The 46,805-nt window shown below is 63.0% G+C and carries 46 protein-coding genes, 2 tRNA genes and 1 pseudogene; 16 read left to right on the top strand and 33 right to left on the bottom strand.

Features of this window, described 5'->3' with window-relative positions; all coding sequences use genetic code 11:
* The 10 genes and pseudogenes from B0T39_RS25275 to B0T39_RS21345 form a co-directional block, all read right to left on the bottom strand.
* Positions 1-83: pseudogene (locus B0T39_RS25275) on the bottom strand (IS5/IS1182 family transposase); the annotation flags it as partial.
* Between the two features lie 482 nt (positions 84-565).
* Positions 566-1,645, bottom strand: a complete 1,080-nt coding sequence (gene corA / locus B0T39_RS21385) for a magnesium/cobalt transporter CorA (RefSeq protein ID WP_081550255.1) — start codon at positions 1,643-1,645, stop codon at positions 566-568.
* Between the two features lie 7 nt (positions 1,646-1,652).
* A complete protein-coding gene (gene ppx, locus B0T39_RS21380; protein WP_439896899.1) occupies positions 1,653-3,140 on the bottom strand; it encodes an exopolyphosphatase in 1,488 nt (495 codons plus the stop codon).
* A 198-nt stretch (positions 3,141-3,338) separates the two neighbouring features.
* Positions 3,339-4,040: a phosphate signaling complex protein PhoU gene (gene phoU, locus B0T39_RS21375; RefSeq protein WP_081550253.1), complete on the bottom strand. Its 702-nt coding sequence runs from the start codon at positions 4,038-4,040 to the stop codon at positions 3,339-3,341.
* Between the two features lie 142 nt (positions 4,041-4,182).
* Positions 4,183-4,842 (bottom strand): ribose-5-phosphate isomerase RpiA, encoded by a 660-nt coding sequence (gene rpiA / locus B0T39_RS21370; RefSeq protein WP_043590916.1) that lies wholly within the window; start codon positions 4,840-4,842, stop codon positions 4,183-4,185.
* Between the two features lie 113 nt (positions 4,843-4,955).
* The gene (gene ispF, locus B0T39_RS21365) at positions 4,956-5,432 is read right to left on the bottom strand and encodes a 2-C-methyl-D-erythritol 2,4-cyclodiphosphate synthase (protein WP_081550251.1); all 477 of its coding nucleotides are present in this window, start codon (positions 5,430-5,432) and stop codon (positions 4,956-4,958) included.
* Between the two features lies 1 nt (position 5,433).
* Positions 5,434-6,117 (bottom strand): 2-C-methyl-D-erythritol 4-phosphate cytidylyltransferase, encoded by a 684-nt coding sequence (ispD, locus tag B0T39_RS21360; RefSeq protein WP_081550249.1) that lies wholly within the window; start codon positions 6,115-6,117, stop codon positions 5,434-5,436.
* The gene (gene dnaQ, locus B0T39_RS21355; RefSeq protein WP_081550247.1) at positions 6,114-6,833 is read right to left on the bottom strand and encodes a DNA polymerase III subunit epsilon; all 720 of its coding nucleotides are present in this window, start codon (positions 6,831-6,833) and stop codon (positions 6,114-6,116) included. The genes ispD and dnaQ overlap by 4 nt, the downstream gene beginning before the upstream one ends.
* 70 nt (positions 6,834-6,903) lie before the next feature.
* On the bottom strand, positions 6,904-7,347 hold the full coding sequence (rnhA, locus tag B0T39_RS21350; RefSeq protein WP_081550245.1) for a ribonuclease HI: 444 nt from the start codon (positions 7,345-7,347) through the stop codon (positions 6,904-6,906).
* A gap of 46 nt (positions 7,348-7,393) precedes the next feature.
* A complete protein-coding gene (locus tag B0T39_RS21345) occupies positions 7,394-8,119 on the bottom strand; it encodes a class I SAM-dependent methyltransferase (RefSeq protein ID WP_081550243.1) in 726 nt (241 codons plus the stop codon).
* A gap of 13 nt (positions 8,120-8,132) precedes the next feature.
* Here B0T39_RS21345 and gloB point away from each other — a divergent pair, with 13 nt between their 5' ends.
* On the top strand, positions 8,133-8,897 hold the full coding sequence (gene gloB / locus B0T39_RS21340; protein WP_081550241.1) for a hydroxyacylglutathione hydrolase: 765 nt from the start codon (positions 8,133-8,135) through the stop codon (positions 8,895-8,897).
* Positions 8,898-9,211: 314 nt separating this feature from the next.
* Positions 9,212-11,023, top strand: coding sequence for a lytic transglycosylase (locus B0T39_RS21335; RefSeq protein WP_081550239.1), 1,812 nt, complete (start codon positions 9,212-9,214; stop codon positions 11,021-11,023).
* Between the two features lie 55 nt (positions 11,024-11,078).
* Here the strand turns inward: B0T39_RS21335 and B0T39_RS21330 are convergent, their stop codons facing one another.
* On the bottom strand, positions 11,079-12,158 hold the full coding sequence (locus B0T39_RS21330; RefSeq protein WP_081550237.1) for an FUSC family protein: 1,080 nt from the start codon (positions 12,156-12,158) through the stop codon (positions 11,079-11,081).
* A gap of 3 nt (positions 12,159-12,161) precedes the next feature.
* Positions 12,162-12,614, bottom strand: coding sequence for a D-aminoacyl-tRNA deacylase (gene dtd / locus B0T39_RS21325; protein ID WP_081550235.1), 453 nt, complete (start codon positions 12,612-12,614; stop codon positions 12,162-12,164).
* Positions 12,615-12,749: 135 nt separating this feature from the next.
* Between dtd and yaaA the strand changes: the two genes are divergently transcribed.
* On the top strand, positions 12,750-13,523 hold the full coding sequence (gene yaaA / locus B0T39_RS21320) for a peroxide stress protein YaaA (protein WP_081550233.1): 774 nt from the start codon (positions 12,750-12,752) through the stop codon (positions 13,521-13,523).
* A 318-nt stretch (positions 13,524-13,841) separates the two neighbouring features.
* Here yaaA and B0T39_RS21315 read toward each other — a convergent pair whose 3' ends face one another.
* The 7 genes from B0T39_RS21315 to B0T39_RS25270 all read right to left on the bottom strand — a co-directional run bounded on the left by B0T39_RS21315 (position 13,842) and on the right by B0T39_RS25270 (position 20,641).
* Positions 13,842-14,837, bottom strand: a complete 996-nt coding sequence (locus tag B0T39_RS21315) for a 2-hydroxyacid dehydrogenase (protein WP_081550231.1) — start codon at positions 14,835-14,837, stop codon at positions 13,842-13,844.
* A gap of 148 nt (positions 14,838-14,985) precedes the next feature.
* A tRNA-Met gene (locus tag B0T39_RS21310) sits at positions 14,986-15,062 on the bottom strand.
* Positions 15,063-15,489: 427 nt separating this feature from the next.
* A complete protein-coding gene (locus tag B0T39_RS21305; protein ID WP_217806308.1) occupies positions 15,490-16,116 on the bottom strand; it encodes a VC0807 family protein in 627 nt (208 codons plus the stop codon).
* Between the two features lie 173 nt (positions 16,117-16,289).
* The gene (locus B0T39_RS21300) at positions 16,290-16,475 is read right to left on the bottom strand and encodes a hypothetical protein (RefSeq protein WP_019103612.1); all 186 of its coding nucleotides are present in this window, start codon (positions 16,473-16,475) and stop codon (positions 16,290-16,292) included.
* Positions 16,476-16,730: 255 nt separating this feature from the next.
* The gene (gene metG, locus B0T39_RS21295; protein WP_081550227.1) at positions 16,731-18,791 is read right to left on the bottom strand and encodes a methionine--tRNA ligase; all 2,061 of its coding nucleotides are present in this window, start codon (positions 18,789-18,791) and stop codon (positions 16,731-16,733) included.
* 150 nt (positions 18,792-18,941) lie between these two features.
* Complete coding sequence (locus B0T39_RS21290; protein WP_081550225.1) at positions 18,942-20,204, bottom strand: MFS transporter; 1,263 nt, start codon at positions 20,202-20,204, stop codon at positions 18,942-18,944.
* Entirely contained in the window at positions 20,204-20,641 is a 438-nt protein-coding gene (locus tag B0T39_RS25270) for a hypothetical protein (RefSeq protein ID WP_141111337.1), read from the bottom strand. The genes B0T39_RS21290 and B0T39_RS25270 overlap by 1 nt, the downstream gene beginning before the upstream one ends.
* A 127-nt stretch (positions 20,642-20,768) precedes the next feature.
* On the opposite strand from B0T39_RS25270, the gene B0T39_RS21285 reads away from it, so the two are divergent.
* The 10 genes from B0T39_RS21285 to B0T39_RS21240 all read left to right on the top strand — a co-directional run bounded on the left by B0T39_RS21285 (position 20,769) and on the right by B0T39_RS21240 (position 29,278).
* A complete protein-coding gene (locus B0T39_RS21285) occupies positions 20,769-22,163 on the top strand; it encodes an L-cystine transporter (RefSeq protein WP_081550223.1) in 1,395 nt (464 codons plus the stop codon).
* 179 nt (positions 22,164-22,342) lie between these two features.
* Complete coding sequence (locus B0T39_RS21280) at positions 22,343-23,680, top strand: CoA-disulfide reductase (RefSeq protein ID WP_081550221.1); 1,338 nt, start codon at positions 22,343-22,345, stop codon at positions 23,678-23,680.
* 153 nt (positions 23,681-23,833) lie between these two features.
* Positions 23,834-24,925 (top strand): iron-sulfur cluster carrier protein ApbC, encoded by a 1,092-nt coding sequence (gene apbC / locus B0T39_RS21275; RefSeq protein ID WP_081550219.1) that lies wholly within the window; start codon positions 23,834-23,836, stop codon positions 24,923-24,925.
* 10 nt (positions 24,926-24,935) lie between these two features.
* Positions 24,936-25,718, top strand: coding sequence for a glutamate racemase (gene murI / locus B0T39_RS21270; protein ID WP_081550217.1), 783 nt, complete (start codon positions 24,936-24,938; stop codon positions 25,716-25,718).
* The gene (locus B0T39_RS21265; protein WP_081550215.1) at positions 25,715-26,167 is read left to right on the top strand and encodes a ribonuclease domain-containing protein; all 453 of its coding nucleotides are present in this window, start codon (positions 25,715-25,717) and stop codon (positions 26,165-26,167) included. The genes murI and B0T39_RS21265 overlap by 4 nt, the downstream gene beginning before the upstream one ends.
* Positions 26,158-26,436, top strand: coding sequence for a barstar family protein (locus B0T39_RS21260; protein ID WP_081550213.1), 279 nt, complete (start codon positions 26,158-26,160; stop codon positions 26,434-26,436). The genes B0T39_RS21265 and B0T39_RS21260 overlap by 10 nt, the downstream gene beginning before the upstream one ends.
* 355 nt (positions 26,437-26,791) lie before the next feature.
* Positions 26,792-28,024, top strand: coding sequence for a dicarboxylate/amino acid:cation symporter (locus tag B0T39_RS21255; protein ID WP_081550211.1), 1,233 nt, complete (start codon positions 26,792-26,794; stop codon positions 28,022-28,024).
* A gap of 114 nt (positions 28,025-28,138) precedes the next feature.
* Positions 28,139-28,228: transfer RNA gene (locus B0T39_RS21250), tRNA-Ser, on the top strand.
* A gap of 118 nt (positions 28,229-28,346) precedes the next feature.
* Entirely contained in the window at positions 28,347-28,724 is a 378-nt protein-coding gene (locus tag B0T39_RS21245; protein WP_081550209.1) for a hypothetical protein, read from the top strand.
* A gap of 233 nt (positions 28,725-28,957) precedes the next feature.
* Positions 28,958-29,278 (top strand): hypothetical protein, encoded by a 321-nt coding sequence (locus tag B0T39_RS21240; RefSeq protein ID WP_081550207.1) that lies wholly within the window; start codon positions 28,958-28,960, stop codon positions 29,276-29,278.
* Positions 29,279-29,494: 216 nt separating this feature from the next.
* Here B0T39_RS21240 and B0T39_RS21235 read toward each other — a convergent pair whose 3' ends face one another.
* The 7 genes from B0T39_RS21235 to hemE all read right to left on the bottom strand — a co-directional run bounded on the left by B0T39_RS21235 (position 29,495) and on the right by hemE (position 37,114).
* On the bottom strand, positions 29,495-30,499 hold the full coding sequence (locus B0T39_RS21235) for an NAD(P)H-dependent glycerol-3-phosphate dehydrogenase (protein ID WP_081550205.1): 1,005 nt from the start codon (positions 30,497-30,499) through the stop codon (positions 29,495-29,497).
* Between the two features lie 9 nt (positions 30,500-30,508).
* Positions 30,509-30,952 carry an SH3 domain-containing protein gene (locus B0T39_RS21230; protein ID WP_081550203.1) on the bottom strand — a complete coding sequence of 148 codons (444 nt, stop codon included), beginning with the start codon at positions 30,950-30,952 and terminating at the stop codon, positions 30,509-30,511.
* A gap of 13 nt (positions 30,953-30,965) precedes the next feature.
* Positions 30,966-31,418, bottom strand: coding sequence for a protein-export chaperone SecB (gene secB, locus B0T39_RS21225; protein ID WP_081550201.1), 453 nt, complete (start codon positions 31,416-31,418; stop codon positions 30,966-30,968).
* Between the two features lie 131 nt (positions 31,419-31,549).
* Positions 31,550-31,807, bottom strand: a complete 258-nt coding sequence (grxC, locus tag B0T39_RS21220; RefSeq protein WP_081550199.1) for a glutaredoxin 3 — start codon at positions 31,805-31,807, stop codon at positions 31,550-31,552.
* 98 nt (positions 31,808-31,905) lie between these two features.
* A complete protein-coding gene (gene dacB, locus B0T39_RS21215; protein ID WP_254894622.1) occupies positions 31,906-33,288 on the bottom strand; it encodes a D-alanyl-D-alanine carboxypeptidase/D-alanyl-D-alanine endopeptidase in 1,383 nt (460 codons plus the stop codon).
* A gap of 16 nt (positions 33,289-33,304) precedes the next feature.
* Positions 33,305-35,479 carry a primosomal protein N' gene (locus B0T39_RS21210; protein ID WP_081550194.1) on the bottom strand — a complete coding sequence of 725 codons (2,175 nt, stop codon included), beginning with the start codon at positions 35,477-35,479 and terminating at the stop codon, positions 33,305-33,307.
* 567 nt (positions 35,480-36,046) lie between these two features.
* The gene (hemE, locus tag B0T39_RS21205) at positions 36,047-37,114 is read right to left on the bottom strand and encodes a uroporphyrinogen decarboxylase (protein ID WP_081550192.1); all 1,068 of its coding nucleotides are present in this window, start codon (positions 37,112-37,114) and stop codon (positions 36,047-36,049) included.
* Between the two features lie 108 nt (positions 37,115-37,222).
* On the opposite strand from hemE, the gene B0T39_RS21200 reads away from it, so the two are divergent.
* Positions 37,223-37,903: an ATP-binding protein gene (locus B0T39_RS21200; protein ID WP_081550190.1), complete on the top strand. Its 681-nt coding sequence runs from the start codon at positions 37,223-37,225 to the stop codon at positions 37,901-37,903.
* On the opposite strand, the gene B0T39_RS21195 is transcribed toward B0T39_RS21200, so the two are convergent.
* The 4 genes from B0T39_RS21195 to B0T39_RS21180 form a co-directional block, all read right to left on the bottom strand.
* On the bottom strand, positions 37,891-38,736 hold the full coding sequence (locus B0T39_RS21195) for a substrate-binding periplasmic protein (protein WP_081550188.1): 846 nt from the start codon (positions 38,734-38,736) through the stop codon (positions 37,891-37,893). The genes B0T39_RS21200 and B0T39_RS21195 overlap by 13 nt on opposite strands.
* 92 nt (positions 38,737-38,828) lie before the next feature.
* The gene (locus B0T39_RS21190; RefSeq protein WP_081550186.1) at positions 38,829-39,344 is read right to left on the bottom strand and encodes a chromate transporter; all 516 of its coding nucleotides are present in this window, start codon (positions 39,342-39,344) and stop codon (positions 38,829-38,831) included.
* Positions 39,341-39,898 carry a chromate transporter gene (locus tag B0T39_RS21185; RefSeq protein WP_081550184.1) on the bottom strand — a complete coding sequence of 186 codons (558 nt, stop codon included), beginning with the start codon at positions 39,896-39,898 and terminating at the stop codon, positions 39,341-39,343. The genes B0T39_RS21190 and B0T39_RS21185 overlap by 4 nt, the downstream gene beginning before the upstream one ends.
* Before the next feature lie 95 nt (positions 39,899-39,993).
* Positions 39,994-40,872 carry a LysR family transcriptional regulator gene (locus tag B0T39_RS21180; protein ID WP_081550257.1) on the bottom strand — a complete coding sequence of 293 codons (879 nt, stop codon included), beginning with the start codon at positions 40,870-40,872 and terminating at the stop codon, positions 39,994-39,996.
* A 106-nt stretch (positions 40,873-40,978) separates the two neighbouring features.
* Between B0T39_RS21180 and B0T39_RS21175 the strand changes: the two genes are divergently transcribed.
* Positions 40,979-41,578 carry a short chain dehydrogenase gene (locus B0T39_RS21175; RefSeq protein ID WP_081550182.1) on the top strand — a complete coding sequence of 200 codons (600 nt, stop codon included), beginning with the start codon at positions 40,979-40,981 and terminating at the stop codon, positions 41,576-41,578.
* Positions 41,579-41,587: 9 nt separating this feature from the next.
* Here the strand turns inward: B0T39_RS21175 and B0T39_RS21170 are convergent, their stop codons facing one another.
* The 3 genes from B0T39_RS21170 to B0T39_RS21160 all read right to left on the bottom strand — a co-directional run bounded on the left by B0T39_RS21170 (position 41,588) and on the right by B0T39_RS21160 (position 45,030).
* Positions 41,588-42,304, bottom strand: coding sequence for a substrate-binding periplasmic protein (locus tag B0T39_RS21170; RefSeq protein ID WP_081550180.1), 717 nt, complete (start codon positions 42,302-42,304; stop codon positions 41,588-41,590).
* 117 nt (positions 42,305-42,421) lie between these two features.
* Positions 42,422-44,386, bottom strand: coding sequence for a DNA topoisomerase IV subunit B (parE, locus tag B0T39_RS21165; protein ID WP_081550178.1), 1,965 nt, complete (start codon positions 44,384-44,386; stop codon positions 42,422-42,424).
* A gap of 116 nt (positions 44,387-44,502) precedes the next feature.
* Complete coding sequence (locus tag B0T39_RS21160; RefSeq protein WP_019103838.1) at positions 44,503-45,030, bottom strand: RNA pyrophosphohydrolase; 528 nt, start codon at positions 45,028-45,030, stop codon at positions 44,503-44,505.
* Positions 45,031-45,228: 198 nt separating this feature from the next.
* On the opposite strand from B0T39_RS21160, the gene pssA reads away from it, so the two are divergent.
* On the top strand, positions 45,229-46,569 hold the full coding sequence (gene pssA / locus B0T39_RS21155; protein WP_081550174.1) for a CDP-diacylglycerol--serine O-phosphatidyltransferase: 1,341 nt from the start codon (positions 45,229-45,231) through the stop codon (positions 46,567-46,569).
* Positions 46,570-46,805: the final 236 nt, after the last annotated feature.

The following is a 46,805-nucleotide window of genomic DNA, read 5'->3' as shown; positions in this document are numbered from 1 at the left end:
TTCTTGCGCAGGCTTTCCAATAGCGGTCTGATCTGTTCGAACTGTTCACGACTTACGTCGCTTGGATAATGGCTTCTTCGCATTCGGCAATTATCTCAGGACGAAAAGATCGTGAACAGGCTCTAAGGCGAGATCAGGGAGACCACAGAGAAAGCGGAACCACTATGCGACGTCTCACGACGCGCAGCAGATCGGCCGGAGGTCTCGAAACCGAGGAAATGAGGTTTTCAGGAAGGGAAAAGGGCAACGGGAGGCAGGACTACCCCTGCGGCTTGTTGGCTGCCGGCAAAACTTATAGGCCCGCGTTCATCATCCATGCTACAAGCTCGGAGCGTTGCGACAGAAAACACCGTGCGCACGGAACATGGAACTCTGACGCAGGCACTCATCGCACAGTGTTTCTACCAACGCGCGGCAACTCTCTAGAGCCTGTTCGAAGTCTCGCGAGCAAGAGCGAGACAAAACAAACACGGCAGAGAAAGAGGAGTGTACACACGGTATATGAGCATTTCGAAGCCGGTTTCAACGCCATATTGCCGACACGCAGCGGACTTTGACCTGGCTCTTAAAGCCAGCGTCGCTTCCAGAACAGCCACCCCAGCCCGCTGGCGATGCCCAGCATCGCCACCAGCACCAGGTGGTAGCCGTAGTGCCATTTCAGCTCCGGCATGTATTCGAAATTCATGCCGTAGATGCCGGCGATCAGCGTCAGCGGCATGAAGATCATGGTCAACACGGTAAGCACCCGCATTTGCAGGTTGAGGCGGTGAGATTGAGTGGACAGGTAAAGGTCCAACATATCGCCCACCATCTCGCGCGACATTTCCAGGGATTCGATCACGTGCATGGTGTGATCGTAGGCGTCGCGCAGATAGACCAGAGTTTCCGGCTTGAAGAAGCCGTGTTCGCCGCGGTTCAGCGAGATCAGCATTTCCCGCATCGGCATCAGTGCGCGGCGAAGCTTCAGACAATCCCGCTTCAGCCGCTGGATCTGCATCAACACGCCCTGGTCGCGGCCGCGCAGCAGCATGCTGTCCATACGTTCCACTCTTTCGTTGAACTCGGTGAGCACGCCGAAATAGTCGTCTATCATCGCGTCCAGCAAGGAATAGCCCAGGTAGTCCGCCTCCTTGTGACGCAGCAGGCCGCGTCCGCGGCGCAGCCGTTCCCGCACTTCCTCGAACACGCCGGTGGGGCGCTCCTGGAAACTCAGGACAAAGCGACGGCCGATGACCAAGTAGATCTGATCGGACAACAGCCGGCCCGCTCCGTTTTCACTGTGCTGGTGATAGTCGAACACCCGGCTGGCGACGAACAGGTAATCGCCGTAGTCCTCCACTTTGGGCCTTTGCCGCGCGTTCATGATGTCTTCCAGTACCAAGGAGTGCAGGCCAAAGCGCTGACCGATGGCACGCATCACCTCGGGCTGGTGCAGGCCGTAGACGTTGAGCCACAGCACGCCGCTGCCGGGCTGGTGGGCCAAACCTTCCGACACGGTCTGGAACACGGTTTCCTGCAATTGCTCCGGGCCGTATTCGAACAGCGAGATCGAGGCTTCCGGCAATTTCGCCTCTCCCACCGACAGCAGGGTGCCGGGCGCTTCGCCCAGCGTGGGAATGCGTTTTTTCAGCGTGGCATGGCGCATGGGCGGGTCACACTTGCACGATATCTAGCACGAAGCCGACGTTCTTCCACTGGCCAATCTCCTGTTTGAAGCCGCTGGCGGTCAGCGGGCTGCCTTTCAGCCAGACCTTGTTCAGGGTCAGCGCAAAGCCGGTGGCGTGCTGGCGCAGGTCCAGCATTTCCGGCAGTGCAATGCTGTTGCGGCTGCGATGGAACAAAACCGCCAGCCGCAGCGACACCACCGCCTGCCACAGGCTGGAGTCTTCCATGTATTGCCGCATCTTGCCCATGTCGCCGCGGTGGCCCAGCACGATGGCGGCCAGCGTGGCCTGCTCACGCTTGGAGAAGCCGGGCATGTCGGCGTGCTGCAGGATGTAGGAAGAGTGCTTGTGATAAGCGGTGTGCGAGATGGTCAGTCCGATCTCGTGCAGCTTGGCGGCCCACAGCAGGCGCTTGAGCATGGCCTGGTCCACATCTTCGCCGGCCACCATCCGGTACAGACGCTCGGCCAGCGTGGTGACACGCTCGGCCTGGCCGGTGTCCACATGGTAGCGGCGTTTGAATTGGGTGACGGTGGTATCGCGCATGTCCTTTTCACGCTGGCGGCCTAATAGATCGTATAGCACGCCGTCGCGCAGAGCGCCTTCGGCCACCGTCATCTTGTCGATGGCCAACTCCTGAAACACCGCGATCATGATGGCGAGGCCACCTGCCAGCACCGGCGCGCGGTCGGCCTTGAGGCCGTTGACGTCGATGGCGTCTATGCTGCCCTGGCGGATCAGCTGCGCCTTGAGCTTTTCCATGCCGGACAGGGTGATGTCGGCCGTGCTCCAGTCGTTGATTTCCAGCACGTCGCGCAAGGAACGCGCGGTACCGGAGGTGCCCACCGCCAACTGCCATTCCTCGCGCTGGTATTGATGGGCGATGCGCTGGATCTCATTGCGCGCGGCCAGAATCGCATCCTGGAAATTGGCCTGAGTCAGCTTGCCGTTGCCGAAATAACGCAATGTGTAGCTAACGCAGCCCAAGGGCAGGCTTTCCGTGACCAAAGCCTTGTAATGGCTGCCGATGATGAACTCGGTGGATCCGCCGCCGATGTCCACCACCATGCGCCGCTCCTTAGTGTCCGGCAGCGAATGGGCGGCGCCCAGATAGATCAGCCGCGCTTCTTCGCGGCCGGCGATCACTTCAATGGGGAAACCCAGCAGCGGCTCGGCCTTGGCGATGAAATCCGCCGCGTTCTTGGCCACGCGCAGGGTGTTGGTGCCCACCGCGCGCACTTGGGCCGGGGTGAAGCCGCGCAGACGCTCGCCAAAGCGGGCGAGGCAGGCCAGCGCCTTGTCCTGGGTTTCTTGGTCCAGCTGTTTGTCGGCGGTCAGGCCCGCGCCCAAGCGCACGGTCTCCTTCATCACGTCCAGCGCGTACAGCTGGTCGTCCACCACCCGCGACACTTGCAGGCGGAAGCTGTTGGAGCCCATATCGATGGTGGCGAGCACGTTGTTTGGGGGCGTGGTCAGTGTCAAAGACACCCCTTCTCTCTTTATCAAGGCCCGCGCCCGCGCGGCTGCGCCGGCGGAAACGGGGGGATTCATCATCAGGTTGGATCGCCGGGGGACTGGCACGGACGCCGGACGCAACAATGGCGGCAACACCGAATGTTACCGCCATTTTAGGCAAACCGTCATGTCAAGTCGCCGTGGCCAGCGCTGCCGGGCTCAGCCCAGGGTTTCTCGCTTCTTGGTTTCCAGCGTGGTGTGACGGATGTCCTTGCCCTTGACCAGGTAGACCACATATTCGGAAATATTGGTGGCGTGATCGCCGATGCGCTCTATCGCCTTGGAGATGAACAGGGTGTCGATGGACATGCTGATGGTGCGCGGGTCTTCCATCATGAAGGTGATCAGCTGGCGCAGCTCCGCGGCGAAATCCTCGTCCAGCTCCTGGTCGGCCTCGGCCAGTTCCAAGGCGGCGCTGGTGTCCAGGCGGGCGAAGGCGTCCAGCGCGCGGCGCAACATGCCCAGCGCCGAGTCCGCCATTTTCTCGATTTCGCGGAAGCGCGGCACCTGATAGCGCTCCGACTGATAGATGGTCTTGCCCATGCGCGCAATCTTCTTGGCTTCGTCGCCGATGCGCTCCAGATCCGTGATCACCTTGATCACGGTGAACACGATGCGCAGATCGCTGGCGGCCGGCTGACGGCGGGCGATGATGTGCAGGCAGTCGTCGTCGATGGTGACTTCCATCGCGTTGACCAGCGCGTCTTCGGCAATCACCTTGTCCAGCTTGTCAATGTCGCCTGCCAGCAGGGCTTCCATCGCGGACAAAATCTGCTGCTCCACCAGTCCGCCCATCTGCAGGACGCGGGTGCGGATGGTTTCCAGCTCCATATCGAACTGTTTGGAAATATGCTCTGCCATGTCTGCCCCAAACCAAAACCTGTCAAAAAACGCTATGTTAATGCGGACAGATGACGACGATGTGACAATTCATCTGCCCGCGTCCGGGCGGCACAAGCCTGTTCAGAGGCAGGTACGCGCCGTCAGGACTTTGAGCTGGCCGTTAACGGATTTCTTCGACGCCGCTCTGACGACCCAACACCAGCACATCGGCGCGACGGCGCGCGAACAGGCCGCAGGTAACCACGCCGGCCAGGTGGTTGATGATTTCTTCCAGTTCCACCGGCTTCTGAATCTTCAAGCCGTGCACGTCCAGAATCACATTGCCGTTGTCGGTGGTCACGCCCTGGCGCAGCTCCGGGTGGCCGCCGAGCTTGACCAGTTCGCGCGCCACATAGCTGCGCGCCATCGGGATGACTTCGATGGGCAGCGGGAAGCCGCCCAACATGGCGACGTATTTGGTTTCGTCGGCGATGCAGATGAACTGCTCGGCCACGCTGGCGACGATCTTCTCGCGGGTCAGCGCGGCGCCGCCTCCCTTGATCATGTGCAGGTGGTGGTTGATTTCATCGGCGCCGTCGATGTATACCGGCAAAGCGTCCACTTCGTTCAGGTCGAACACCGGGATGTGGTGGGCTTTGAGACGGGCGGTGGAGGCGTCGGAGCTGGACACCGCGCCGCGGATGCGGCCCTTGATCGCGGCCAGTTCTTCGATGAACAGATTGACGGTGCTGCCGGTGCCCACGCCGACGATGCTGTCGTCCGGCACGAATTCAATGGCCTTCTTGGCCACGGCAAGCTTCAGTTGGTCCTGAGTCAACATGGTAATGCCTCCTGTGTTTGGATGGTGTTGCGCCGGGCGGATTATGGCACGGGGCGATCCGCCAGACACCTGTCATCAATTGCGAGCCGCAAACCGCGAAGCGCGGCGCAGTTTTACACGGACGTCAGCAGGCAGACGGCTTGCGCCTCTATCGCCTCGCAACGCCCCAAATAACCCAGCTTCTCGTTGGTTTTGCCCTTGACGTTGACCGCGCCGAAGTCCAGGCCGAGGTCTTCGGCGATGGCCGCGCGCATCGCGTCGATGTGCGGAGCCAGCTTGGGCTGCTGCGCAATCAGCGTGCTGTCCACGTTCACCGGTCGCCAGCCGGCGGCGCGCACGCGCTTGGCCGCTTCGCGCAGCAGCGCGCGGCTGTCGGCGCCCTTGAACTCGGGATCGGTGTCCGGAAAGTGACGGCCGATATCGCCCAGCGCCGCCGCGCCCAGCAGCGCGTCGGTAATCGCGTGCAGCAAGGCGTCGGCGTCGGAGTGGCCCAACAAGCCCTTGTCGTGCGGAATACGCACGCCGCCCAGGATCAACGGCCGGCCGGCCACCAGCTGATGCACGTCGTAGCCCTGTCCCACTCGAAACATATCAATCCTTTCTTGCCGACAGCACCGCGCGCGCCAAGGCCAGATCGCGCGGATAAGTCACTTTGAAATTCTGGGCGTCGCCCTCCACCAGCCGCGGCTTGCCGCCGCAGCGCTCTATCGCGGAGGCTTCGTCGGTCACATCCGCCAAGTCGCCGCCTTGCAGGGCCTCCCGCAATTTGCCGTGGCGGAACATCTGCGGGGTTTGCGCCAGCCACAGGCCGGCGCGCGAAACGGTGACCGCCACGCGCTGTTCGACGTCGGCGCGCTTGACGGTGTCCGGCACCGGCAGGGCCAGCAAGCCGCCCACCGGATCGTCGCCCACCTCGGCCAGCAGCCGCTCCACCGCGTCCGCGGTCAGGCAGCAGCGCGCGGCGTCGTGCACAAGGATCCAGTCGTCGGCCTCGCAGTCCAGCGCCTCCAGGCCGTTGCGCACGCTTTCGGCGCGGCTGACGCCGCCCACGCGCAGCACTTGCAGCTTGGGAATGTCCCAGTCGAAATCGTCGAACCACTCGTCGCAGGGGGAAATCACCACCGCCACCGCCTCGACGGCGGGCACCGCGGCCAGGGCCTGCAGGGTATGCCACATCAGCGGCTTGCCGTTCAGCTGCAGGTATTGCTTGGGACTGGGCGCGCCGAAGCGGCTGCCGTGGCCGGCGGCCGGCACCAGCGCCAGATAGCGGCTCACGCGCCCTCTCCGACCGGCGTCTCCAGACTGCGCCACAGGCAGGTTCCCTTCACCGATTTGTCCAGATCGTTCAAATAGGTTTGATGATCCGCCAGTTCCTGCTCGTTGGCGCGCTTGACGATCAACGGCTTGCGCTCGAAATCCATCGCGCCGTGCTGGCCGCCTGGCAGATCGACGTCGATGTCCATCACCAGGCTTTCCTGGCCGCGGGTCATCCATAGATAGACTTCGGACAGCAGTTCGCAGTCCACCAGCGCGCCGTGCAAGGTGCGGTTGGAGCGGTCGATCTCGAAGCGGTCGCACAAGGCGTCCAGGCTATTGCGCTTGCCGGGGAACTGGTCGCGCGCCTCGCGCAGGGTGTCAATCACATTGGCGCACAGGTTCTTGATGGACGGCAGGCCCACTCTTTCGAATTCGGCGTTGAGAAAGCCAACGTCAAACGGCGCGTTGTGGATGATCAGCTCCGCGTCGCGCAGGAAGTCGGCCATTTCCTCGGCCACCTCGCGGAACTTGGGTTTGCCTTCCAGAAACTCTAGAGAGATGCCGTGCACGCGCTGGGCGTCCGGATCGATGTCGCGCTCCGGATGGATGTAAAGATGCAGATGCTTGCCGGTGAGCTTGCGGTTGATCATTTCCAGGCCGGCGAATTCGATGATGCGATGGCCTTGGGCGTGTTCGAGACCGGTGGTTTCGGTATCGAGAATGATTTGTCTCATGCGCTATCCTGGCGGCGGCCGCAGCCGGCGGCGCCGCTCTGAATCCTGAATAAGGGCGGGCGCGGCCGGGTCAGGCCAGCTCTACGCCGCGGTTGGCCAACTGATCGGCCCGTTCGTTGAATTCATGGCCGGCGTGGCCTTTAACCCAGCGCCACTCCACGTGCAGGTGGCGGTTGCGTTCGGCGTCCAATTGCTGCCACAGATCGGCGTTCTTCACCGGCTCCTTGGCCGCGGTCTTCCAGCCCCGCGCTTTCCAGCCGTGAATCCACTCGGAAATGCCTTTTTGCACATATTGGGAGTCGGTGTACACCACCACCTGGCAGGGCCGGTTCAAAGTGGCCAGGCCCTTGATCACGGCCAGTAACTCCATTCGGTTGTTGGTGGTGTTCGCCTCGCCGCCGCACACTTCCTTTTCCTTGCCCTTGAAGCGCAGCAAAGCGCCCCATCCGCCCGGCCCCGGATTGCCCTTGCAGGCGCCGTCGGTATACATCTCTACCTTGTCTTCAGTCGTCATGCTGTCTCGTCATTGCCGGGGCTTGCGCCCCGCTTGCTGTGTTGTCTCATGGTTCCCTGTGGCTGTGATGGCGCTCGTTGCCGGCGGCCACCGCCAGACCGGTTTTGGCCTTGGCCTGCTTCCAATTGGGCAGGATCAAACGCATGCCGCGCTGGCGTTTGATCGCCTCAATGCCGTACACGCCGGCGGCCAGCGGCCACCAGCGGTCCCCGGCCCGCTCCATGAAGCGGAAGCGTTGCACCCAGTCGCAACGGGAAAACGGCGGCGCGTAGCCCATGAAGCCGCCGCTCGCGGGCTCCAGCTCCAACAGGGTCAGCCAGTCCTTGATGCGCACCAGCGACAGAAAGTTGCCGCTCCACGGCGAGTTTTCGCGCCCCTGGATCAGCCTGCGCACACCCCACAACGACACCGGATTGAAGCCGGTGAGGATCAACCGGCCCTCCGGCATCAACACGCGCTCGGCTTCCCGCAGTACCTGATGCGGCACAGTGGTAAAATCCAGCACATGCGGCATCACCAACAGGTCCAGGCTGCGACTCTCGAACGGCAGTTGCTCCGGATCGCACAGGATCTGCGCCGGCCCGGAATCCGCGACGCGGCACTGCCAGGGAATGCGGTTGGCGCGCAGGAAGTCGACTTCCGGCAACCCCAGCTGCACCGCATGAAAGCCGAACACGTCGGCGACGGCGCGATCGAAATAAGCCTGCTCCCGCTCCAGCAGATAACATCCCAATTCGCTGGAGCTCAGCCAGTCGCTAAACGAATTCTTCATTGAGAGAAGCCTTATGCCAGCCAAATTCACCGTCAGCCCGGTAGGGGCCTTCAGTGACAATTATATCTGGGTTTTGCATCACAGCGGCCGCGCTGTCGTGGTGGACCCGGGCGAGGCCGCGCCGGTCTTCGCCTTCCTTGAGCGGGAAGGGCTTCAGCTGGAAGCCATCCTGATCACCCACCACCACGCCGACCATATCGGCGGCGTGGCCGAGCTGTCCTCGCGCTGGCGGGACGCCGCCGTCTACGGCCCGGCCGACATCGCCTTGGTCTCCCGCCCGGTGATGGACGGGGCTCGCGTCGAACTCTCCTTCGGCGCGGCCGCGGTGCTGGAAGTTCCGGGCCACACGCTGAACCACCTGGCCTACGTGATCGACGACGCGCTGTTTTGCGGCGACACCCTGTTCGGCGCGGGCTGTGGTCGGCTGTTCGAAGGCACGCCGCGGCAAATGCACGATTCGCTGACCAAACTGGCCGCGCTACCGAACGCCACCAAGGTCTACCCGGCTCATGAGTACACCGTGGCGAATCTACGCTTTGCGCTGACGGTGGAGCCCGGCAACCCGGTGTTGGCTATCCGCATGAGCCGGGACCTGAAATTGCGCGAACAGAACCAGCCCACCCTACCCTCCACCATCAGCCTGGAGCGCGCCAGCAACCCTTTCCTGAGAGCGCATGAGCCGGCGGTGCGTCAGTCCGTCGTGCACTGGAGCGGCCAAGCTCTTAATGATGTTGTCGAAGTCTTTGCCGCGTTGCGCGAGTGGAAAAATCGCTTCTGAGGGATTTGTTCACGATCTCGCGAGTTAAGGCGAAACAAGGCGAAAACGACTGAGAAAACGGAAAGCACGTCGCTGTCCATCAGTGTTTCAAAGGGGTTTTCAAGGCCACATCGCCGGCGCTCAGCGGGCCGTGAACAAGCGCTGAAACCATGACAAGGAACTGAATCCTGATCGCCACTGTTAAAAATAACTGGCACAGGACAGTCTGTATGGCCTATATGTCAGCAAAGCACATGAAGTTATTTGGTTTTTTGGTTGACACCCCTATGTTGGCTGTTTAGCATCAGCCGAAATCAGAATTCCGGGCCCGCCAAATGAATCGCTTCACCCCGTTGGCACTTTCGCTGTCATTTGTTTTTTTATTTGCCTCCGCCGCGCATGCGGACGGGGCGTTTCGCCAATCCGTCGGCGTGGACGAGGGCCTGGCCGCCGGCCTGGACATGATGCTGCTGAACTCCAGCCTGCTTCGCAACGGCGACAACGTCTGGGAGCGCGCGCGCGAAGGCTTCCAACTGCCGGAAGTGAACGCGGACATCGTACGCCGCCAGGAACGCTTTTATGCCAGCAAGCCGGAATACTTCCGCCGCACGCTGGACCGCAGTAGAAAATATCTGTTTCACATCATGAACGAGGTGGAGCGCCGCGGCATGCCCACCGAGCTGGCGCTGTTGCCGCTGGTGGAAAGCGCCTTCGTTCCCACCGCGAAATCCCATGTCGGCGCCTCCGGTCTGTGGCAGTTCATGCCGGCCACCGGCCGCCACTACGGTCTGGAACAGACCTGGTGGTACGACGGCCGCCGCGACGTGATGGAAGCCACCCGCGCCGCGCTGGACTACCTGGAAAACCTGTACGGACAGTTTGGCGACTGGAACATCGCGCTGGCCGCCTACAACTGGGGCGAGGGCAACGTCTCCCGCGCCATCGCCCGGCTGCAGGCCAGCGGTCAGGAAGTGACTTACGAAAACATTCGCATGCCCAACGAAACGCGCAACTACGCGCCTAAGTTGCTGGCGGTGCGCAACATCCTCAACGATCCGGCCAAGTTCGGCGTGCGCCTGGACAAATTCCCCAACAAGCCTTATTTCGTCGCGGTTTCCACCGGCAAGCACATGAATATCGACATCGCCGCCAAGCTGGCCGGCGTGTCCATCGGGGAATTCAAAGAACTGAACCCGGCCTTCAACCTGCCGGTATACGCGCACAAAAACGGCCGCCAGATGCTGATCCCGGCGGCCAAGGCCGACAAGTTCCAGGCCAATCTGGCCAAGTGGGACAAGCCGCTGCTCACTTGGGAAGTCTACACTCCGCCCGCGGACGCCAACGTCAGCCTGATCGCCAGCGAGCACGGCATGAGCGCCGGTCAACTGATGAGCGCCAACAATCTGAGCAGCAGCTCGCTCAAGGCCGGCCAGCCGGTGCTGGTGGCGATGAGCAAGGATCAGCGCGACATCCGTCCGCTGGACGCCACCGACACCGCCTTGCCGGAAAGCGGCGACAGCGCCACCCTGTTGGCGCAGGCGGAAACGCCGCGCGCCGCGCCGGCGGTGATGGTCGCCTCGGCCCAAGCCGTCCCGCAAGCCACCCCCGTCGCCCAGGTTCAGACGCCGCCGGCCTCCGGCCAGCCCGCTCCTGTCCTGGCGGCAGCGCCGGAAGCCCCGCCGGCCCCAGCCAAAACCGTCCTCGTGGCGGCCGCGCCCGCGACAACAGCCACGGCCGACGCCGACGGCAATTACACCGTGGCCGCAGGCGACACCCTGTACAGCGTCGCCCGTCGCTTCAACCTTAGTCTGGACGATTTGAAAACGGCCAATCAGCTGGATTCCAACACCGTTCTGGTCGGCCAGGTGCTGAACGTCAACAAAACCCTGGACAAGAGCGTGACCCTGCTGGCGGACAGCCGCGCCAGCCAGGCTCAGCAAGACGCCTTGCTGAAAGTCAGCGGCCTGCAGATCAACCAGCGCGCCACCGGCAGCGTGCCGGCGGAATACGTGGTGCAGCGTGGCGACACCCTGTTCAGCATCGCCCGCCGCTTCGGCGTCAATCACAACGACATCCAGCGCTGGAACGACTCCCGCCAGTTGACCCGGCTGCAGCCGGGCCAGAAAGTGCGCATCCAGGGCCTGTAAGGGCTTGGGCCGCAAGAAAAAGCCAGGGCGAGCCCTGGCTTTTTCTTGCCCGCCGCTAGCGGCTGCGCCCCTGGCTGGCGCTGCTCAGCCAGTGCCACACCATCAGCAGCACCCCGCGGCTGGGCGGCGGCACCTGCATCAGGCAGGGCAGCAGCAGCGCCAAATCCTCGCGCAAATGCTCGGCGACCAGATTGAACTCCGCGGTCAGCCAGTGGCAATACGAGGGCTTGTCCAGCGCCAGCGGACTGACCGCCTCGCTCAGCACCTCCGCCAGCATCGCCGGCTGATTGAAGCGCATTCCGTGAGCGGCGCGCATCAGCGTGCGCACGATGGCGCGGCGTTGTTCAGCGCCATCGCTCAGGGCTGGCGTGTCCTGGGCCACCTCGCCCATACGGTCCAGCAGGCTGCACAGCGCGCGCTGACGCCGCTGGATGACGTCGAAACCCGCCGCGGGCAGGCCGGACTCCTGCACCGCCGCCGCCACCAAGGCCCGCATCCGGATCAAACGGCTGTTGAAACGCTCCAGCGCCAAGCCGGCGTCCACCTCGCGCCGCCGCGCGATCTTGCTGTACAGGGTGGCCGCTTCGCGCACATTGTCCGCCAGCAAAAAACGCCAGCTGTCTATCGCCCGCAAAGGGAACAGGCCGGCGGCCACCAAGCCCAGCAGGGAACCGGCCAGCACATTGAAGCCGCGCCACAGCGCGGCCTCCACCGGCTCGTTGCCCAGGCCGGCGACAATCACCATGGTCAACCCCACCAGCAGCGCCAGATACTCGCCCTTGCCCAGCGCGAACCAGGCGCTGAGCATCACCAGCGCCGTCATCCACAGATAGCAGGACAGCGGCGAATGGCGGTACAAGGCCATGGCCACCAGGCCGGCCGCCGCCCCCAGCAAAGAGCCGCCCATGCGCTGCAAGGCCTTGCGCCTCACCCCGCCCCAGTGCGGCACGCTGCCCAGCACGATCAGAATGGTCACCAGCATCCAGCTGCCATGCGGTATCTCGAACAGCAGGTTCAAGGCCAAACCCACCAAAAACGCCGCGGCCACCCGCAGCACATGCGCCTGCCGGGCGTACAGGTTCAGATAATACGGCGTCAATAGAATGCGCCAGGACCGCCAACGGCTGCCTTCCATCGTTTACTCCATCGTCTTGCTGTCCAGCCAGATCGTCACCGGACCATCGTTGACCAACGCCACCTGCATGTCCGCGCCGAACACGCCGGTGGGCACCGGCTTGCCCAAGGTCTGCGCCACCGCGGCGACAAACTGATCGAACAAGGGACTAGACCGCTCCGGCCGCGCCGCGCGCGAATACGAGGGCCGGTTCCCCTTCTTGGTGCTGGCGAACAAGGTGAACTGGCTGACCGCCAACACCTCGCCTCCGCAATCCAGCACCGAGCGGTTCATGACCCCGGCCTCATCGTTGAAAATCCGCAACTGGCTGAGCTTGCGCGTCAGCCAAGCGATATCCTCCGCCCCGTCTTCCTCCTCAATGCCCACCAGCAACAGCAGGCCGGGACCGATCTCCCCGGTCACGCGCCCCTCCACCGTCACCGAAGCCTGCCTCACCCTTTGCACCAATACCCGCATGTCCTCTCCTTGCCAAACCATCATAGATTCAAATCCCGGCCTGCATTCTAGAGCCAAGCGCGCCGCCGGTCACGACGGCGGGCCAAGCCCGACGCAGTCCAGTACAATGGCGGTTGCTCAATAAGGATTCGCCTCATGCTGATGGTCATCTCCCCAGCCAAGACGCTGGACTTCGACACCCCCGCCGCCACCAATCACTACACCCAGCCGGACTTTCTGCACCACAGCGCCGAGCTGATCCAGGTACTGCGCGCCAAGAGCCCGCTGGAAATCGGCAAGCTGATGAGCATCAGCGACGCGCTGGCGCAATTGAACGTGGGCCGCTACCACGATTGGCAAGCGCCGTTCAGCCCGGCCAACGCCAAACAGGCGGTGCTGGCCTTCAAGGGCGACGTCTACGAAGGCCTGAACGCCGCCAGCCTGGAGCCGGGACAGATGAGCTATCTGCAAAACCATTTGCGCATTCTGTCCGGCCTCTACGGCACGCTGCGGCCGCTGGACCTGATGCAGCCCTACCGGCTGGAGATGGGCACCCGCCTGAACAACCCGCGCGGCAAAAACTTGTACGAGTTCTGGGGCGACACCGTCACCCACGCGTTGAACGCCGTGCTGGAGCAAAGAAAAGACCCGGTACTGGTGAACCTGGCCTCGGAGGAATACTTCAAGGCGGTGAAGCCGACCAAGCTCAACGCCAGCCTGATCACCCCAGTGTTCCAGGACCGCAAGAACGGCCAGTACAAAATCATCAGCTTCTACGCCAAACGCGCGCGCGGCATGATGGCGCGCTGGGCCGCGCTGCATCAGGTCAGCCAGCCGGAGCAGCTCAAGCACTTCGACAGCGCCGGTTACGCCTTCGATTCGGCGGCCTCCAGCGAACTCACCTGGGTATTCCGCCGCGACCTACCCTAAGAACCTGTTTACGATCTACTGCGCGTCGGCGATACGGCGTTGAAAACCTCGTCGAAATGCTCATGTACCACGTGTACATTCCGCTTTCTCAGCCGTTTTCGCCTTGTCTCGCCTTGTCTCGCCTTGTCTCGCCTTGTCTCGCCTTGTCTCGCCTTGTCTCGCCTTGTGTCGCCTTAGCTCGCGAGATCGTAAACAGGCTCTAAGACCCGCGAACAAAACCCCTGATCCTGCATTGCGCCTCCTTGTCGTACGACTCGTACTGCCTGCGTCGGCGCGCCTTGGCTCAGCTTCTCTGCGTGGTTTTGTTAGCCGCTCTAACTAGACGGAGATGGCGTTGACCAGCGCCTCTCCCCGCTCGAAAGCGCCGGCATTGCCCAAGGTGGTGTCGGCGATATTCATCAGCGCCTCCCGCGTCAGAAAGCCCTGGTGGGAAGTCACCAGCACATTGGGAAAGGTCAGCAAACGCGCCAGCTGATCGTCCTGCAGCCCGCTTTCCGACAGGTTCTCGAAAAACACGCCCTCTTCCATCTCGTACACGTCCAGGCCCACGCCGGACAAGCGCCCAGCCTTCAACGCTTCCAACAAGGCGGCAGTGTCGACCAGGCCGCCTCGGCTGGTATTGATCAGCACCGCACCCGGCTTCATCCGCCCCAACGTCTCGCGATTGATCAGGTGCCGGCTCTCCGCCGTCAACGGCAAATGCAGGCTGATCACATCCGCCTGTCGCCATATGTCCTCCAAAGAGACAAACTCGCAACCCAGACTAGCCGCCAGTTCGGCGTTGGGGTACAGATCATAGGCCAGCACCCGCATGCCGAAGCCGCGGGCGATGGACATCGTGGCCTGGCCGATTCGGCCGGCGCCCAACACGCCCATGGTCTTGCCGTGAAGATCGAAACCCACCAACCCGTCCAGCGAAAAATCCATCTCCCGCACCCGGGTGTAGGACTTGTGAATGCGGCGCACCACCGCCAGCAATAAAGCGAAGGCGTGCTCGGCCACCGCGTGCGGCGAATAGGCTGGCACCCGGGTCACCGCGATGCCGTGCTGACGGCAAGCCGCCAGATCCACGCCGTTGTAGCCGGCGCAACGCAAAGTCACCAGCCTCACCCCCGCCGCAGCCAGCTTCGCCACCACCGCGGCGTCCAGCCTGTCGTTGACGAAAGGGCACACCGCAGCCACTCCCTGAACCAGCCCCACGGTGTCCAAGCTCAAGCGCGGTTCGAAAAACTGCAGTTGATGGTGGTGGTTTTGATTGGCGGCCTCCAGTGCCTGGCGGTCGTAATTCTTGGCGTCAAAAACGGCAATGCGCATGCTGAGGCTCCCGAATGTGAATAGATGAAACCACTATAAAGCAGCTCTTCTCTCAACTAAAAGCTTGGCGCGCAGCCAATTCCGGCCCTCCCGGGCGAGACTAAAAAAGCAAAAAGCCCGAAGCTTGTAAGCTTCGGGCTTTTTAACTTGGTTGCGGGGGCAGGATTTGAACCTACGACCTTCGGGTTATGAGCCCGACGAGCTACCAGACTGCTCCACCCCGCGTCTGATCTGTCTGCCGTGTTTCGTGCAGAGGAGTGAACTATACCCCGCCCCGTTTCCTTGGTCAAGCCTTTTGACAAAAAAAGATTACGGGCACGCAGAAAGTCCGCACAAAGACGATTCATACTTGTTAACAGTTGATCTTTACTGCCACACACCTGATCAACAAAGACCGGCTAAAGTGAACTCAAGGTCAGCGCAGTCGTTCTCCCCGAGCGATTGCGGCCCGAGAAGTCAGCCGCCTGTCTGCCAACAGGCACTGCCGATGCGGGCGCGATCTTGTGCATTTTGGAAGACATTGCCGCTGCGGTTTCGACTGCCAGCGAAGCCGCAAAACAAGCAGCCGTGTCTTTCCTCCTAAGTGTTCATCACGGAACTTCAGGGCCGCTTTTGCGGCCCTTTTTTTTTTGTCTATTCGCCGCGATCCGTTTCAAAGCGCGGCCATGGCCACGGCGGCTTCTCGTCGCATCCGCCGACGATACAGCAAAGTCATCAGGCACAACCCGCCCATCACGCCGTAGCTGATGAAGGGCGCTACCAGCAGAAAACGCTCCACCGGCCAGGTCCAGGCCAGATAAGCGCGCCCGCCGGCCTCCAGGCTCAGGCCCAAACCCCACCACAGCGTCATCTGCTGGATGGCGCGTCTAAAACCGTCAACGCGCCACAGCTGTTCGAACCGCTCCCGCCCCTGCTCCGACTCCCGCGCCAAGGTCGCCCGCGCCAGATAAAACACCAGCGGCCGACGCAGCGCCAAAGACAACAAGAAACCGCAACCGATCAAACCGGTGATCAGGGACTCGCGCAGCAGCAGCAGGCGCGCGTCGCCGCCCAGCAGCATGGCCAGCAAGGACAAGCCTATGCCCAGCAGCACCAGCAGGCTCAAGGCATCCACTCGCCGGAAGCGCAGCAACTCGACCACGCTCCACAATACAGGCGGCAAGGCGGAGAACATCAGCGCGCCGGCTTCTCCCCAACGCGGCTCGCCATAGCGGTAACACAGCCAGGGCAGCAGGAAATTAACGATGATTTCCAGTATCAGTTTTGCTCGTTGCGGCACGGAACCTCCGCCATCAAATGCAAAAAGCATGAACAATTTGCATCGAAACGTCAACTGCCTGACTTGAGTTTTTCACACGGGAAGAAACAGACCGACCAAAAACAAAGCCCCGCGTTTTGCGGGGCTTTATCTGTAATCTGCGCAATGGAATGGACAAACGCAGGGAAGTGGCATCAGGCGGCCGCCTGAATGAAGGCATTGGCGGGATACAAGGCGCTGGCCAAGCCCAAGGCGGACTTGAAAGTCACTTCAAACATCTTGCCAACCTGTCGAATGCTGACCACTTCGTAATGCATGGTAGAGCCGCTGTCCTTGTGCTCAAGGATTTTGTAGCCGGGTTTCAGTTGAGAAATTTTCATGATGGTTCATTCCTTTTTCTTTTTTTTGGGTTGTTCAAAATTCATTTCATCTAGAGACATACCATATTTTCAAAAGTTCCGCCAGCCGGACGAGAATGTTTCGCATTTGGCTTGCAGTGAATGTAACAGCCTCAGATGACAGCCCAGTGAAGATTTCGGGGCCGCGAAATGACGCGGCCCCTGCATGCCAATATGACAGCAGGGGCCGCGGGACCCAACTAGCAAAAAGAACAGTCAGGATTAGGAACTACCGGCTCAGCCTATGCGCATGCCCGGCTTGGCGCCTTGATCGGCGTCCAGCAGGAACAGGCCTTCGCTGTCGTCCTGGCCGGAAGCGCAGACGATCATGCCTTGCGATACGCCGAAGCGCATCTTGCGTTCGGCCAGATTGGCTACCACCACCACATTGCGGCCCACCAGTTTTTCCGGTTCCTGATAAGCCTTGCGGATGCCGGAGAAGATGTTGCGCTTCTCGAAGCCCAGGTCCACGGTGAACTGCAGCAGTTTGTCTGAGCCTTCGACGAAGTTGCACTCCAGCACCTTGCCGATGCGCAGATCCAGCTTGGCGAAGTCGTCGATCTTGATGGTTTCAGCCAGCGGCTCGTATTGAGCGGCGGCCGGGGCGTCTGCGGTAGCTTGCATATTCTGTTTGTTCGCTTCTATCAGTTTGTCGATCAGCACCGGGTCTATGCGCTGCATCAGGTGCTGGTAGGCATGGATCTTCTTGCCCAACAGCAGGTTTGCGGCGTCGCTCCAGGCAAGCGGCGCCACGTCGAGAAAGGCTTCCACGCCTTCGGCCAGCTTGGGCAGTACCGGCTTCAGGTAAATGGCAAGCAGGCGGAAGGCGTTGATCAACACGGTGCAGACTTCCTGCAGGCGCGCGTCCTGGCCTTCCTGCTTGGCCAGTTCCCACGGCTTGTTGGCGTCCACGTAGGCGTTGACCACGTCGGCCAGCGCCATGACATCGCGCAGCGCCTTGGCGTATTCGCGTGCTTCGAAGGCGGCGGCCAACTCGTCGGCGGCGGCTTGCAGCTTGGCGAGAATGTCGCCGTCGCTGACCTGGCTGGCCAGCATACCGTCGAAACGCTTGGCGATGAAGCCGGCAGAGCGGCTGGCGATGTTGACGAACTTACCCACCAGATCGGAGTTCACCCGCGCCACGAAGTCGTTCAGGTTCAGATCGATGTCTTCGATGCGGCCGTTCAGTTTGGCGGCGATGTAATAGCGCATCCACTCCGGATTCAGCCCGCAATCCAGATAGCTCTTGGCCTGGATGAAGGTGCCGCGAGACTTGGACATCTTCTGCCCGTCCACGGTGAGGAAGCCGTGGGCGAACACGCCGGTGGGCGCGCGCAGGCCGGAGTAGTTCAGCATCGCCGGCCAGAACAAGGCGTGGAAGTACAGGATGTCCTTGCCGATGAAGTGGTACATCTCGGTCCGGCTATCCTTGCCGAACCATTCGTCGAAGTTCAGGCCGCTGCGATCGCACAGGTTCTTGAAGCTGGCCATGTAGCCGATAGGCGCGTCCAGCCACACATAGAAGTACTTGCCCGGCGCGCCGGGGATCTCGAAGCCGAAATACGGCGCGTCGCGGCTGATGTCCCAGTCCTGCAAGCCGCCGGAAATCCACTCGTTCATTTTGTTCAGCGATTCCGGCTGCAGATGCGGCTGGGTCGCGCCGTCTGAGCGCACGCTGCTGCCGCCGGTCCACTGCTTGAGGAAGTCGGCGCATTCGCCCAGGCGGAAGAAATAGTGCTCGGAGGTTTTCAGCACCGGCTTGGCGCCGGACACCGCCGAGTACGGGTTCTTCAGTTCGGTGGGGTTGTAGGTGGCGCCGCAGACTTCACAGTTGTCGCCGTACTGATCCTTGGCGCTGCACTTAGGGCATTCGCCCTTGACGAAGCGGTCCGGCAGGAACATTTGCTTTTCCGGATCGAACAGTTGTTCGATGGTGCGGCAGGCGATTTTGTCGTCGGCCTTCAAGGCCAGATACACCTGCTCCGCCAGCGCCTTGTTCTCCGGGCTGTTGGTGCTGTAGTAGTTGTCGTGGCCAATCAGGAAGCCCTGGGAATCCGCCAGGTGCAGTTCGCGCACGCTATCCACCAGCTGTTCCGGGGTGATGCCCTGTTTTTCCGCCGCCAGCATGATGGGGGCGCCGTGGGTGTCGTCGGCGCAGACGTAATAGCATTCGTGGCCGCGCATCTTCTGGAAGCGCACCCAGATATCGGTCTGAATCTGTTCCAGCATGTGACCCAGATGCAGCCCCGCGTTGGCGTAAGGCAGTGCGCTGGTCACCAGAATCTTGCGTTTGCTCATTAGGATTGTTCCAAAGGTGCGATCTGAAACGATCGATTATAGAGGCAGTCGCCCCCGGCGGTCACGATGGATTCCGGGATGCGGCCGCAGATAAAACAAAGCCCGGCCCGCATGCGCGGCCGGGCTTTGTTTGCGGAATCGGGCGCCGGCTCAAGAACCCTGGCTAGCCAGTTCCAGCTGCTTGGCTTCGGCTTGCTGCGCGCGCTCCAACATCGCCCAGCGCACGGTGCGGCGCGCCACTCGCACATAGGCCAGCGAGAAGGCCAGCGACAGGCAGGCGAAACCGAGCATGCCCGCCTGCTGATAAGCGATGCGGAACAGTTCCACGCCCAGCGCGTAGCCGGCCATGGACAGCATGCTCATGCTGGCAGACACCGTGCCCTTGCCGACGGCGTCGCAGGACATCAATGCGAAGCGATACAACACACCGAAGGCCAAACCTTCGCCGAAGGCCATCAGCGTCATGCCGGCCACCATGAAGTATTGCGGATGCGCGGACCACAACACGCCGGACAACATCAGGCTGAGGCCGATCACGATGGGCCACATGCCGATCAGCGCGGAACGGCCCAACGGCCAGCGGCCTGCCACCAGCACCAAAGCCAGATTGCCGGCGATCAGGCCGCCAAACACCGGCAGCTGCATCAAGCCGTATTCCAGCGCGCTCATGTGCAGATCATTGATCAGCAGCACCGGCGACATGGCAATCCAGCCCATCAGCGGCAGCGCCAGCAAGGGAATGCACAGCGCGGACAACACAAAGCGGCCGTTGCTGAACACTTTCAGGTAGTCGCGCCCCATCTGCGCCAGCGGCAGCTTTTCATGGCTGGGCTGAGTGGTTTCCGGCATTTTCCACAGTAGGCCCAACAAGGCCAGGAAAGACAGCGCGGCAATCAGCAGGAAGCTGGTGCGCCACGGCGCCAGCTCCATCAAGGCGGCGCCGGCCAGCGGACCGGCCAAGGGCGCGATCAGCGCCACATTGGCCATCAGCGCGGTGACCTTGACCGCGGCCTTTTCTTCAAAGGCTTCCTGCACCGCGGCGTAGCCGACGGCGTTGATGAAGCACAGGCCGATGCCCTGCAGCAGGCGCAGCGTGATGAAGGCTTCGATTGAGCTGACCAGGTAGGTGGCCAGGCAGGTCACGGTAAAGTAGGCGACGCCGAACAGCAGCACCGGCCGGCGGCCGATGCGGTCGGACAAGGGGCCGGTCAGCCAGGACAGCAGCGCGCCGCCCAGCAGGAAGGCGGTCATGGACGCAGGCACCCAGGAGGCGTCGACCAGGAATTCCCGGGTCACGGCCAACATCGCCGGCTGCACCATGTCGTTGCAGATGTAGACGGCGAATTCAAACAGAACCAGAGCCAGCGGGAACAATAGATTAGAACGGCTAAGCTTTGCGTGTAGAGCGGACATTACGGAGATGCAGCCTTTCTGAGACCGGCAAGCGGCGGCGCGCTTGCCCATGCGGCCGGACGGACAAGGGCCAATAAAGCGAAAAAAGGGCGCAATTGTACCTGCAGAACCCCCGACGCGCAAAGCAATTTTTGCCACAAACGCAATAAAAACAGCCATTTGCAGTCAAGACAATCAATCTTACCCATGCAAGAGGGACAACGCGCCACGCCATTGCGGCCCTTCGCTTTATCGCCCCGGCCCCAAATCGCCGCACGGCTGATAGAAAAACAATCAATAAGCTTATTCTTATTAATATAAGTAAAACGAGTGGAAACTCGGTAAAATCGCGCCTTTATCACTGTATCTCCCGGCTTGGCCGCGCGTATTCCCTCGCGTATCGCCCAGCCTGGATGAAGCTTTTTATCAGGATTCCACGCTCGTCTGACCTCGCTCAAAATGCCGACGCCAAGCCGTCGCTACCCTGAGCCCAGCTCGCCGCCCCACCCAAAATCTCCAGTACTCAGCCGGCCTGGGCGGCCAGTGAAACCTGACGACAAAACCAAATAGATTAAGGGGTTTCCCATGACCTTGACCGTCATTGCTACGCTAGCCGTCACGCTGGCCTTGCTGGCGCTGCTGTGGCAGCAGCAACGCACCCACGTTTCCTTCACCAAGCGGGTCTTCACCGGCCTGGCGTTGGGCGTCGCCTTCGGCGCCGCGCTGCAATGGCTGGCTCAACCCGGTTCGCCGGCGCTGGCCGCCTGTCTGGAGCTGTGCGAAATCATCGGCTCCGGCTATGTGAAGCTGCTGCAGATGATCGTGATCCCGCTGATCATGGTGTCCATCATCGCCGCGCTGTTGAAGCTGGAAGGCGGCTCCTCGCTGGGCAAGATCAGCGCCGCCACCCTGGGCATGCTCTTGTTCACCACGATGCTCGCCGCCGGCTCCGGCATTCTGATGGCCAATCTGTTCGGCCTCAGCGCCGAGGGTCTGACCGCCGGCGCCGCCGAAGTGGCGCGCGGCGAATCGCTGGTGAAGAACCTGAGCACGGTGGAAGACCTGTCCTTCAGTAAGCTGGTGCTGGACTTCCTGCCGGCCAACCCCTTCCTGGACATGACCGGCGCGCGCAAGACCTCCACCATCGCGGTGGTGATCTTCTCCGTGCTGGTAGGCCTGTCCGCCACCGGCATCGCCCGCAAAAAGCCCGAGCTGTTCGCCAGCTTCAACCATTTCATCGCCGTGACCCAGGCCATCGTGATGCGGATGGTGACCCTGGTGCTACGCCTAACCCCCTACGGCGTGTTCGCGCTGATGACCAAGGTGGTGTCCGGTTCCAGCTGGGCCGACATCGTCAACCTGATCAACTTCGTACTGGCTTCCTACGGCGCGATGCTGCTGATGTTCGCCGTGCACCTGCTGCTGGTGGGCCTGGCCGGCGTCAACCCACTGCGCTGGACGAAGAAAGTGATCCCGGTGCTAACCTTCGCCTTCACCTCGCGCACCAGCGCCGGCTCCATTCCGATGAATGTGGCCACGCAGAACAAGCTGCTGGGCATTCCGGACGGCATCGCCAACTTCGCTGCCTCCTTCGGCGCCACCATCGGCCAGAACGGCTGCGCCGGCATCTACCCGGCCATGCTCGCAGTGATGATTGCCCCCACCGTGGGCGTCAATCCGATGGATCTGCACTTCATCGTGCCCTTGATCGCCATCATCACCATCAGCTCCTTCGGCGTGGCCGGCGTTGGCGGCGGCGCCACCTTCGCCGCCCTGATCGTGCTGTCCGCGCTGGACTTCCCGGTAGCGCTGGCCGGCCTGCTGATCTCGATCGAACCCTTGATCGACATGGGCCGCACCGCGCTCAACGTCAGCGGCTCCATCACCGCCGGCACCGTGACCAGCCGCCTACTGGGCCAGACCGATATGCAGGTGTTCAATAGCGACCGCGAGATCAATCTGGACGAAGAAATGGCTTAACGCTCTGCGCGCGAATCAGCCTTGAAAACCGCCTGGGAATGCCTATTTACAGCCTGTAAACTAAGCATCCTCGGCGGTTTTTCCATGAAAGCGGCCAACAGCCCCGCGATGCAGACCGAGCCCGCCCCAGCGCGAGCCGGCGCCGCGCGGCACAGCAATAACCCCGACGGGAACACACTATGAAAATCGTCATCATCGGCGGCGAAGCCGCCGGCATGAGCGCGGCGGCCAAGGCGCGCCGCAGCGCGCCCCAAGCTGAAATCGACGTCTACGAGATGTCGGAGGTCATTTCCTTTGGCGCTTGCGGCCTGCCCTACTTCGTCGGCGGCGAGTTCGACGAGCCCGGCTATATGGCCGAATTCAGCGTGGAAGACTTCGCCAAGCGCCATATCCGCGTGCATACCGGCCACCAGGCGCTGAGCATAGACCCCGCCGCCAAGCGGGTGCGGGTGCGCCGGCTGGCGGACGGCGAAGCCTTCGACGCCGCTTACGACAAGCTGATGATCGCCACCGGCGCCAGCGAAATCCGGCCGCCGCTGCCGGGCCTGGACTTGCCGGGCGTGCACACGCTGCGGGTAATGGAGGACGGCCTGGCGCTGCGCGCGGCCGCGGCCCGCGAGGAAGTGCGCGAGGTCGCCATCATCGGCGCCGGCTTCATCGGCCTGGAATTGGCCGAAGCCATGGTCCGCCTGGGCAAGCGCGTGCGCCTGATCCAGCTGGCCGAGCGGGTAATGCCGGACGCCTTCGACGCCGAAATCACCGGTCTGATGGAGCAGGAATTGCGCGAACACGGCGTGGCCTTGCACCTGTCCGAGGCCGTCACCGCGCTGCGCGGCGACGGTAAGGTGCAAAGCGTGCTCACCGATCGCGGCGAATACCCGGCCGATCTGGTGGTGCTGAGCATAGGCATCCGCCCCAACACCGCCTTCGTCGCCGACGCCGGCCTTACGCGGCTGGGCAACGGCGCCATCGTGGTCAACGCTTACGGCGAAACCAGCCTGCCGGACATTTACTCCGCCGGCGACTGCGCCGCCGCGCCGCATCAGCTGACCGGCCAACCGGTCTACGTGGCGCTGGCCACCGGGGCCAACAAGCTGGGCCGGCTGGTGGGCGAGAATCTGGCCGGCGGCCGCCAGGCCTATCCCGGCACCCTGGGCTCCGCTGCAGTGCGGGTGCTGTCCCTGGACGCCGCGCGCACCGGCCTGTCCGACGCTCAGGCGCGCGCGGCCGGATTCGACTGCCAGAGCGTGCTGGTCAAGGACAAGAACCACACCAATTACGTGCCGGGCCAGGCGGAAGTCCACGTCAAGCTGACTTACGAAACCGGCAGCCAACGGCTGCTGGGCGCGCAGATGATAGGCCGCAACGGCGATGTGGTGCACCGGCTGGACGCGCTGGCCGTGGCCATCGCCAAAGACGTCAGCGCGCGAGAACTGGGCATGATGGACTTCTGCTACGCGCCCCCCTTCGCCCGCACCTGGGACGTACTCAACGTCGCCGGCAACGTGGTCAAATAAACCTGGCCGGCGGGACGCCCTTCCCGCCCGCGCCGATGCCAGCGCGGGCAAGTTGGGGTACACTGCCGGACAGCCACAGATTCAACGGATGTCCTTCCCATGCTCTCCAAGCTCACCCGCCTTTTCCAGTCCTCACCGGGAACCGAAAACAGCATGTCACTCAGCGATGCTCAAGTGCTGGAAGCCGTGTCCAGCCTGATCGACGACAACACCGGCAAACCCTTCGTCGCCGCCAAGGCGGTGAAAAACATCAAGATCAGCGATGCCGAACTGTCGCTGGACGTGGTGTTGGCCTATCCGGCCAATAGCCAGCACGAGCCCGTGCGCCAGCGCTTCGAAGCCGCGCTGGCGCCGCTGGCCGAGCAACGCAAACTCAGCGTGCGCGTGGGCAGCCTGATCACCAGCCACTCCGCCCAGCGCGGCGTGCCGCTGCTCTCCGGCGTCAAGAACGTGATCGCCGTCGCCTCCGGCAAGGGCGGCGTGGGCAAATCCACCACCGCGGCCAACCTGGCGCTGGCGCTGTCCGCGGAAGGCGCGCGCGTCGGCATCCTGGACGCAGACATCTACGGCCCGTCCCAGCCGCTGATGATGGGCTTGCAGGGCCAGCGTCCGGAAACCCCGGACGGCAAGAGCCTGAAGCCGCTGGAAAGCCACGGCGTGCAGACCATGTCCATCGGCTATCTGGTGGACGCGGACCAGGCCATGGTCTGGCGCGGCCCCATGGTCAGCCAGGCGCTGCAACAGCTGCTCAACGACACCCGCTGGGACAATCTGGACTATCTGGTCATCGACATGCCGCCGGGCACCGGCGACATCCAGCTGACGCTGTCGCAAAAAGTGCCGGTCACCGGCGCCGTCATCGTCACCACCCCGCAGGACATCGCGCTGCTGGACGCGCGCAAGGGCGTCACCATGTTCCAGAAAGTGGGCATTCCCATCCTGGGCATGGTGGAGAACATGGCCATCCACGTCTGCACCCACTGCGGCCACGCCGAACACATCTTCGGCGAAGGCGGCGCGGCGCGGATGGCGGCGGACTTCGGCGTGGACGTGCTGGGCTCCCTGCCGCTGGATATGGGCATCCGCCTGGCGGCGGACGGCGGCACCCCCACGGTGGCGGCCGATCCGGATGGCAAGGTGGCAGAACTGTACAAGGCCATCGCCCGCAAAGTGGCGGTGAAGGTGGGCGAGAAAGCTCAGGACTTCTCCGGCAAATTCCCCAAGATCGTCATCCAGAACAACTGACACACGCCTCATGATCGCGATGTTCGACTCCGGCCTCGGCGGCCTTTCGGTATGGAAGGCCGTGCGCGCCGCGCTGCCCGGCTGGGGCATCACCTATCTGGCCGATCAGGCCTACTGCCCCTACGGCCAACGCAGCCACAGCGACATCGCCGAGCGCAGCGTCAGGATGGGCCGCTACCTTCAAGAACAAGGCGCCACCCTGCTGGTGGTGGCCTGCAACACCGCCACCACCGCCGGCATCGCCGCCATGCGTCGCGAACTTTCCATTCCGCTGGTGGGCATAGAGCCGGCGATCAAGCCGGCGGCGGCCATGAGCCGCACCGGCCGCATCGCCGTGCTGGCCACCCAGGCCACGCTGCAAAGCGAGCGGGTGCGCAAACTGCTGGACACCCATGCCGGCCACGTTGAAGTGCTGCGCCGCGTGGGCGCGGGCTGGGTGGAACAGGTGGAGGCAGGCGAACTCGACAGCCCGCGCACGCGCGAACTGGTGGCGGACGTAGTGCGGCCGCTACTTGGCGAGAACGTCGACCACATCGCGCTGGGCTGCACCCATTATCCGTTTTTAGAGCCGCTGATCCGCGAGCTGACCGGCGACGGCATCGCCTTGTACGATCCGGCCGAAGCCATCGCCCGTCGCGTGGCCTCGCTGCTGCCGGACGCCGCGCCCACAGCCGAGCCGGCCTACCGCTTCATCACCACCGACGCCGATAGCGCCGGCATGCGCCGCATCCTGCCGCTGCTGATAGGCGCCGATTATCCGGTTGAATCCCTGCCCATGGAGCAAGCCCAATGATTCCACGTCTATCGCGCCTGCTGGCGCTGGCCTGCCTGATCGCCGCCCCCGCCGCCTGGGCCTTGCCCCAATGCTCGCTGGTGGCGGCCCAGATCAATCAGCAAGCCGGCAACCGGCTCAACCAGAACGAACTGAGCGCGGTGCTAAGCCAGTTGGGCAAGAACGGCCAGCTACCGCCGCAATTCATCAATAAACGCCAAGCCAAAAACGCCGGCTGGCAGCCTGGCCGCAGCCTGTGGAGCGTGCCCGGCCTCAACGGCAAATCCATAGGCGGCGACCGCTTCGGCAATTACGAAAAACGCTTGCCCAAAGGGCAATGGCAGGAAGCCGACTTGAACTATAAAGGGGGCAAGCGCGGTGCTTACCGCATCGTGTTCTCCGGTTCCGGTCAACGTTTCATCACCGTGGACCACTACAACCGCTTCATCGAGGTGCCACCATGCCAGTGAAAGTTTGCGAATTGCACCACATCAAGAGCCTGGACCAGCTGTTTGACGAGCTGAGCCGCCAGTTGCTCCTGCCGGCCCACTTCGGCCGCAATCTAGACGCGCTGTACGACAGCCTGGCTAAAGACGTGGCGGGCCCATTCGAAATCGTCTGGCGCGAAACCGAGGAAGCGCGCAAAGCGATGGGCGTGGACCTTTACGCCACCATTCTGGAAATTCTGGAAACCGTGGCCGAAGAACGCGGCGACGTCACGCTGGACATCCACCACTGACATACTAGGCCGCCGCCGCAAGGCGCCGGGGGCGGCCCCTCATCCCGATGGCAAGTTCATCATCATTCGTTTCCGCAACACACACTCCGCTGCGAAATTCAAGACTCGAAATACAACAAAGACAAGCGTTCGCTAATTCACTATAATCCCACCCCTAAATAGGTCAACAACTGTCCTACAACTGGCAGCAATGCCAATAAAATCAAACAACAATAACGTAGGCAGGCCACTACATCGGCAACCTTGACACACACGAAGCGGCTGCTCCCTCCACCGGACCGGCGCCGGCATTGTTTCATTGCGAACTTGCCGTGTTGTTATCAAAACGCTCTCAAATACAGGTAGGAACTTCTCAATGCAGTCGAAAAAACTCACAGGGCTGATCCTCATCGGCCTGGTGCTGGGCATCATCACTGGCTATCTCTACCGCGAGAACGCCGCCAATGAAGCCGACATCCAAGCCTTCGCCAGCAATATCTCCATTCTGACCGACATCTTCCTGCGCCTGATCAAGATGATCATCGCGCCCTTGGTGGTTTCCACCCTGGTGGTAGGCATCGCCAAGATGGGCGACGCCAAGACCGTCGGCCGCATCGGCGGCAAGACCATGCTCTGGTTCATCAGCGCGTCCTTGATGTCCCTGACCCTGGGCCTGATCATGGTCAACCTGCTCAAGCCAGGCGTGGCCCTTGGCCTGCCGCTGCCGGACAGCCACGCCACCAGTGGCATCCAGGTCGGCGCGCTGTCGGTGAAGGACTTCATCACCCACGCCATCCCCAAGAGCGTGTTTGAAGCGATGGCCACCAACGAGATTCTGCAGATCGTGGTGTTCTCGGTGTTCTTCGGTTGCGCGATGGCGGCTTTGGGCGACCGCGCCAAGCTGCTGATCGACACCATCGACGTGGTGGCCCACGTGATGCTGAAAGTGACCAGCTACGTGATGCTGTTCGCGCCGCTGGCCGTGTTTGGCGCCATCGCCGCCACCGTGGCCAAGGAAGGCCTGAGCATCCTCGCCACCTACGGCAAGTTCATGGCGGAGTTCTACCTGTCCATCGGCATCCTGTGGGGCCTGCTGATCCTGATCGGGGGCCTGTTCATCGGCACCCGCGTGCTCAAGCTGATGGGCATGATGCGCGAACCGCTGCTGCTGTCCTTCACCACTGCCAGCTCCGAAGCCGCTTACCCCAAGACCCTGGAACAGCTGGAGCGCTTCGGCTGCTCCAACAAGATCGCCAGCTTCGTGCTGCCGATGGGCTACTCCTTCAATCTGGACGGCTCGATGATGTACTGCACCTTCGCCGTCATCTTCATTGCCCAGGCTTACGGCATTGATCTGACGCTGGCGCAGGAAATCTCCATGCTGCTGATCCTGATGCTCACCTCCAAGGGCATGGCCGGCGTGCCGCGCGCCTCGCTGGTGGTGATCGCCGCCACCCTGGCTCAGTTCAACATTCCGGAAGCCGGCCTGCTGCTCTTGCTGGGCATCGACCACTTCCTGGACATGGGCCGCTCCGCCACCAATGTGGTGGGCAACTCCATCGCCACCGCGGTGGTGGCCAAGTGGGAAGGCGAGCTGAAAAAACACTGAGCATGGTCTGCTCCGTTGAACGCGCCGCCCCTCCGGGCGGCGTTTTTTATGGCTAGCTGCGACAAGGCTCTTGACAGCTAAACCCTTGCCCAATAGAATGCCCCACTCTGAGTCGGAGAGGTGGCAGAGTGGTCGAATGTACCTGACTCGAAATCAGGCGTACGTGCGAGCGTACCGAGGGTTCGAATCCCTCCCTCTCCGCCAGACCAAGCAATTAAGCCCTTGAAAAATCAAGGGCTTTTTTGTTTTGTTCTTCCGCTTCTCCCCCGCCCCGTTTACGCCTACCATTACAGCCTTCCGCACCTGTCCAAGCCGCAGCCGCATGAATCATCTGGTCAACTACGTCAACGCCATCCTGAACGCGCCCTCCCCGCGCCGCGCGCGCCTGGACGGCTCAAGCCGGAACCGTTGGACGGATCAGGGCTATACGGTCGTTGCAGAGCAGTCCACCTATGTTTTCGACGATGGCGCAATGATCCAGCGGACGACGGAACAGGACGATTACCCGGCCGAGGCCGCCTGCGCCGAGTGCTGGATTCGTTACGAAGTCGTCCGCCAGCCGTCCGGCGACGCCATCCAGCCCGGCCATATCAGCTTCAACAACGCCTGCCGCGAAGCTTTCTGGCGGTGCTACTTCTCTCCGGAGCCGCCGGCCGCGCCTGCTTGCAGGCCTTGCCCCCCGCCAAAGCCGCTGGCTTGACCCTCCATCCCCAATCAGTAACAATCGCCGCGTGCCGCCTCATTCTGCGGCATTTGGGTGTAGCAGCTCATAAAGCCATAGCCTCGCCATAGTCCCCCGCCTTATCAAAGGCAGGCGCTGGCGGGGAGGCGCATTCGTGCGCCTGCCGGAGCTATGGCCGGTCTGCTACCCTCGTCATTCGCCTGCCGTACCCGCGTAGCAGCGAAGGCAGGCCCAGCCATAGGAGCCTTCCGATGACGCACCAAACCCGGCGCTATCGCGCCCTGCTGTCTCCCTCTCTTCCCCTGAATACGCTGCTCTCCGAATTGCGCCCGTTCAACAGTGTGGCGCCGGCCTCGCTGAAACGGCTGGAAAACCGGCTGTACGCCCGCGAGCAAAGCCTGCGCAGCGCCATACGCGATCTGCGCAAGGGCCACGAAAGCCTGTGCGCGGTATTGGCGCTGCTGGAGCAGGCCAAGGAACAGCCCTGCCCCTGCAATGTGCTGCATCTGACGCTGGAACCGGCGCAGCAGTGGTTGCAACACGGCCTGGACGCGCTGCAGGCGCAGCCTTGAAGGGATGGCTAGCCCCGACCTGAAAAACAAGCAAGGAGGCGCCAAGGAGAGCGCTACAGGCGTGGTCATATGCACCTATCGGAGTCGTCACCGCATGACAAGGCGGCTTTACACGAACAACAGGCGATAGCTATTCCCTGCCACCATAAAAAAACGGACCGCGCTCTTCTGAGCAACGGTCCGTTTTCTCATTCGGCCGGCGCCCCGGCAGATGCTTCAATGCAGCAGATCGCCCGCCTCCGACTTGGGCGAACGGCTCAGCAACTCCTGCACCACACGCTGCGGATCATGCCCCTGGTAGAGCAGGCCGCAGACCGCGGCGGTGATCGGCATGTCCACTTCCAGCCGTTCAGCCATGGTCAGCACTTCGCGAGCGGTGGCCACGCCTTCGGCTACGTGGCCCAGTTCCTGCAGCGCTTGCTGCAAGGGCTTGCCCTCGGCCAGTTTCAGGCCCACCTGACGGTTGCGCGACAGCGCTCCGGTGCAGGTGAGAATCAGATCGCCCATGCCGGCCAGGCCCATCATGGTCTGCTGGCTGGCGCCCAGCGCGGTGGCCAGGCGGGTGATTTCCGCCAGCCCGCGGGTGATCAGCGCGGCGCGGGCGTTCATGCCGTATTCCAGGCCATCGGCCACGCCGGTGGCGATGGCCATCACGTTCTTGACCGCGCCGCCCACTTCCACCCCCACCAGATCGGCGTTGGCGTACAGACGCAGCAGCGGGCTGTGCAGATCGCGCGCCACTTGCCAGGCGAAGGCTTCGTCGTCGGAGGCAACGGCCGCCGCCGCCGGCAAGCCCTGCGCCACTTCACGGGCGAAGCTGGGGCCGGACAACACGCCGCAGCGGTGGTTGGCCGGCAGCTCCTCCGCCACCACCTGGTGCGGCAACAAGCTGGAGCCGGCCTCAAAGCCCTTGCAGGCCCACAGCAACGGCGGCAGTTGCGAAGACAGCGCGGTCAGCGCCCGCAACGTAGGCCGCAAGCCGGCCATCGGCGTGACGATGAGGATGAGTTCGGCGTCGTGGATGGCGCGCGGCAGTTCCGCGGACAGCTTGAGCGCGTCCGGAAACGGGCAATCGGGAAGATAGCGCTGATTGACGCGCTTGGCGGCCAGTTCGGCCACCTGGTTGGCGTCGCGCGCCCAGAGCGTGACTTGATGGTGACGGGCGAAGGCGATGGCCAGGGCGGTGCCCCATGCGCCAGCGCCCAGGATGGCCAGTTTCATGCGTAGCCCTTACAAGCCCCAGAGGTCGGTAATACGAGCATAGCCGATGCTGCCGTCGCGGTGACGCACTTTGACCCAGCCGCCCTTGGGCGGCTCTTGCAGCTCCACCACGCCGTCCTTGGGCACGGTGTAGGCCAGCGGGCCGTCGTTGGCCGGCGCGGCGCGCACTTCCGCCTTGTCGGCGGTGATCAGCAGCCAGCGCTGCTTGGACAGCGCGGCGGCCGGAATCCAGGCGATGCCGCCGGTGGCGTCGCGCACGCGCGACCATTCTTTCTGACTGCTCAGCACTTCCACCGGGTAGTAGCGGCTCACCACGAACAATTTCTTCGAGGTGAGCGCCGGCGCCTCGTACAGCGCCACGCCGGTTTCCTTCACTGAGCGAAACTCAAGTGCGGCGGCGCTGTGGGCCAGCAGGCCCAGGCTCAGCGCCAGCGGATATACGAGGCGTTTCATTGCTTGCGTCGCCTCAGGCGTTGCCGGCTTCGGCCTGTTGCGCGCGTTGCTGCATGTACAGGGCTTCGAAGTTGATCGGCGACAGCAGCACCGGCGGGAAGCCGGCGCGGTTCACCACGCTGGACACGGCTTCGCGCGCGTAGGGGAACAGGATATTGGGGCAAGCCACGCCCAGGATGGGGTCGATGTCTTCGGTCGGCACGTTGCGGATCTGGAAGATGCCGGACTGGCCCACTTCGCACAGGAACATGGTTTTTTCCGGCAGCTTGGCGGTCACCGTCACGGTCAGGGTCACTTCGTAAAAACCGTCGTCCAGCTGTTTGCCTTCGCTGGCCAGCTGCATGTCGATTTCCGGCTGTTCTTGCTCCAGGAACACCTGCGGCGCGTTAGGCACTTCCAGGGACATGTCCTTCACATAGATTTTCTCGATGGAAAACGCCGGCTGCAGCTCTTGTTGTTCGCTCATCTCTTTGTCTCACACGGAGGCCGCTCGCAAGCGGCCGGTTTTTGAATGGTTAAAACAGGCCTGTATCATCGCACGAAAGCGGTTCAGGGCCAACCGCCCGCAAACGGGGGTTTGATCGCGGGCAAAACGGCTCAATCGGCCAGCAGCAGGTCCAGCTTGCCGGCCTGGTTCAGCGCCATCAGGTCGTCGCAGCCGCCGACGTGGGCATCGCCGATGAAGATTTGCGGCACGGTGCGGCGGCCGGTCAGATCCATCATCTTGTCGCGCTCGACCGGGTCCAGGTCGATGCGGATTTCCTTGATATCGGCCACGCCTTTGGCGGCGAGGATTTGCTTGGCGCGGATGCAGTAGGGGCACACCGCGGTGGTATACATGGTTACGGGTTTCATCGATGACTTTCGCGAAATCGGGCGCTCCGGCGAGGAGCGCGCAAAGCCCGATATTATACCGCCGCCGCGCGCGCCGAAACCGTCAATCCGCCATGTTCTTACTTGGAGGCCTCAAAGCGGTCGATCAGATCGGCGACGATCTGGTCCATCGCCCTGCCCATCTCCGGCGCGCGCGGGCTGTTGACGATCACCGTCAGCGCCAGCCGGCGGCCGTCCGCGCCCAGCCAGTAGCCGGCCAGCGCCTTCACGTCCTTCAAGGTACCGGTCTTCATCCTCAGCCGCGGCCCTTGTTCGGCGAAGCGCTTGCGCAAGGTGCCGTCCTCGCCGGCGATGGGCAGGCTGGCCAGGAATTCGCTGGCGTACGGTCCGCGCGCGGCGTTGAGCAGCACCTGCCCCATCAGCCGCGCGCTTACCCGCTCGCGGCGCGACAGGCCGGAACCGTTCTCCAACACCAGGGTTTCATCGGAAATGCCGTTGGCCGCCAACAGTCGCCGCACCGCGTGCTCGGCGTTGGCGCGGGTGTCTTCGCCGCCGCCGCTCTCCTTGCCCAGGGTCAGAAACAGGGTGCGCGCCATGGTGTTGTTGCTGTATTTGTTGATGTCGCTGATCGCCACGGTCAGCGGCTGCGAGTCGTGGCCGGCCAGTTCGCGCGCGCCGGCCGGCACTCGCCCCAGCCCCGCGCCCTTGGGTCCGGCCCCGCCCAGCGCCAGCCACAGGGCGGCGAAGTCCTGGCTGGCGAAGGCGTCGTGGTCCAACACGTTGACGAAGGTTTTGACGCCGTCGCAGCTGGGCGGCAAGGTGCCGCTGACGGTGACGGAACGCAAATCGTTGGCGATGCTGACGTAGCGGCGCACATCGGAACAGTCGTTCGGGCCGCCCTGCCCGCCGGCCTGAAGCTTGGCGTTGACGCTGACGCCGGCCAGCGGCGGGTCCAGCGCCACGCGCGCACCGCCGGCGTCAACGTAAAAGTTGAGCCAGGCCACTTTCAGATTGGTCAGGTGGCTGTCCGGCTCCACTGTGAAGGCGCGACCGGCGTCTTCGTCAAAATCGTGGGCGCTGGACACGCCCTTGAACGCGCTCTTGTCCAACACCAGCTTGCCGTCTATCCGTTGCACGCCGCGCAGCCGCAGGCCGTACAGCAGATTGAGCAGGCTGTCGTTGTTGAAACGCGGATCGCCGGCGCCCAGCCAGTACAGATCGCCTTGCAGCGCGCCGTCGCGCACCGGCGCGGCGGACCACAACCCGGTATGCCAGCGGTAGCCGGGCTTGAGCAGGTTCAGCGCGCTCCAGCTGGTGATCAGCTTCATGGTAGAGGCCGGATTGACCGCGCTGTCCGCGCGATGGCCGGTCAGCTCCTTGCCGCTTTCCACCGGCGCGGCCCAGACGGCCACCTCCTCCGGCTTGAGGCCGTGCAGGTCCAACGCGCGGGCCTGCAACGCCGGCAACAGCAGACAAGCCGCCATCAGGATTTGTTTCTTCATTGCTTTCATTTGGCGATCACATGTCTTGTGGATCCACGTCCAGCGACCAGCGCAGGCCGCGTCCATGGCGTTTGGCCGCTGCTTCCACCTGCGGCAGCAATTGATTCAAAAATCCGTGCAGCGCCTGCCGTTGCGGGGACTCCAGCACCAGCTGTGCGCGTTCGCGATTAGCCAAGCGCGCCATCAGCGCCGGCGCCGGGCCGGCGATCAACACCTGCTCGGCCAGCGGCTCGGCCAGCCGCCGCACTTCGGCCAGGAAGGCGGTGGCCAATTCCAGGCTGGGGCTGTCGGCGCGCAGCATCGCCTGGTAGGCGCAGGGCGGAAAACCGGCGATACGCCGCTCGTCCAACAGGGCCTTGGCGTAGCCGTCGAAATCGTGACGCGTCAGCGCCTGGTATAGCTCATGATCCGGCCACTGGGTCTGGATCAACACCTCGCCGGCGGCCTCGGCGCGGCCTGCCCGGCCCGCCACTTGCATCAGTTGCGCGAACAACCGCTCGGAGGCGCGGAAATCCGCGGAATACAGGCCGCCGTCCGCGCCCAGCGCCACCACCAGCGACAGAGTGCCGAAGTCGTGGCCCTTGGCCAGCATCTGGGTGCCCACCAGCATGTCCACCTCGCCGGCGTGAACCTTGCGATAGATCTCGTCCCACGCTTCCTTGCGGCTGGTGGTGTCGCGGTCTATGCGCAGAATACGCGCCTCGGGAAACAAACGCGTCAGCGCGGACTCCAGCCGCTGGGTGCCTTCGCCCAGCGGTTTAATGTCTGGATTGCCGCAATCCGGGCAGGCGCGCGGCACCGCCTCTTCCCAACCGCAATGGTGGCAGCGCAGCTTGCGCTCCAACAGGTGCACCACCAACTTAGCGGAACAGCGCGGGCAGCCGCTGGTCCAGCCGCAATCAGTACAGGCCACCACCGGCGCGAAGCCGCGGCGGTTGATGAACACCAAGCTCATCTCGCCGCGCGCCAGGCGCTGGCGCAGCGCCTGGATCACGGGCTCGGACAAGCCTTCCGCCAGTTTTTGCCGCCTCACGTCGACCAGCCTCACATCCGGCAACCGCGCCGCGCCGTGCGCGCGCCGGCTCAGCGCCAAACGACGATAGCGGCCGGCTTCGACATTGGCCACGGTCTCCAGGCTGGGCGTGGCCGAGCCCAACAGAATGGGCACGCCAGCCTGGCGCGCGCGCCAGATCGCCAGATCGCGCGCATGGTAGCGCAAGCCGTCCTGCTGCTTGAACGAGCCGTCGTGCTCTTCGTCCACCACGATCAGACCCAGGCGCGGCAACGGCGTGAATACCGACAAGCGGGTGCCTATCATCACGTCGGCGCGCCCCTGCCAGCCGTCCAGCCAGCCCCTCAGGCGCTCGCCGTCGGCCAGGTGGCTGTGCTGCACCGCGATGCGGCTGTCCGGAAAGCGTTGGGTAAAGCGCGTGATCAACTGCGGGGTCAGATTGATTTCCGGCACCAGCACCAACACTTGACGGCCGGCGGCCAGATGATCTGCGATCAGCCGCAGATAGACTTCGGTCTTGCCGCTGCCGGTAATGCCGTGCAGCAGCCAGGGCTGATAGCCAGCCTGGCCGCGCAAGGCATCCAGCGCGGCTTGTTGCTCTTCGTTCAATTCAGGGCTGTCCGCCACCCGCAAAGGAACGGGCTCCAGCTCCACGCGGCGGACCTTGTTGTCCGCCAGCCAATCCGCCAACACCTTGCCGGCCTGCGGCGTCACCGCCTTGGCCGCGGCCAGCGTCAACGCGCCGTCCTGCAAAGCCTGCCACAGCGCCAAGCGGGCGCGCTGGCGAGCCGGCGGCGCCTCCGCTTCGCCTTCTGGCGTCAGCGCATATGGACGCTCATCCGGCAAAACGATGTCCCGGGGCTCGCGCAGCCCGGTGGGCAGAGCGGTGAACAGCGCCTGCCCCAAGGGATGGTGGTAATAATCCGCGGCAAAGCGAACCAGGGCCATGAAGTCTTCCGGCAGCGGCGGCAGCCCGGACAGCACGGACTCCACCGGCTTGAGCTTGGCGGGATCGATACCCTGTTGAGGCATATCCGTGACAACCACGCCACACAGCCGGCGGGGACCAAAGGAAACCGCCACTCTTTGCCCGGCCATGACAGACAACTGGGTCAGGTAACTGAACGTACCTGGCAGCGGCACATCCACGGCCACTTGTACGATGCTTTGCTGCCCCATCCGGCGCGCCCCCGAAGACAAATGCTGTTGTGACAAGGCTTTGCGGCCTCTGTGCACAGATGCTGTGGATAACTTTGTGAACAAGCTGCCGGTCCAAGGTTGAAACGGCCTCAGATCAGCGTTTCCGTTAGATTGCGCAAAAATTAATCAATTATTTTTCTCTTTATTTTCAAAGACTTAAATTGATCAAAAAAACATGAGCAGTCGGCTTGACAAGGCACTGAACTCTGACTAGCAAATGTGCATAACTCAGAGAACGACTATGGTTCGCCTTGTCAATATCCTTATTCATCACAGTGTAAAAATACAATCCGGCCGCAGGAGAGCCATTGGCCGGACAAGTTAGGATACCCCGACGACGCGCGAACGGCCCCAAGAGAAAAGTTAAGTTTTCTGTTGAAAAAACAAATCCTTTTCCGCTGGCCGCGCTAACAACAGCTTGATGTCGGATTTAGACACTGATAAAGCCGGCTTTAATGCCCGCCGGCCCGCGCCAACTTGGTGCGTTCGCCAAAGGGAATCGCGTCGGGCCGACAGAAATATGCCGTTGAACTTAAAACCGGTTTGTCAGCCTGCGGCGTGGTAGGGACGGGACAAGCGATGCACCGCCTCCACCAAGGCTCCGGCATGCTCCGGCTTGACATGTTGCGAGATGCCGTGGCCCAAGTTGAAGACATGGCCGCTGCCGGCGCCGTAGCTAGCCAGGATACGGGCCACTTCGCGCTCAATGGCGGCCGGCTCGGCGAACAAAGCGTTGGGGTCGAAATTACCCTGCAAGGCCACCTTGTCGCCCACCCGCGCGCGCGCGGCGCCCAAATCCGTGGTCCAGTCCAGGCCCACGCAGTCGGCGCCGATGGCTGCGATTTCCTCCAGCCACTGGCCACCGCCCTTGGTGAACACGATCACCGGCACGCGGCGGCCGTCGGCTTCGCGCTTCAGGCCAGCGACAATTTGGCGCATATAGGCCAGCGAGAACTCGCGATAGGCCGCCTGGGTCAGCGCGCCGCCCCAAGTGTCGAAGATCTGCACCGCCTGCGCGCCGGCGTCGATCTGGGCGTTCAGGTAGTCGATCACAGTGCGGGCATTCACGTCCAGGATGTGGTGCAGTAATTCCGGACGGCTGTAGAGCATGGCTTTGACGTGACGGAAATCGTCGGAGCCGCCGCCTTCAATCATGTAGCAGGCCAAGGTGAACGGGCTGCCGGAGAAGCCGATCAGCGGCACGCGGCCGTCCAGCACCTTGCGGATGCTGGACACCGCGTCGAAGACATAGCTCAGCTTGTCCAGCGCCGGCACCGCCAGCGCGCGGACGGCGGCCTCGTCGCGCAGCGGACGCTCGAACTTGGGCCCCTCGCCGTCCGCGAAGTACAGCCCCAGGCCCATGGCGTCCGGCACGGTCAGGATGTCGGAAAACAGGATGGCGGCGTCCAGCGGGAAACGCTCCAGCGGCTGCAGCGTCACCTCGGTGGCGTAGTCGGGACTGGTGCACAAACCCATGAAACTGCCGGCCCGGCTGCGGGTGGCGCGGTACTCCGGCAAATAGCGGCCGGCCTGGCGCATCATCCAGATCGGAGTGTATTCGACGGGCTGGCCAAGCAGCGCGCGCAGGAAGGTATCGTTCTTGAGCTGGGTCATGCGGCAATCAGTCCTGAGAGGCGAAAAAATAGACCGTCATTATACCCGAGTCCCCCGGCTCAGTCCCCCCGCTTGGCGGCTCGCCTCCGCGCGGCTAAGCTGTACGCCATGAAGAAAACCGTTCTCTTGTCCTGGAGCAGCGGCAAGGACAGCGCTTGGGCGCTGCACGTGCTGCGCCGGGATCCCGACGTTGAAGTCGTCGGACTGTTCACCACCGTCAATCAGGCTTTCCAGCGCGTGGCCATGCACGCGGTGCGGGTGGAGTTGCTGCAGGCGCAGGCGGCGGCGCTGGGCTTGCCGTTGCGCCAGGTGACCATCCCCTACCCTTGCAGCAACAAGGATTACGCCAGCCGGATGGCGGACTTCGTCAGCGCCTGCCGCGCCGACGGCGTCAGTCATATGGCCTTCGGCGATCTATTTCTGGAAGATGTGCGCGCCTACCGAGAGCAGAATCTAGCCGGCAGCGGCATTGCGCCGCTATTCCCGTTGTGGGGCCTGCCCACCGCGGAACTGGCGCAAACCATGCTGCGCAGCGGGCTCAAAGCCAGGCTGACCTGCCTGGACCCGCGCAAGTTGCCCCGCGACCTGGCCGGCAGCGAGTTTGGTCAGGCATTGCTGGACGCGCTGCCGCCGGACGCCGACCCTTGCGGCGAATACGGCGAGTTCCACTCCTTCGTCTGGGACGGCCCGATGTTCCTGCGACCGGTGCCGCATGCAGTGGGCGAAACGGTGGAGCGAGACGGCTTTGTATTTACCGATCTGCTGCCGCAGGACCCTCAGCGCGGATAGAACCACAGCTCCTTCCGCTTCAGCGGCGCCTCCTTGGGCAACAAGGGATTGGGCAGCTCTATGATGCGCCGCTGCGCCAGGTTCAAGGCGCGTAGGCGAGGCCCGTTGAAACGCATGAACAGCTTGTCAAAGCTACCGTCCTTAACCGCGGCCTCCAGGCCCTGGGTCAGCGCCCGGGCCAGCTCCGGCCGGCGCGGCGACACAAAGAAATAAAAGACCGCCGGATAGTGCAACACAATGAAAGGATCCAGCATCAGGCCCTTGGCGACGTCTGACTCCAGTTCCTGACCCACCTCGATCACGCTGCGCGGGAAATAGTCGAAGCGCCCCTGTCGCAGCATGGCGAACAGCGGCAAATACAAAGGGCTCGCCACCACCGGCAAACCCGCGTCGCGCAGAATCTGCGTATCCGGCCAATCCTGCCCCTGCCCTGCGCTCAGCGTCTTCAGATCCGCCAAGGTGAAAACCTTCTCAAACAACCGGCCGCGCTTTTGTGGCACCAGCGGCACTCGCCAGCCAATCAAGCCCTTGTACAAAGGAATTCGCACCGGCAGGGCCTTCTGTTCGCGCTCGCGGCTGCTCATGCCCCAGAACAGATCCACGCCGGCATTGCCGTGCGCCATCTGCTCCAGCGCCCTCCCCTGATTCATGTCCAGCGCGCTGCTCAGTTCGCAACTGAATTTGACCTCGCTGCACGCCAGTTGCAGCAAAGCCTGCATATAAGGCAAATGGGGGTCTTGCTCTCCGGACACCAGCGCGTAGCGGATCGACAAAGTTTGCCCCAACGCCGGCAGCGCCAGAACGCACAGCAGCAGCATCAAGATTCGCATCATGCGGGTCCTCCCGAGAAAACCCTGTTCATTATGGCCACCGCGTAGAGCCTGTTCACAATCTCGCTAACTAAAGCGAGACTTTGAACGCAATCCTAGAGCAACCCCAAACCGCCTAGCAAAGCGCCGGCCGACAATAGCCACAAGGGATTGATCGCAGTGCGCCACGCCGTCAGCGCCACCGCGCCGCACAGTAGCCAGGCGCCCGCGTCGGCATTGGCCGCCTGGCTCAACAGCCAGGCGCTGGCCGCCACCAGCCCTATGGTCAGCGGCGCCAGTCCCCGCTGGATTGCCCGGGTCAACGGCGCCTGCTGATAACGCTGCCACCAGCGCGCCACGTAAAAACTGAGTACCGACGACGGGCCGCAGATACCCACCATGCTGACCAGCGCGCCCGGCACCCCGGCCACCTGCCAGCCGATCAGACAGACTACCAACACATTGGGGCCGGGCGCGGCCTGAGCGATGGCGAACAGCGCGGCGAACTCGCGCGCGTTCATCCAGCCCTGCTCCACTACCAGGCGCTGCAGCTCGGGTATCAGCACATTGGCGCCGCCCACCGCCACCAGCGACAGCATGGAAAACTGCCACAACAGCACCAGCAGAATCATGAGTCCTCCTTCGGTCTGTCTCGCCAGGCCAGCCCGATGGCGATGGGCGCCAGCAAGGCCAGCGACCACAGCAAGGGCAGTTGCAGAACGCCCAGCGCGCAGAAGGTCAGCGCCGCCACCAGCGCGCACCACAGCTTGCGCTCAATACGCGCCAGCAAGCGCAGCCCCATCGCCGCGATCAGGCCGGCGGCGGCAGAGGCCAGGCCATGCAGCACATTCTGCACCAGCGGCAGCTGCCGGTAATGGCCGTAGAAGGAAGCCAACAACAGCACGATGACCATGGGCGCCAGCAACAGGCCGGCGATGGCGGCCAAGGCTCCGCTCACGCCGTGAAAGCGGCTGCCCACCGCCACCGCGACATTGACGATATTGGGGCCGGGCAGCACTTGGCCCAAGCCCAGCACCACGGCGAAGTCGGCCTCGCTCAGCCAGCGGCGGCGCAGCACCATCATCCGGTGCGCCTGCGGCAATACGCCGCCGAAACCGGTCAGCCCGATAGAGAAAAAGCCGGCGAACAAATCACGCCGACTGGGCGTCCGCATATCCGGTTCCATGCCCTTTCCTCTCTCCAAATCATCCACGCGTCCACGCTACGCCGATGCGCGCCGCCGCTCAAACGAAAATCGCTGACAGGCCCTGTCAATAAAACTCACAGCGCGCCCAGGCGCTCCAGAATGAAGTCGATGAACACACGCAACTTGGGCAAAGGCCGGCGGTCCTGCAGATAAATCAAATGCATGGGCTTGGGCGGCGGCAAACAGCCCGGCAACACCTCCACCAGCCGGCCGGCGGCCACATCGTCGCCCAGCAAGGCCTCGGCTTGCAGCACGATGCCGCCGCCGGCCAGCGCCACCATGCGTAGCGCCTGGCCGTGATTAGACTGAAAGCGGCTGGCGCGGGCCCACTCGCCGGCCCCCAGCAACTCCCAGCCATCGTCCTTGCGCCACAGCGAGAAACCCAGGCAATCATGCGCGGCCAGATCCGCCGGCGCGCGCGGCACGCCCTTGCGCGCCAGATAGGCGGGCGCTGCCGCCACCATCATCCGATAGGGCTGCAAGGGCCGCGCCACCAGGCCGGAGTCCGGCAGCCGGCCGATGCGAAAAGCGGCGTCGTAGCCGTCGGCCACCAAGTCGACCAGCTCGTCGGACAAACTCAGGTCCACGGTGATGTCCGGATAAGTTTGCATGAACTCGGCCAGCAGACCGGCCAGCCGCAGAGAGCCGAAAGTCACCGAGGCGTTGACGCGCAGCACGCCGCGCGGCGCGCCGCTGATCAGTTCGGCCCCGCTTTCCGCCGCGCGGATTTCCGCCAGAATGGACTGGCAGCGCTGGAAATAGTGCGAGCCCAATTCGGTCAGTTGCTGGCGGCGGGTGGTGCGCGCCAGCAGCCGGCCGCCCAGCCGCCGCTCCAGGCTGGCGATATGCTTGCCCACCATGGGCTGGGACAAACCATGCGCCTCCGCCGCCGCGGTGAAGCTGCCGCGCTCCACCACCGCCACGAACAGCTCCATGCTCAATAGGCGATCCATGCCATTCATAACCCATAGTTTTCAATCTTGTTCATCTTAGCGGATTAATCAATGTTCCGCGCGGGCGCAAAATGACCGGGTCTTGTACTTGTCCGGGAGATTCCCCATGAAAAAAATTCTCATCGTCGGCGCCCACGGCACGCTGGGCCAGGCCATCAGCCAGGCGCTGTCCCATCATCAGCTGATCAAGGCCGGCAGCCGCCGCGGCGACGCGCTGGTGGACCTGACCGACGGCGACAGCATTCGCGCTCTGTTCGAACGCATAGGCAAGGTGGACGCCATCATCAGCGCCACCGGCAAACTGCATTTCGGCCCCCTGGCGGAAATGAGCGCCGATCAGTTCCGCGTCGGCCTCAAGGACAAGCTGATGGGCCAGGTGGAACTGGCCTTGATCGGCCAGCACTACCTGAACGCCGGCGGCTCCATCACACTCACCAGCGGCATCGTCAGCGAGCAGCCCATCCGCTTCGGCAGCAACGCCAGCGCGGTGAACTCGGCGCTGGAAGGCTTTGTCCGCGGCGCGGCGGCGGAGCTGGATGGCGGACGCCGCATCAATGTGGTCAGCCCCAACGTGTTGCAGGAGTCCTGGGAACAGTACCGGGACTTCTTCCCCGGTTTCGAAGCGGTGCCGGCAGCGCGCGCGGCCCTAGCCTATGTGCGCAGCGTGGAAGGCGTGCAGACCGGTCAAACGCTGCGCGTCTGGTGAGTCCCTGTCTCAATCGTAAATCGTCAGCAAGCCGGCCATCTCGCGCTTGCCGGCGACGGACAGACAAGCGGCCTTCAATTTGCCCAACATGACGGCGTCGCGCGCCAGCTCGCTGCGTTTGGATACGTAGAGCGCCATTGGCTCGTCGCCATGCACGTATTCGGCCAGATTGGGCAGGCCCCCGCCCATTTGCCTCTGCGCGTGGCCGCAGCCTGGACGCACGCACATCATCGCGTCCAGCCTGCCGGCTTGCAGCATGCGAAACCCCTGCGGCATGTCCGACACCTCCACCGGCGTCGCACCGCTTTCGGCGATAAAACCGTCCAAGGTGTGGGTACCGCGCAAAACGCCCAGGCTGCGCTGGCGGAACCAAGACGGGCCGATGGGCGACACCAGGCCGCGGCGATGGTAGAGCACGGAAATGCGGATCGACACTGGCCGGCACAGCTCCACGGCAAAACGCGCGCGCTCCGGCGAGGCTGTCACCAGCGCCAGCGCGTTGCGCCCATTTCTCAACTCCTCTATCGTGCGCGGCAGCGGTCGGACATACTGAGTCAGCGTCAGTCCCGCCTGCTTCGCCACGAAGCGGATGAAACGCGGCGCCAGGCCGTCCTGGCTCGCGCCGTCGCCCCAGGGACCGATGTCCTGGCTGGAGGAGTGATAGCCGGCAGCCAGCGCGGGCAGCGCCAGCCACCCCGCCAACAGCCCTCGCCATCGCTTGGCCATGCCATTCCCCTTGATTGAGACACCACGCCTAACCTTACTATAGCCCGCAATGAAAAAGCCCCCGCAAGCAAGACTTGCGGGGGCTTCCCGTCCTTTCTGAACAAGCGGCGTGGCTGCTCAGATATCGGCCTCTACTGCGTTGCCATTGGCTTCCATCCAGCTGCGGCGGCTGGACGCCTCCCCCTTGCCCATCAGCATGACGAAAGTGGACAGCGTCTGCTCCAGCTCGCCGGTGCGCACCCTCACCTGGGACAAGCGGCGGGTATCTGGATTCATCGTAGTGTCCTTCAACTGTTCCGGGTTCATCTCGCCCAGGCCCTTGAAGCGGGAAATGCTCCAGGCGTTCTCACGCACGCCTTCGCTGCGCAGCCGGTCCAGAATGGCGGTCATCTCGCCTTCGTCCAAGGCGTACAGCTTGCGCGGCGGGCGGTGCTTGCCCTGGCCCGGCACATCCACGCGGAACAGCGGCGGCTGGGCCACGTAGATGTTGCCGTTCTCGATCAAACGGGGGAAGTGGCGGAAGAACAGCGTCAGCAACAGCACCTGGATATGGGAACCGTCCACGTCCGCGTCGGACAGGATGGCGATCTTGCCGTAGCGCTGGCCGGACAGGTCCGGGTGATCGCTGGGCCCGTGCGGATCCACGCCGATGGCCACCGAAATATCGTGAATCTCGGCATTGGAGAACAGCTGGTCCTTGTCGGTTTCCCAGCTATTGAGCACCTTTCCGCGCAGGGGCAAGATGGCCTGGTACTCCTTGTCTCGCGCCAGCTTGGCCGAGCCTCCGGCGGAATCGCCCTCCACCAGGAACAGCTCGTTGCGGTCGATATCCTCGCTCTCGCAATCGGTCAGCTTGCCGGGCAGCACGGCCACGCCGGAGCCCTTCTTCTTCTCCACCTTCTTCACCGACTTCAGGCGCGACTGCGCCTGACGGATGGCCAACTCGGCGATCTTCTTGCCGGACTCCACGTTCTGGTTCAGCCACAGCTCCACCGGATCGCGCGCCAGGCCGGAAATCAGCTTCAACGCGTCGCGGCTGGTCAGCTTGTCCTTGGTTTGCCCCTGGAACTGCGGGTCCAGCACCCGGGCGGACAATACGAAGCGCACGCGGCTCCACACATCCTCCGCCATCAGCTTGACGCCGCGCGGCAGCAAGTTGTGGTGATCGATGAAGCTCTTCACCGCGTCGAACACGCCAGCGCGCAAACCGGCCTCATGGGTGCCGCCCACCGGCGTCGGAATCAAGTTGACGTAACTCTCGCCGCTGGCGCCGTCCTCGAACCAGGCCATCGCCCACTGTACGCCCTCGCCCTTGGCGAACTGCTCGTGATCGTCGCCGATATAGGCCTCTCCGGCGAACAAGGGCGCCACCGGCTCGTCGCCGTTGCACAACTCGGCCAGATAGCTCTTCAAGCCCTCCGGGTATTGCCAGACTTTGACCTCATCGCCGCTGGGGCGCTCCACCACCAGGGTGACCGCGACGCCGGGCAGCAGCACCGCCTTGGCGCGCAGCAAGCGTTCCAGCTCCGGCAAGGAGTAACGAGGGCTTTCAAAGTACTTGCCATCGGGCCATACCTTGACCCGAGTGCCGCTTGTGCGTGGGCCGCAATCCGCCACCCGGGCCAAAGGCTCAATAACGTCGCCGCCGGAAAACACCAGGCGGTGCACGCCGCCTTCGCGCTTGACCTCCACCTCCAGCCGGGTGGACAACGCATTGGTTACCGACACGCCCACCCCGTGCAGGCCTCCGGAAAAGGCGTAAGCGCCGCCGTCTTTCTTGTTGAACTTGCCACCGGCGTGCAGCCGGGTGAACACCAATTCCACTACCGGCACGCCTTCCTGCGGATGCAGGCCCACCGGAATGCCGCGGCCGTCGTCTTCCACCGACAGCGAACCGTCCTGATGCACCGTCACCGCGATCTTGCGCGCAAAGCCGCCTAGCGCCTCATCGGCGGCGTTGTCTATCACTTCCTGGCAAATATGGGTGGGGTCGGTGGTGCGGGTATACATCCCCGGCCGTTCCTTGACCGGCTCCAAGCCTTTCAGTACCCGTACCGACGACTCATCGTATTGTTGCGTCATATTTGAATCTTGTTGCTCAGCAAATTACGCCAAACGCCGCGGCCAGGGCCACGGCGCAAAAAAAGACAGCGGGCCAGGCCCGCCGTGTCGCTTCGAGGCGCGCAGACGGCGCCGCATCAATGCGGCTCCTGGGCGCGGCCAAGCCGGGCCAGATAGGCCTCCCGGCTTTCCACTCCGCGCAGGAAGCGCGACAGCTCGGCCAACGCGCGCTCGTACACCTCGCGCTTGAACTCGATCACCGCATCCACCGGCGCCCAATACTCGTTCCAGCGCCAGCCGTCAAACTCGGGGTGGCTGCTGGCGCGCAGGCAAACGTCGCACTCGCGCCCCACCAGCTTCAGTAGGAACCAAATCTGCTTCTGCCCCTTGTAACTGCCGCGCCACTCCCGGCGCACCCAATTGGTCGGCACCTCGTAACGCATCCAGTCGCGGGTGCGTCCCAGTATTTTCACATGTTGCGGCAGCAAACCCACCTCTTCCAGCAGCTCGCGATACATCGCGGCCTCCGGACTCTCGCCAGGCTTGATTCCGCCTTGCGGAAACTGCCAAGAATGCTCCCGCACTCGCTTGCCCCAGAACACCTCATTTTTACCATTGATGAGGATGATTCCGACATTGGGGCGGTATCCGTCCCGGTCCAGCATTGGAAAACCTGCAATTCATCTAGTTGAACGAATTTTTGCACATTTCGCTCCGCCTTGCCATGGACTCTATCGCCGGCCTCGCCAAGCTTAGACTTCGTCCGGAACTGCGCTGGCGCAAGGATTGCGCAGGCGCGGACTCCCCCAAGAGGCGAAAACGATGCTACGATTCCACGATTAAACGTCAAACCCAACGCTTACATGGCATTTCTGCTAAAAAGATCGTTGCTGGCTCAGCTTCCCAAGCTGCGCATGCAAGCCGACGCCATCACCACCCTGCATCAGACAGCCGACTTCCGCCTTTGCCTGCTGGAGGCGATCGCGCAGGCCCGGCACCGCGTCTATATCGTCGCGCTCTATCTGGAGCACGACGAAGCCGGCCAGGAAGTGCTGGACGCGCTGTTCACCGCCAAACAGCGGCAGCCGCAACTGGATATCCGCATCATGGTGGACTGGCACCGCGCCCAGCGCGGGCGCATCGGCGAAAGCCAGGACAGTTGCAACGCCGCCTGGTACCGGGCCCAGGCGCTGCGGCACAACGTTGACGTGCCCATCTACGGCATCCCGGTGCAAACCCGCGAACTATTCGGCGTGCTGCATCTTAAAGGTCTGATTGTTGACGACCAGGTGCTGTACAGCGGCGCCAGCATCAACAATGTCTACTTGCACAAGCTGGACAAGTACCGTTTCGACCGCTACCACCTGATCCGCAATCAGGCGCTGGCGGATGTGATGTCCAGCTATATGCACGAGCAGTTCTTCAACGACCCAGCGGTATTCCGGCTGGACAAACCGGCGCCGGCCACGCGCAGCATACGCAAGGAAATCCGCGCCTTCCGCGACAAGATCAGCCATAGCCAATACCGGATTGACAACCAGATTGGCGCGGAAGACGGACTGGCCATCAGCCCGATTGTCGGCATCGGCAAGGGCAACACGCTCAACCGGGTGATTCTGGAACTGATTGCAAATACCCGCAGTTCGCTGTTCATCTGCACCCCCTATTTCAACTTTCCGCGGCCGGTAGTGCTTGCCATCAGCAAGGCGCTGCGCCGTGGCGTGCAAATCGACATCGTCGTCGGCGATAAAACTGCCAATGACTTCTACATTCCGCCCAGCGAGCCCTTCCGTGTCATCGGCGCGCTGCCCTATCTCTACGAAATGAACTTGCGTCGCTTCGCCAAGCGCCAACGCCACTACATCGGTGTCGGCCAGCTGCGAGTGCACCAGTGGAAAGACGGCGACAACACCTATCACCTCAAAGGCATGTTCAGCGACCAGCGCCACATGCTGCTGACCGGCAACAATCTCAATCCGCGCGCCTTCCGCCTGGACATGGAGAACGCGTTGCTGATCAGCGATCCCAACGCCGAGCTTAAGCACCAGAACCTGCAAGAACAGGAAAACATCTTGCGTCACAGCCGACAGTTGCTGCATTACCGCGAGCTGGAAGACGTGCGCACCTATCCCGAACAAATCAAAAAACTATTGACCCGCCTGAGCCGCGTGCGCATCGACCGCATGCTAAACCTGATGCTGTAAACGGTTCAAGGCCCGCTAAAACGCTGCCGTTCCCCGCCGGCATCGGCCCATATGCTAAAAAGATGAAAACGCTTAGCAAAACATGGAGCCCCCGATGCCGGCCATCAAGTGATCTTCCCCCTCCAGCCATACCAGCGATAAGGAGAGAAGTCCTAGGTTTGCATGGTAGTGGTACTGCTTGATAGTTCGGTGGTCCGCTGCTGGCGATAGCGTGCCGCAAACACTGCTGGTGGTAT

Source organism: Chromobacterium haemolyticum (genome assembly GCF_002081825.1).
GTDB lineage: Bacteria > Pseudomonadota > Gammaproteobacteria > Burkholderiales > Chromobacteriaceae > Chromobacterium > Chromobacterium fluminis.
This window is presented reverse-complemented; position numbering and strand designations above follow the sequence as displayed.

Excerpts from the sequence above, each read along its gene's own strand:
- B0T39_RS21180 (WP_081550257.1), bottom strand. The coding sequence starts at position 40,872 with ATGGATCGCCTATTGAGCATGGAGCTGTTCGTGGCGGTGGTGGAGCGC.
- B0T39_RS21190 (WP_081550186.1), bottom strand. The coding sequence starts at position 39,344 with ATGATTCTGCTGGTGCTGTTGTGGCAGTTTTCCATGCTGTCGCTGGTG.
- pssA (WP_081550174.1), top strand. The coding sequence starts at position 45,229 with ATGGCATTTCTGCTAAAAAGATCGTTGCTGGCTCAGCTTCCCAAGCTG.
- apbC (WP_081550219.1), top strand. The coding sequence starts at position 23,834 with ATGTCACTCAGCGATGCTCAAGTGCTGGAAGCCGTGTCCAGCCTGATC.
- B0T39_RS21265 (WP_081550215.1), top strand. The coding sequence starts at position 25,715 with ATGATTCCACGTCTATCGCGCCTGCTGGCGCTGGCCTGCCTGATCGCC.
- B0T39_RS21260 (WP_081550213.1), top strand. The coding sequence starts at position 26,158 with ATGCCAGTGAAAGTTTGCGAATTGCACCACATCAAGAGCCTGGACCAG.
- hemE (WP_081550192.1), bottom strand. The coding sequence starts at position 37,114 with ATGACCCAGCTCAAGAACGATACCTTCCTGCGCGCGCTGCTTGGCCAG.
- phoU (WP_081550253.1), bottom strand. The coding sequence starts at position 4,040 with ATGGCAGAGCATATTTCCAAACAGTTCGATATGGAGCTGGAAACCATC.
- B0T39_RS21185 (WP_081550184.1), bottom strand. The coding sequence starts at position 39,898 with ATGGAACCGGATATGCGGACGCCCAGTCGGCGTGATTTGTTCGCCGGC.
- grxC (WP_081550199.1), bottom strand. The coding sequence starts at position 31,807 with ATGAAACCCGTAACCATGTATACCACCGCGGTGTGCCCCTACTGCATC.
- B0T39_RS21330 (WP_081550237.1), bottom strand. The coding sequence starts at position 12,158 with ATGGAAGGCAGCCGTTGGCGGTCCTGGCGCATTCTATTGACGCCGTAT.
- B0T39_RS21285 (WP_081550223.1), top strand. The coding sequence starts at position 20,769 with ATGACCTTGACCGTCATTGCTACGCTAGCCGTCACGCTGGCCTTGCTG.
- dnaQ (WP_081550247.1), bottom strand. The coding sequence starts at position 6,833 with ATGAGACAAATCATTCTCGATACCGAAACCACCGGTCTCGAACACGCC.
- secB (WP_081550201.1), bottom strand. The coding sequence starts at position 31,418 with ATGAGCGAACAACAAGAGCTGCAGCCGGCGTTTTCCATCGAGAAAATC.
- rnhA (WP_081550245.1), bottom strand. The coding sequence starts at position 7,347 with ATGACGACTGAAGACAAGGTAGAGATGTATACCGACGGCGCCTGCAAG.
- B0T39_RS21315 (WP_081550231.1), bottom strand. The coding sequence starts at position 14,837 with ATGCGCATTGCCGTTTTTGACGCCAAGAATTACGACCGCCAGGCACTG.
- corA (WP_081550255.1), bottom strand. The coding sequence starts at position 1,645 with ATGCGCCATGCCACGCTGAAAAAACGCATTCCCACGCTGGGCGAAGCG.
- murI (WP_081550217.1), top strand. The coding sequence starts at position 24,936 with ATGATCGCGATGTTCGACTCCGGCCTCGGCGGCCTTTCGGTATGGAAG.
- B0T39_RS21175 (WP_081550182.1), top strand. The coding sequence starts at position 40,979 with ATGAAAAAAATTCTCATCGTCGGCGCCCACGGCACGCTGGGCCAGGCC.
- yaaA (WP_081550233.1), top strand. The coding sequence starts at position 12,750 with ATGCTGATGGTCATCTCCCCAGCCAAGACGCTGGACTTCGACACCCCC.
- B0T39_RS21230 (WP_081550203.1), bottom strand. The coding sequence starts at position 30,952 with ATGAAACGCCTCGTATATCCGCTGGCGCTGAGCCTGGGCCTGCTGGCC.
- B0T39_RS21210 (WP_081550194.1), bottom strand. The coding sequence starts at position 35,479 with ATGGGGCAGCAAAGCATCGTACAAGTGGCCGTGGATGTGCCGCTGCCA.
- B0T39_RS21290 (WP_081550225.1), bottom strand. The coding sequence starts at position 20,204 with ATGTCCGCTCTACACGCAAAGCTTAGCCGTTCTAATCTATTGTTCCCG.
- B0T39_RS21195 (WP_081550188.1), bottom strand. The coding sequence starts at position 38,736 with ATGATGCGAATCTTGATGCTGCTGCTGTGCGTTCTGGCGCTGCCGGCG.
- B0T39_RS21235 (WP_081550205.1), bottom strand. The coding sequence starts at position 30,499 with ATGAAACTGGCCATCCTGGGCGCTGGCGCATGGGGCACCGCCCTGGCC.
- B0T39_RS21240 (WP_081550207.1), top strand. The coding sequence starts at position 28,958 with ATGACGCACCAAACCCGGCGCTATCGCGCCCTGCTGTCTCCCTCTCTT.
- parE (WP_081550178.1), bottom strand. The coding sequence starts at position 44,386 with ATGACGCAACAATACGATGAGTCGTCGGTACGGGTACTGAAAGGCTTG.
- B0T39_RS21255 (WP_081550211.1), top strand. The coding sequence starts at position 26,792 with ATGCAGTCGAAAAAACTCACAGGGCTGATCCTCATCGGCCTGGTGCTG.
- dtd (WP_081550235.1), bottom strand. The coding sequence starts at position 12,614 with ATGCGGGTATTGGTGCAAAGGGTGAGGCAGGCTTCGGTGACGGTGGAG.
- ispF (WP_081550251.1), bottom strand. The coding sequence starts at position 5,432 with ATGTTTCGAGTGGGACAGGGCTACGACGTGCATCAGCTGGTGGCCGGC.
- rpiA (WP_043590916.1), bottom strand. The coding sequence starts at position 4,842 with ATGTTGACTCAGGACCAACTGAAGCTTGCCGTGGCCAAGAAGGCCATT.
- metG (WP_081550227.1), bottom strand. The coding sequence starts at position 18,791 with ATGAGCAAACGCAAGATTCTGGTGACCAGCGCACTGCCTTACGCCAAC.
- gloB (WP_081550241.1), top strand. The coding sequence starts at position 8,133 with ATGCCAGCCAAATTCACCGTCAGCCCGGTAGGGGCCTTCAGTGACAAT.
- B0T39_RS21245 (WP_081550209.1), top strand. The coding sequence starts at position 28,347 with ATGAATCATCTGGTCAACTACGTCAACGCCATCCTGAACGCGCCCTCC.
- B0T39_RS21280 (WP_081550221.1), top strand. The coding sequence starts at position 22,343 with ATGAAAATCGTCATCATCGGCGGCGAAGCCGCCGGCATGAGCGCGGCG.
- B0T39_RS21335 (WP_081550239.1), top strand. The coding sequence starts at position 9,212 with ATGAATCGCTTCACCCCGTTGGCACTTTCGCTGTCATTTGTTTTTTTA.
- B0T39_RS21200 (WP_081550190.1), top strand. The coding sequence starts at position 37,223 with ATGAAGAAAACCGTTCTCTTGTCCTGGAGCAGCGGCAAGGACAGCGCT.
- B0T39_RS21300 (WP_019103612.1), bottom strand. The coding sequence starts at position 16,475 with ATGAAAATTTCTCAACTGAAACCCGGCTACAAAATCCTTGAGCACAAG.
- B0T39_RS21345 (WP_081550243.1), bottom strand. The coding sequence starts at position 8,119 with ATGAAGAATTCGTTTAGCGACTGGCTGAGCTCCAGCGAATTGGGATGT.
- dacB (WP_254894622.1), bottom strand. The coding sequence starts at position 33,288 with ATGAAGAAACAAATCCTGATGGCGGCTTGTCTGCTGTTGCCGGCGTTG.
- B0T39_RS21170 (WP_081550180.1), bottom strand. The coding sequence starts at position 42,304 with ATGGCCAAGCGATGGCGAGGGCTGTTGGCGGGGTGGCTGGCGCTGCCC.
- B0T39_RS21160 (WP_019103838.1), bottom strand. The coding sequence starts at position 45,030 with ATGCTGGACCGGGACGGATACCGCCCCAATGTCGGAATCATCCTCATC.